This window comes from Pauljensenia sp. 20925_1_25, assembly GCF_041433955.1.
GTDB lineage: Bacteria > Actinomycetota > Actinomycetes > Actinomycetales > Actinomycetaceae > Pauljensenia.
Map to the genome: position 1 here is coordinate 1 of NZ_JAPWCL010000012.1, position 57,671 is coordinate 57,671.

Sequence of the window (57,671 nt, forward strand, 5' to 3'; positions counted from 1 at the left end):
TGAGGTTCCACTGGTGCCCTCCAGGCAGCAGGGGACCGGCGCGTCATCTCGAAGCCCGGCCAGGCCCTGCCGCCGCCCACGGGCACCGCGGCCAGGCCCAGTAGTCCATGAGGTTCCACCGGCGCCCTCCAGGCAGCAGGGGCTTCGTGTCCTGCTGGAGTGTTCGGCCAGGCTTTGCTGCCGCCCACGGGCACCGCAGTCTGGGCGAGCAGTATGTACGGCCAGGCATGTTCCGCGTTTTAGCTTGTTCCTAAGTGGTGTTACACCACTTAGCGGGGCATTACACCAGCTCGGAGGTGGTGTAATGCCCCCTAACTGGTGTAATCCTCCTTAACTGGTGTAACGCTCCCTATCTGGTGCAGTGTCGTGCAGGTGCCGTTGGGGCTCGCGGATAGGAAACGGTTATGTGGATAGGTTATGAAGATACGGATAGGTTACGACGATGCGGATACCTTAATTACCTATCCGCGTGCGCATAACCTATCCGCATGCGAGCAACCTATCCGCGTGAGGCGCGCTCGACCCGCTGGAGCTCTGGGTTGGGCCGGGACGCATGCGGCTGGTTGCCGAGACGTAATCTCCACGTCGTGGCCAGGTGCCCCGCGGGATTATCTAACGTGCCCTGTTCCTGCAAGCTGTGCACGCCCGCGAACACCTGCCTGCGATGGCCCGCTCTCAGCCGATCAGCGTCGACTGGTGGTGCACCATGACCAGACGAGCCTCGCCAGAGGTTGCCGGTGCCCACACGCTGGATTCCAGCGACGCGCCGCCCTCCCAACGCACCCGGTAGCGGGTCAGGAACGATCCGCCCAGGTCGTGAGCGTCAATGCGGCCGATGGACGGCGAGGCAGGAGAGGGCCCCGCCAGCGTCGTCGTCGCGCCGCCGCCCGGCCAGATGCGCGTTGTGCGCCCATCCGTCATGGACGCCAGCGCCTCCTCGTCGCCGCCGGTCCACGCCAGGATGAACTCGCGCTCGCGGGCAACCGCATTCTCCGTGGTTATCGCGAGCTCACTCACCGACGAGGCCGGGGCCGCCTCCGCAGGTTCACTCGGCTCAGCAGAAGCAGAGAAAACGCTGGGATGAGAACGGAACGTCGACGTAGTGGCTTCGTCGGTGGCGCCGTGTGAAGCGGACGTTGGCGTCGATGCGGTCGTGGTTTCCCCATGTTTGCTCGGGCGTGCGGGCGCTGCGGCAGCCTTGTCGGCCTCGGCGTGACGCTTTCCGGCAGGTGTGCTCGCGCCGGACTCCACAGCATCGTGCGGCTCGGCGGCCACGGACGCAGCGGCAGCACCCCCGTGCGCCCGATCCGCAGACCCGCGCGACCCGCGCGACCTGCGGACACCGCCCCCAAACCCTGGCCCCGGCTCGGGCGTGCGCCCGGCCTGGTAGGCCTCGGCGCACCTTCGCGCGAGGTCGTCGGCGCGCTCGTTCATGTGGTGCCCGGCGTGGCCTTTGACCCATTCGAAGGTGACGCGGCGTCCTTCCATGGCGCGGTCGATCTCTTGGATCAGCTCCAGGTTCTTGATGGGTTTCTTGTCGGCCTTCGTCCAGCCGCGCTTTTTCCAGCCGAGTCGCCACTTGGACACGACGTTGATCGCGTACTGCGAGTCGGCGAGGATGTGCAGTTCTTCGCCGGTCTGGGCCGTGGCCTGAAGCAGGCGCAGGATGGCGGTCAGCTCACCCAGGTTGTTGGTGCCTTTCGGCCAGCCGCCCGCGTCCCACGTGTCCTCGTCCACGTACCAGGCCCACCCCGCGGGCCCGGGATTGCCGAGGGAAGAACCGTCTGCCGCCGCCGTAATCGTCATGCCCTCATCCTATCGGCATCGCACGTGCCTGATCGGAAGAGGGACGAGGCCGGGGCCGAGCAGGGTCGGTGCCCTACACTCTGGGGTGGGCGTGGCCGCGCCCGCTGCCGCGACGAGAGGGACAACGGGCATGGGGGATCGCCTGGGCGAGCAGCGCCAGACGGGCGCCGATGGGAAAGCACACGGTGGTCCGACGAGGCCGAGGCGCGCCCGCCGATGGGCGCTCCTCGTCGTCGTGCTCTCGGTTGCTGTGCTCGCGTGGAGCTGCGTATTTCATGGGGGTGTGACCCGAAGGCCCGTCAGTTTTCTGACGACGAGCGATGCTGTGATCGCGCTGCGGATCGGGCGCGGATGGACGACGGTGGCCCAGGATGAACCGTACTATGACGGCTGGATCGTGCTCCTCGACGCCCAGGGGCGAGGCCAGGTGGCGTCCGTTGACGAGGTGGTCGACGGGGACGTGCTCTGGAGTGATCGTGGTGTCTTTTTTGGTTCGTCGAGCCATGACTACGTGACGACGGACAACGGAACACAGCAGGTTGCGCGCAGATATGTGCGTGATGAGGATGTTCAGCGCTACGAGCTTTCCGGCGGAACACTCGCCGTCGTGAAAGAGGAAGGTGCGGGGTATCGGGTTGACTCCGTGCGCTCCGATGGAACCACGTCGAGTGTCGACAATGCAGGCGTGCGCGGGGACGTCGGCCAGTGTGGGTCGCGGATCTTGGCGATCACGGACACCGTGCGTTCCGAGAGTATTAGGTCAGCAGCTTTCGAGGCTTACGCTGCCCAGTCGGATGGCAGCGTTCCGGAGGCTCTGATGGTGGTCGTTCAGCTCACTGACCATGATGGCGACACTCCTCCAGTTCTCGCGGTCGCGCCGATGATCGACGGCTTGTCGTCGCGACAGCGCATGTTCGACTGCGAGGGGGACGTGATCACGATGCCGAGCGTGCGGGAGGACGAGGCCAGTGCCTCGTTTAGCGGTACGGAGAGCGAGCGGAGAGGCCTGGTTCTTCAGCGGTGGGACCTGTCTGCGGGGCAGCGCACGATTGCTCCCGTGGTTGACGAGGCTGGAAACCCTATCGATCTGGATGAAGGTCAGGGTGTCTCTGACTACGTGGCGATCCGCGTGGGCAACGAGTACAGGTTCGTGTCGTGGGGTGGAGATGCTTTCGCCGTCGACCCGGCGAGCGGCCAGGGGCGTTACTTGTTCTCGTTGGATGCGCCGACGTATGGGCCGGATGGCTACCTGGCGACGTTCCAGGTGAGTGAGAGCGGTGTCTACGCGCTCAAGGACCGCCGCGCTGACCGCGTCGTGACGCTCTCGTACAGGCCGTGGGAAGGCGGGCAGTGGCGCGACATCTTCACGACACAGGATCTAGCGTGGTACCTCAGGGAGGGTGTTGTGACGGGTGCACTGGACATTCAGTCCTTTGCGCTGCGCCCGGGCTGGGACGGCGGCGCGCAGTAACGCTGTCTGTCTGTCCGGGGTTCGCGCCCGGTTGGGACGTAACTCGATGGGACGAGGCCGGGGTTACGCCTCGTGGTCGGTGTGGCGGATGTGGTTGGATGGGGTGTCATAGTTGCGCATGTAGCGTGCGCCGGGCTGCTTGTCAGATATGGCAAATCGTTGAAATGTAGCCATAGAATTCTGTACACTTATTTCGTGGTGCTGATTGCATCGTTCGTTTCAATGATGAGATTGGATGAGAATCATGAGCTACAAATCGAGATTTTTTGCGATGGTGGCCGCTGCTTTGCTGGTTGTGTCCCTCCCGTCTGCTGGGTATGCCGCTGGGCAGACTGAGGAGGAGCTTGCACGTCAGATCCAGGCATATGTACCGGGTGTGGGCGTCGATGACATCCTCGCAGGTGCGCGCGAGTGGTCGGCTGAGTCGGGACAGGATGTGCGTACTGTGCTTGAAGATGCTCTGGAACAGGCTCGTGACAATCAGGCCGTTCAACGCCGGTCGGGGATTTCAGAGCGCGGGTCAGGTGTTCGGGATACTGAGCTGCGTAAGTCGGACTACAAAGGTGACGTATTCTATGAGCCTGTGTGGCCAGCTGGGCACGTAGGTATTTTTGGTGGGAATGACTGGATTGTCGAAGCGCCCGGTGTTGGCCAGGTGTCGCATTGGAAATGGGTGTGGGATAAAAGGGTCCTCTCGGGGACGCGGTATTTTTATTACCACGTGTCGCAGGCGACTCAGGATGCGGCTGCTGACTACGCCTATAATAACCTTCTTGAGCGTCCCTATAACATTAATTTTGCTGTGAATAAAGGAATGAATCCTCATCGATTGAATTGTTCGCAGCTGGTCTGGTTTGCTTATGTGAGGACGACGGGGACTGATATTGATGGTAATGGCGGTATGGGAGTTTATCCCAGGGATCTTACTGTCGGGTCATTACCCTATAATTACAAGACTATTTGGTAAATTGCTAATGGTGAGAAATGCGGTGACATGCATGGTGATCGCTCTTGCTGCGTTACTTTGTGTGTCGTGTTCGGCAGGTGGGGATATTCGTGTTGTCTCGATTGAGCAGGTCAGTCCGGGCGAAGCGAACATCGTCGTGCGCATCAGCAATGGAGACTCGGCAGATAAGACGGGTTATCGCATGCGTGAAGGTTATATCGCCTTCTTGCATGATGATGGGACGGGAATTGTCGGCACCGCAGGTGCCATGGAGGGGGCATCTGTTCTCTGGTCGCTCCGCGGCGTCACATACGGGACCGAGACCTATGAGTACCTCACGACAGATGAGGGGACAACGCGTTTCACGCGTGAAACATCGAAACCATACGAGCTGCAGCGCTACGAGTTTCCGAACGAAGATGTGGGGGCGCTCTTTGTCCTTCAAGGACAACAAACCGTCGACGTATTAGGCGCCGGGGGGACGCTGACATCGGTAGCTAACGCCGGTATTTTTCAGAATAACGGGCAGTGTGGGTCTCGTATCGTGTCGATCACCGATACGAAGCTGGCTCCGCCTGTTGCATCAGCGGCTTTTGAGGCGTATTCGGCGCAGTCGAATGACGGTGAAGTACCGGAAAATATGGCGGTCGTTGTTCAGCTTACGGATCATGACGGTGATGTACCGCCGGTTCTTGCGGTCGCACCGATGATCGATGGGCTGACGTCGGGACAGAACATGTTCTCATGTGAGGGCGATGTGGTGACGATGCCGAGTTTCCAGGCGACCTACCCCAACGCTTCGCGTGATAACGGACTCGATGCGAATGTGGGAACGATGGTTCTTCAGCGGTGGGACCTATCCACGGGCCAGCGCACGATCATTCCCGTAGTCGATGCGGAGGGAGGTGCCATAGAGCTGAATGAAGAGCGCACGATCCATCTGTATGAGGGGATCCAGGTGGGTAATGAGTACAGGTTCATCAGTGCAAACGGTGACGCTTTCGCGGTCGACGTGACCAGTGGGCAGGGACGTTACCTGTTTTCTATTCCCTCGCGGAGCCGTGACCATTCGACGGTGTTCCAGGTGACTGAGACCGGTGTGTATGCACTTGAGGATCGCGGCGATGATCGTGTCGTCACCCTGTTCTACAGGCCATGGGACGGAGGAGAGCAGAGGGAGCTGTTCGCGACATCAGACCTCGGCCGCTACCTCAAGGGGACGGCTCTCACGGGGCAGATGGACATTCAGTCCTTTGCGCTGCGCCCCGGCTGGGACGGCGGCGCGCAGCAGTAACGCGGCGCAGCGCTGTAACGCAGCGAGGTAACACAGCGCACGCTTGCGCCGTATCGTGCGTGGCGGCACCGTGCGTAGCGCGACAGTGGGGGCGGTCTTCCAACGAAGACCGCCCCCACCTGCGTGTGCCGTTAACAGGCGCCGACCACTCGCGAGCTGCATCAACCGCTCGTCAGCGGCCCATGCCGTTACACCGTGACGCCCACCTGGCCCAGCGCGAAGGCGAACTCCTCGCAGCGCGCCGCCCACCGGCCCTCGCGCCCGGAGGGGCCGGCGTGCCCGGCGACCATCTCGGTGCGCAGGATGATCGGACGCTCGCGCGGGTTGCGCGCGGGAACGGACCCGGCCCCGGCCTCGTCCGTGGAGGGCACCTGGCCGGTGGCCTCGCGCAGGCGCTGCACCCACTTGGTGGGCTCGACGAACTCGACGCGCGTGTCGTTGACCGAGGTCGTCGCCATGATCGCGGGCAGGAGCACGCCATCGGGCACGTTCTCGTACGGCGTGTAGCGGCTCATCGCGTCGAACACGGCGCGCGAGGTGAGCGGATTGCCCCACTCCTCCCACTCGCCGACGGTGAGCGGCAGGGTCGGGTCCAGGATCGTGGTGAGCGCGTCCACGAAGGGCACGCCCGCCAGGATCGCGCGGAAGCGGTCGGGGGCGGCGTTGGTGACCGCGCCCATGAGCAGGCCTCCGGCGCTGCGGCCCTCCGCGACCAGGCGGCCGGGTGCCACCCACCCGGAGTCGACCAGCCAGTCGGCCACGTCGATGAAGTCCGTGAACGTGTGTTCCTTGACCAGCTCCTTGCCGTCCTCGTACCAGGCGCGGCCCATCTCGCCGCCGCCGCGCACGTGCGCGATCACGTAGACGGTGCGGCGCAGGATCGGCAGGCGCAGGGTCTCGAACTCGGGGTCGTAGCTGACCTCGTACGAGCCGTACCCGATCTGCCAGCCCGCGTGCGTGCCGTCCGGGCGCGCGTCGCGGTGGTGGATGAGGGTGACGGGGATGCGGGTCGCGCCATCGCGCGCGAGCACCCACACGCGCTCCTCGACGAACTCGGCGGGGTCCCAACCGGGCGCCTCGCGGGTGCGCAGGGTGCGCACGCCAAGGGCCGCGATCTCGCTTGTGTCTTCGGGGGACGAGGCCTGGGCCGGGTTCGGCAGAGAAACCTCGGCGACCGTGGGCGGCACGGTCTGCGATTGGAACTCTACGCGCAGCGGATCGGTCCAGGGGGTCGGCACGGTCGTGATCGTGCGTACCGGGGCGTCCACCTCGACGCGCCGCCACGTGGGCTTTTCCTCGCGGCGGTCCCACACGTCGATCTGCGTGAGCGAACCCGAACGCAGGGAGAGGGCCACGTAGTCCGCGTGGGCCTCGACGTCGGTGATGCGCTCGCCGGGTCCGGGGCTGCGCAGCGGCTCCCACGACTCGAAGGGGGTGAGGGGCGTGGGCTCATCCTCCGGCAGGGGAGTGCCGGGCGTGCGATCCGCCAGCGCCTGGCGGCTGTACGCGGGGGAGGACGTCATGCCCAACTGTGCCAATGCCTCGGGCGAACCCCCTGAGGGCAGCATCGCCTGCGCGAGCGAGCCCTCCTGCGTCAGCCCCGTATGCACGATGAACAGGCGCTCCCCCGCCGAATCCGCCGTCACCAGCGTGCGGGGGCGCACCGACATGAGTGGCAGCGGGCGCACGGAGGGGTGGGCGGGCAGCCACAGCCACGCGCGGCCCGCCGTCGACGACGAGGAATGGATGACGACGTGCCCCGGGAAACCCGAGGGCGCGAACCCCATCTCGAAGCCCTCGTCCGGCTCGACCAGCAGCAGCTCGTCGGCCTCGCGAGGCGTGCCCACGCGGTGCAGCCACACGTCGCACGCGCGCCACGCGTCGTCCACGCCCATGTAGATAAAGGAAGCGGAATCATCCGCCCACGCGAAGCCGTACCCGGCGTCCACCACGGCCTCGTCGATGACGCGCCCCGACGCCTCCTGCACGACCCACGTGTAGCGCTCATCCCCGCTCGTGTCCCGCGCCCACGCGATCAGGCGCCCATCCGGGGACGGGTACAGGTCCGCCAGGCGGAAAAACTCATGCCCGCGCGCCCACTCGTTCTCATCGACGAGGAGCTCCTCGCCCCGCGCGGGCACGCCCGGAGAGGGGACGAGCGGGACCAGCACCCCGGCCTCGTCGCGCTCGATCGGCGCACGGTGATGCGTCGCGTAGGACTGGCCCTCCGCGAAACGCCGGAAATACCAGAACTCGCCCTCGCGGATCGGAACCGTCACGTCGGTGAGCGCCGTGGAGGCCTTGACCTCCTCCACGAGGCGCGCGGCCGCCTCGCGCGTCGGCTCGGTCACCGCGTCCGCCCACGCGTTCTCCGCCTCCAGGTGCACGCGGACCTCGGGGTTATCGCCGTCGCGCAACCAATCCCACGGGTCATCAAAATGCTGTCCGAACTGGTCACGCACCCGATACCCATAACGTTTCGGGGCAACCGGGGGAGTGTTTGGCGAGGCCTGGGGTGCCTCTCGCGGGATCGTCTCAGTCATGGGGACCATCTTAGAGGCGACGACCTTCGGGGCGGTGGCGTGGCGATGCCGACATACTGAACCGACGGTAGAAGCGCATGCGCGGGCATGCGACACTAGGGGAGTGAACGACGAACAACGCCCGCGCGGATCCGCTGCCGCGCTCGAACCCGCGGCCCCTGCGCTCGAATCCGTGGCGCTCTCGGACCCGCCCGCGTCTCGTCCCCAGCCCGGCACTCCAGGACACGTGAACGAGGGGGCCGCCCCGGCCTCGTCCCTCACCCAGCGCGCCCTGGCCTGGACGCGCGAATTCATCCAATTCGGACTCGTCGGAGCGACCGCGTTCATCGTCGACATGGGGCTGTTCAACCTCCTCCAACACGGGCCGCTCGGCGTCCTCGCCGGCCACCCCAACGCCGCGCAATTCATCGCAGCCGCGACCGCCACGCTCTACTCGTGGATCGCCAACCGCCTGTGGACCTACCGCGGTCGCACCCAAGACAACGCCACCCGCGAAGCCATCCTCTTCTTCGTCGCCAACATCTGCGGCATCGCCATCTCACAGTTCTGCCTGCTGTTCACGCACGACATCCTGGGACTCACCTCGGCGCTGGCCGACAACATCGCCGTCTACGTCGTCGGATTTGTGCTCGGCACCGCATTCCGATTCTTCTTTTATCACTACGTGGTCTTCACCGGACGTACGCGCGCGTAGGTTTGACGCCCGGCGGTAGGGTCGAAACGTGAAGGAAACGGCAGAACACTATCCGACCCCCGAAGAATCCATCGCCACGATGGTGACTATCGATGACACCGCCCTCGTGTTCGAAGGCGGCGGCATGCGCAACGCCTACACGGCCGCGCTCGTGAGCCGACTCATCGCCGAAGGTATCAACTTCCCCCATATTTCCGGTGTATCCGCTGGATCCAGTCACCTGTGCAACTTCACCTCCCGCGACGCGATCCGCTCCCACGCGACCTTCGTCGACCTCGTCGAAGATCCCGAATTCGGTGGCCTCAAGCACTTCCGTAAAGGACACGGCTACTTTAACGCCGAGTACATCTACCAGCAGATCTGCTACCCCGACGGTGTCCTGCCCTTCAACATGGACACCTTCCTGGCAAACCCGGCGACCACGCGCGTCGCCACCTTCAATGCCTCGCGCGGTGAAGAACGCTGGTTTTCCAAGGAGGAAATGAGCACGCTGGACGCGCTCGGCCCCATCGTCCGGGCCTCCTCCACGCTGCCGATCCTCATGCCACCCGTCGAAATCGACGGCGACACCTACGTCGATGGCGCGCTCGGCCCCAACGGTGGGCTCCCCTTCGATCAGCCGCTGCGCGAAGGCTACCGCAAGCTCCTCGTCGTCCTCACGCGCCCCCGCGACTACGTCAAGGCCCCCATGCCAGCCAGCGTCGGCGCGCTCCTGCGCACCGCATACCGCCAGTTCCCGTCCGTTTTTGAAGGCGTGGCGCAACGCCCCGACCGCTACAACGCTGGGCGTAAGTTCCTCTTCGAACTTGAGGAACGAGGCCAGGCCTACGTGTTCGCGCCCGACAACCTGTGGATCAATAACACCGAGTCTCGGCGCGAACGCCTGGAAGCCACCTACCGTGCTGGCCTGGTCCAGGCCGTGCGCGAAATGCCCACGATCAAGGCGTTCCTGGGGCTGTAGGGGTTTCGGGATTCCCCGTGGCGCGTGCCCCGCGCAGCTTTCCGCGGTATTTCAAGCATTCGATCGAGATAGTGCCCAACCCCTACATCTAGGGGCGCTTATTTGCCAACGACCCCTAGATGTGGGGGCGCGACACGCCCAAGACCCCTCTCGTTGATGGTGATGCGTAACACGATTCATGTGGTCGGAGGCGGGTTATGCACAGCATGGTGACGACCCTGTCCACAGTGCGCACAGGGTGCAGGGGCCTCTGGAGGACTCTCGTTTTACCTGCTTGGTGAGGCGAAAACCCACGTGTTTGCGCGCATCTGCGAGGGCCTTCATCAGGGGCGCGTCAAGCGTGTGATCAAGGGGTGTGATCCTGAGTGCCCGCTCTGTCCACAGGTGTGCGCCCCTCATCCACAGTCGAGGCGGTGCACACAACATCTAGGGGTCGGTTGCGAGGATGGCCCCAAGGTGTAGTGTTGTGGTGTTCGCGGCGAACGAGCCGCCAGAGAGTCAATTAGGTAAGCAACGTCCGGCCCCAAGCCGCAAGGAGACACGAACATGTCGATCACCGTCTACTCCAAGCCCCGCTGCCCGCAGTGCGACGCGACCTACCGCGCCCTCGACAAGCAGGGCATCTCCTACGAGAAGATCGACGTCACCCAGGACGCAGAATCCCTCGCCTTCATCAAGGGTCTCGGCTACCAGCAGGCCCCCGTCGTCGTAGCCGGCGAGGATCACTGGTCCGGCTTCCGCCCCGACCGCATCAAGGCCATCGCCGCCGCAGCCCTGGCGATGTCGGCCTGAGGCGCGTCGACAAGCCCCGGCCACTCGGCCGGGGCTTTCGCATGTCCGGGTAGGGACGAGGCCGGGGGCAACCCCGCGCAAACGCGCAGATACGGGTCGCGCGGTGAGGAATGCGACAAGCCATGTGACCAGGGGAAATGCCTGACCAGTGCGGCTAGCACACCTGCCCCATCCGGGCGCGCTCACGAGGCCCGCTACTGCGTCAATGATCCCACAAGGGGACACGCCCCCACGTCACCGCGCCCAGGCCTCGTCAGTGAGACACTAGAAGCTCACCGTCCCGACAAGTCGGAAGGAACACCATGGGCATCGTCGTCTACTTCTCGTCGGCGACGGGCAACACCCGCCGTTTTGTTGAAAAGCTTGGCCTCCCGGCCGCGCGGATCCCGTTGCGCCCCAAGGATGAGCCGCTTCGCGTGCGCGAGGAGTACGTGCTGATCGTGCCGACCTACGGGGGCGGCAATATTAAGGGTGCGGTTCCTAAGCAGGTCATCAAGTTCCTCAACAATCCCGAGAATCGTGCCCTGTGTAGGGGCGTTATCTCGTCGGGTAATACCAACTTCGGCAAGGCCTACTGCATCGCGGGCGATATCATCGCGGCCAAGCTGGGGGTTCCCCACATGTATAAGTTCGAGCTCCTTGGCACGCCTGAGGATGTCTCCAGAGTTCGCGAAGGACTGGAACAGTTTTGGCAGAAAACTACACCGACACAGGCGTAGAGGAAGCTCTCTCCCCGGAGCTGGACTACCACGCGCTGAACGCGCAGCTTAACCTGTACGACGCGGACGGACGCATCCAGTTTGACGCGGATCGTAAGGCCGCTCGCCAGTACTTCCTCCAGCATGTCAACCAGAACACGGTGTTCTTCCATGACCTGGAGGAGAAACTGAAGTACCTGGTGGATGAGGGCTACTACGAGCAGCACGTCCTGGATCAGTACGACTTCGCGGATATTAAGGCGCTGTATAAGCAGGCCTACGCCCACAAGTTCCGCTTCCCGACGTTCCTGGGCGCGTTCAAGTACTACACGTCGTACACGCTCAAGACCTTCGACGGGAAGCGCTACCTGGAGCGCTTTGAGGATCGCGTCGCCATGGTGTCTCTGTACCTGGCGCGCGGCGACATTGAGCTGGCTCGCAGCTTCGTTGACGAGATCATGACGGGCCGCTTCCAGCCGGCCACCCCGACCTTCCTCAACGCCGGTAAGGCGGCGCGCGGCGAGCTGGTGTCCTGCTTCCTCCTGCGCATCGAGGACAATATGGAGTCGATCGCGCGCGGCATCAACTCTGCGTTGCAGCTGTCCAAGCGCGGCGGCGGTGTCGCCCTGCAGCTGACGAACCTGCGTGAGTCGGGCGCCCCGATTAAGAAGATTCAGAACCAGTCCAGCGGCGTCGTGCCCGTCATGAAGCTGCTCGAGGACTCCTTCTCCTACGCGAACCAGCTGGGCGCGCGTCAGGGCGCGGGTGCCGTGTACCTGCACGCGCACCACCCGGACATCATGCAGTTCCTGGACACCAAGCGTGAGAACGCGGACGAGAAGGTCCGTATCAAGACGCTGTCCCTGGGCGTCGTCATCCCGGACATCACGTTCGAGCTGGCACGCAAGAACGAGGACATGTACCTGTTCAGCCCCTACGACGTGGAGCGCGTGTACGGCGTGCCCTTCTCCGAGATCTCGGTGACGGAGAAGTACCACGAGATGGTGGACGACGGCCGCATCCACAAGCGCAAGATCAACGCGCGTCGTTTCTTCCAGACGATCGCGGAGATCCAGTTCGAGTCCGGTTATCCCTACATTGTCTTCGAGGACACGGTGAACAAGGCGAACCCGATCAAGGGCCGCATCACCATGTCGAACCTGTGCTCGGAGATCCTGCAGGTGTCCGAGGCCTCGACCTACAACGATGACCTGTCGTACTCGCACGTCGGCAAGGACATCTCCTGCAACCTGGGTTCGCTCAACATCGCGAAGACCATGGATTCCCCGGACTTTTCCAAGACGATTGAGATGGCGATCCGCGGCCTGACGGCCGTGTCGGACCTGTCGGACATCGGCTCGGTGCCGTCGATTGCGCGCGGCAACGCGATGAGTCACGCGATCGGCCTGGGCCAGATGAACCTGCACGGGTACCTGGCGCGCGAGCACGTGCACTACGGGTCCGAGGAGGCGCTGGACTTCACGAACATGTACTTCATGACGGTCCTGTTCGAGGCCATCAAGGCCTCGTGCACAATCGCGCGCGAGCGCGGTGAGCGCTTCGAGGGCTTCGAGGACTCCGCGTACGCGTCGGGCGAGTTCTTCCGCAAGTACATTGACGAGGAGTGGGCACCCGCCACGGACAAGTGCCGCGAGCTGCTCGCCGCCTCGTCCATCAAGGTCCCGACCCAGGCGGACTGGGAGGCCCTGGCTGCCGACGTCGCCACGTACGGCATGTACAACCAGAACCTACAGGCGGTTCCGCCGACGGGTTCTATCTCGTACATCAACAACTCGACGTCGTCGATCCACCCGATCGTGTCCCGCGTGGAGATCCGCAAGGAAGGCAAGATCGGCCGCGTCTACTACCCGGCACCGTACATGACGAACGAGAACCTGGAGTACTACCGGGACGCGTACGAGATCGGCCCGGAGAAGATCATCGACACCTACGCGGTGGCCACCCAGCACGTGGATCAGGGCCTGTCGCTCACGTTGTTCTACCCGGACACGGTGACGACGCGTGACCTGAACAAGTCCTACATTTACGCGTGGAGGAAGGGCATCAAGACCCTGTACTACATGCGCCTGCGCCAGATGGCCCTGGAGGGCACGGCGGTTGAGGGCTGCGTGTCCTGCATGCTGTGATGCTTCGTTGAGTGGCGCGGGGGTCGGGAAACCGGTCCCCGCGCCGTTTTCTGCGCGCGGACGAGGCCGTGGCGGGGCTTCGTGGTCGCGGCAAACTGGGTGCGCTGTGGGTGTGGGACGAGGCCAAGTAGCGTGCGTGGGACGAGGCCGTGGCGGGGCCGAGCATGAGGGCTGAGCCAGCCCAGGCCTCGCCGCTGTGCATTTGGCGCGTTAGGATCAGTCGAGCATCTGCCGGACAACGATTGTGGAGTGACGCATGAGTGATCCCATCAACCCCTACCCGCAGCAGGCACCTTACGGCCAGGGGGATGCGGGCTACGGGCCCGGCTACGGGCCGCAGGGTTTCCCCGGCTACCAGGCTTCGCCTTTCGCGGTGCAGCGCGCCCAGTCGAACGCGTCGACGGTCCGCACCTTGTCCTTCCTGAGTTTTCTGTTCGGCGGCCTCATGCTGTCGGGCGCGATGTGGATCTGGTCCGACAAGCTGATCGAGGAAGCCCGACTCGCGGGCGTGCCGATGCCCCTGATGAACGAACTCGCGAGCGCCCGATCAGCCGCCAAGATGTGCTCGATCATTCATCTTGTGGTCCTCGGCGTTGCCCTGGTGGTCCTCATTGCCATCGTGGCGGTGTGGGGATTCTTGTTGGTGTCGATCTCGCGCTGATGAGCGTTACGCCACGCGGCTCCCGAGGTCTGTCCCCGGAACAAGAGTAGCAGCGGGGGCGGAGCGATCAGTGATTCCCAGTGGGTATCTGGGTCCGCCTACAGTGCCGACAGCGGTCTGCGATACCATGAGCCGTAGATTCATGAGAGACAGTCACTGGGAGTAATGGATGAGCGATCCCGAGAATATCTTTGCGCAGCAGGTGTCCGACGACTACATGGCCCTCGAACGGCAAGGGAAGAGCGACCAGCAGGGTCCCTATAGCCAGCAGGAAGCGTATGGTCAGGCGGGATACGGTCAGCAGGTCGCGTATGGTCAGCAGGGTCCTTACGGTCAGGCAGGATACGGCCAGCAGGGTCCTTACGGTCAGGCAGGATACGGCCAGCAGGGCCCCTACGGCCAGGCAGGATACGGCCAGCAGGTCGCGTATGCTCAGGCGGGATACGGTGAGCAGGGTCCCTACGGCCAGGCGGGATACGGCCAGCCCGTGTATGGTCAGCCCCTGTATGCGTCGCCAGCCAACTACGAGTACGAATCGATTCGCTCCAGCGCAATGATCGTCATGTGCATGGCCGGCATGAGCTTCTTCCTTGCCCCGATTATTCTGTCTGTTCCCGCCTGGGTGTGGGGGCACTCGCTTGTCTCAAAGGCACGGTCGATTGGGGCCCCACAGGACGTTGTGGACCGTGCGCGCGCGGGCTGGCTCGTCGCGATGATCATTTCGATCCTGCAAATTAGCGGCTTCGTCTTGTTCATTGTGATCTTTTGGATGGCCCTTGCGTCGCAATCATGACCTCGTGCGGGCGGGTCCAGGAATGTTCCTGGACCCGCCCGTTTTGTTCCTCAGGTGTCTGCGATAGGATGCAGCAGCGATCTGAAGGCAACCACATCTGGAGCAGCGCATGAGTAACATCAACAACGTCTTCGCGCGCCAGCCCGGAGCCGTACAAGTGCCCGCTTCGGCGCACGCCTGGGATCACACGGCTGTTCCAGTACAGACCCCGGGGAAACACCCGTTCTCGCGGCCCCCACACCTCCCGGCGCATGCCTCACGCCACGGATGCCTGGTCACCTACGGCCAGATACTGGTGGAACAAGTCAGGGCTTCCTACAATGCCCGGGTCCGAACCTCCTCCGTCATCCTGATCACCATCTCGCTGCTGAGCATCTTTTTCTGCTTCATCATCCTGTCCGGCGCATGCCTGCCAGCCGCGCGAGCGCAGGTACGCGCCGCAGTCGACTACCGCGTCCCCGAGCCCGCCATCAAGCTCGCCCGGACCACCTTCTATGTTGTGCTCGCGTGCTTCGTCGTCGACCTGGCTGCCCTCATCGCCTTCATTATCTGGTTGTTCGGCTGACCGCGCACCCCAACCCTGGCCTCCTCCCCGAGGAACCCGCGCCCCGGCCTCGTCCCCGAACCTCACGACCCGGCCACCGCGCGAACCCCGACGCGCGTGGATGCGCCTGTAAACTTGACGTATGACTCCCCGATACGAAGCCCCCGCGCGCTCGATTTCCGGAACCGACGCTGACCTGCTCGATCAGCTCCGATACGCGGACGGGAGACCCTACGGGTTCTACAAGAACGCCCTCGGTGCCTGGGATTACGGCGACTTCACCCTCGCCATAGACCACGTGCAGGCCGACCCCTACGCCCCGCCCTCATCCCTGCGCGCCTGGACCCGACCCGAGGCCATGGGCCTGCCCGAGGCCGCCCTGGCCTCGCCCGACGCACGCCTCGCAGCCGGGGACTTCATCGCCCGTGCCTTCGACGAGGCTATCCGCGCCCGCGGCGCGCGCGACGTGTCCATCGCCCGTGCCGGTGCCCTCATCCTCCAACGCTCCTACGCGACCGTCCTGCCCGACCGAGTCGAAGTACGATTCCAGGTCAAACTCCCCGCGCGCGGACGCACCATCCTCGGTAAGAGCGCCGCACGCCTCTTCGACGTGGACGTGCCCAACATCATCATGGACTGCTTCGACTTCGTCTCCGAAGACCCGGCCACCACCCGCAAGCGCTCCCGCCTCCTCGGCCACGTCGCCGCCTACGAAGACTACCGCGCCCTCCAGGGCATCCTCGAAGACCGCGGCTGGGTATCCTTCGTCGCCGACGAGGCCATGCTCGCGCGACGCTCCGGCGTGTCCGAAGCACCCCTGGCCGGGGACGGCGTCGTCGCCTTTACCGCCCCCGAATCCCTGCGCGCCACCGTCACCCTGCCGCACGCCGGCGAGGTGTCCGGCATGGCGATCCCCCCGGGCCTCACCCTCATCGTGGGCGGCGGCTACCACGGCAAATCCACGCTCCTCGAAGCCATCGCCCAAGGCGTGTACGCGCACGTGCCCGGCGACGGCCGCGAACTCGTCGCCACCGACCCCACCGCCACGAAGGTGCGCGCCGCCGACGGCCGAGCCGTCACCGGCGTCGACATCTCACCCTTTATCACCCACCTGCCCGGCGGTGCCGACACCACGTCCTTCTCCACCGAAAACGCATCCGGATCCACCTCACAGGCCGCCTCCATCATCGAATCCCTCGAGCTGGGCGCACGCACACTCCTCATCGACGAAGACACCTCCGCCACCAACCTCCTCATCCGCGACACCCGCATGCGCGACCTCGTCGCCGCCGACAAAGAACCCATCACGCCCCTCGTCGACCGCGTCACCTCCCTCACCGAGGCCGGGATCTCCCTCATCATGGTCGTCGGCGGCTCCGGAGCGTTCCTCGACGCCGCCGACCGGGTCCTCATGATGGACAACTACCACTGCCTCGACGTCACCTCCCGCGCGCGCACAGTCGTAGCCAACCTGCCGCGCCCCCGCACCGACGCCCCCACCAGCTGGGAGGCAGCACCCCGCGTACCCGCCGCGAAAGCCCGCGTGGACCGCCCACGCACCAAAGCCTCGGGCACGTCCGTGCTGACCATCGACCGATCAACCATCGACATCTCCGACGTCGCCGCCGTCGTCGACCCCGGGCAGGCCGAGGCCATCGCCTGGTGCGTGCGCGGCGTCCTCGAGGAGATGACCGGCAAACAGTCGATGCCCGACCTCATGGCCAAGCTCGGCCGACGCCTCGCCTCCGAAGGCCTGGACGCCGTCTGCAAGTTCGGTGCCCGCTCCTACCCGGCGTTCCTGGCGCGCCCGCGCCTCATCGACGTGGGTGCGGCCATCAACCGCTACCGCGGCCTGGCCCTGCGCGAGCCGCGCGGCGAGGTTGTTGCGGGCGAGGTTTCCGAGTCGTAGGCGCTGCCGGGCGCCCGCTGGGTCGGGCTGCTTGGTGTGCCTGTGCCCGTGGGCGGCGGCCCGCCCGCTTGCTGGGTCGGGTTGCTTGTGGCCCCACGGGTGTTCCGGGCGCCGGAGGGCCCGGCCGCCCGCGAGGCTGGGCGACCTCACTTCGTTCGGCGCCGCGCCTCGAAGCCCGCCCTGGCCCTCCGGTCCCTCCGGCGCCCTCCACACCGGCGGCGCTGTATCGCTGTGCGTGGCCGGGCGCGTCGGCTCGTTGTCCGGCCAGGCCCTGCCGCCGCCCACGGGCACCGCAGCCTGGCCCTCCGTGCCCTCCGGTGCCCTCCACACCGGCGGCGCCTGGTGTGCGGTGTTACTGGTGGTGCCGCTAATGTTCCGGGCGCCTTCGGGTCCGGCTGCCCGTGCCCTCCGGTCCCTCCGGTGCCCTCCATGCCGGTGGGGCAGGTTGTTGACGTGTGGTTCGGTGCGTCGTCTCGTTGTCTGGCCAGGCCCTGCCGCCGCCCACAGGAAGCGCAGCTAGGCCCCGCTGGTGTTCCGGGCGCCGGAGGGTCCGGCCGCCCGCGAGGCTGGGCGACCTCACTTCGTTCGGCGCCGCGCCTCGAAGCCCGGCCAGGCCCTCCGGTCCCTCCGGCGCCCTCCACACCTGTGGGGTTGTGGTGAATGATGCGGATCGGTGCGTCGTTTCCGATGTCCGGCCGGGCTCCGTCGCCCACGGACGCTGTGGCAATCCCGTAGGCCTTGCTGCTGTCTCCATATTGGCGGTGTTGGGGATGGATGCGCCCAAAGTGCAGACCACTTCGGTGAAATTGAGTGAATTTGGGGTGTTTTGGGCGAGGTGGTCTGCGATTTGGGCGCACTGTGGTCGAGACTGCGACGAACGGGGCAACGGTGGACACCTGCGGGGATCTCTTCAAGTCGGGGAGAACGGACGATGTGCAGATGTGGGTCGGATCCCGTCCCCGGTTACGTCCGGTAACCTCGCCCGAAGCCCCGAAGCCCCGAAGCCCCGAAGCCCCGAAGCCCCGAAGCCCCGAAGCCCCGAAGCCCCGAAGCCCCGAAGTCCCAAAGCCAGTATGAGACGTAGCCTTGCGCGACTCGAACTAGCTGTGTTCGAGCAGCGCCCGGATCTGCGCGAGGACTTCCTCGGGGTGGGCCAGTGCCTCCCATCGGAAACGGCGGATACGCCAGCCCTGCGCTTCGAGCAGTCGCTGACGGCGCTCCTCGGCCTCGATGGAGCGGTGGACGGAGTCAATGTCGGAGCCGTACTTGCCTCGACCGTCGAATTCGATGCCGATCCGGTGCTCCGGAATGGCTACGTCGATGAAGTACCACTTGTTCGAGGCTAACACTGGGTATTGAGTTTCCAAACCCTGCAGGCCGCTTTGCACCAGCAGGTAGAGCAGGCGCGATTCCCCAGCACTGTCGCACCCCGCGTCCGCGTGAGCGAGCACCCAGCGCGCGGAAGTCACATGCTTCGTCCCCTGACCCGAGGAGGTGATCATGTGCAGCAGGCGCATACGGTTGTGCTCCTCGCGTTGCCGAGAATCGTCCCGGTAGAAGCGCCTGTATCGCGCCAGTTCGTGCAAACCCGCGCATGCGACGACAAATGCCTCCTCCCGGTCGAGTGCTAGCGCGCAGTCAATGATCGTATCCTCGAGCGTCGCGCCCATGATGTCCCCGTCGTAGCGATTCATCGCCGGTGATCGTCCTCCTCGCGGCCGGTGTGGGCGCACCGTGACCGCCGGGATATGGAGTGGACCCGAGTGAATCTCCGGGAGTGGGATCGGGCGCGGGTGCTGGTCGGAAACCGTGGTGACGTGGAGTGGGTGCTGGTGCAGAAGTGGCAGGCCCCGGAGCCATGCGGCGGTTGGTCCGGACACGATGAGGTGGGGATGCTTGTGCTGCAGGGCGAGCAGCCGTGCAAGTGCGACGATGACGGGTGGCTCGGAATGCGCGGTGATAGTCGCGGCGTCGAGGTAGTAGCCGGGAGCGATCCTCACCAGCTCGCCCAGCTGAGCACGCCGAGCGAGTCGACGGCGCTCAGCGTTGTTCGCACCTGTGGTGGAGTATGCGTGCGCCGCAATGGTGTAGATCGTATGCGCATCCATTGTGTCTCCTTCGACGTGCTTCCAATTGTACGGTGTGCGCCCAAAGCGCAGACCACTTCGGTGGAATTGGGTGAATGTGGGGTGTTTTGGGCGAGGTGGTCTGCGTTTTGAGCGCATGAGTGGTGCGGATGCGAGGCCGGGGTGCCTGGTGGGGGCCGGGCAGCGTGGTGTACCCGTGGGTTGCGTGCAGTTTGGCGAATGTGGGCAGATCGGATGGGGGACGAGGCCGGGGTGCCTGTTGGGTATGAAGGGTGTGGTTGGGCGTGGGGCGGATGTGGCTGGGCGTTGGTTTCGCCCCCGTCCCTGAGTCCCCTGACCCCGGCATGGTTTCCCGCACATGTCGCATGTGATTTCCATATAAACCTTGCAAACGCTGAGGTGGGATCGTTGGAATCGCAACGTTTGTGGAGGTTAATGAAAACTGGCCAAGGGAAGCTACGTGCGACTTTTCTGGGGGAGTGCCGTATGTGTAGACCGATCCTGAGCCTGAATCTCGTTCCTTCACGCTGAATGGCACTCGAATAACGCGGGACTCATACCGTGCCCGGAGGACACGTCGGCTCCGGAACCCGGAATGCCCCGAAGACACCCCGGGTGGTCTCGGGGATCAATCAGGGGAAACCTCCGTAGCGAAGACACAAGCTGACCATGCAGTATGTATACATGAACACGAACACGACAATCGCACAGGCCACCGCGGCCACCCAAGAGGCCCCGGCCTCGTCCATCGTCCGACTCCAGGGCGTCTCCAAGATCTACGGAAACGGCGACGCGCAGGTGCGCGCCCTCGACGACGTGAGCGTCGGCTTCGGTGCCGGCGAATTCACCGCCATCATGGGTCCCTCCGGCTCCGGCAAGTCCACGATGATGCACATCCTCGCCGGCCTCGACGCCCCCACCTCCGGGCACGTCTTCGTCGAAGACACCGACATCACCGCCCTGAAAGACACCGCGCTGACCAAGCTGCGCCGCGACCGCATCGGCTTCGTGTTCCAGTCCTTCAACCTGGTGCCCACACTGGACGCACGATCCAACATCCTCCTGCCCATGCGCCTCGCAGGAAAGACCCCCGACAAGGACTGGTTCGACCTGATCGTCAACTCCCTGGGCATCGCAGACCGCCTGAATCACCGCCCCTCTGAAATGTCCGGCGGCCAGCAGCAGCGCGTCGCTGTCGCCCGAGCGCTCATGAGTCGTCCCGCCGTCATCGTCGCGGACGAACCCACCGGCAACCTCGACTCGCACTCCACCACAGAGGTCATGGACCTGCTGCGCTGCGCCGTCGACGAACTCGGTCAGAGCGTCATCATGGTCACCCACGACACCGGCACCGCCGCCTACGCGGATCGCGTCCTCGTGTGCCGCGACGGTCGCATCGTCTCCGACCTGCGCGACGTCACCGCCGATACTCTGACCGCGGCGCTGCGCTGAACGCGTCCCCACACTGTTCCCAAGGCTCACCTCATGTCTGCAACAAACTCACTCCTGAGCGCCAACCTGCGCTCCCACGGCCGCCGTTACATCTCGACGGGCCTGGCCGTCGCTATTTCCACAGCCTTCATCGTCATCACTCTTATCGTCATGGCGGCGATGACGTCGAGCTTGACCTCCGGCGTCTACAGCCAGTATCAAGGCGGCACGATCGTCGTCTCCCAAGACAACGACGCGCCTGAGGGTACCATCGAGAGCGCTGAAAAAGCCCTGAAGGACACTAACGGCGTTACTGCCATCAAGCACATGGCCCAGTTGCCCGTCGTCGCCCAGACCGACACGACGCGCGGGGGCCTCTACGTCTCGCCGCTGGCCCCCAAACCCTTCGCCGAGCCGGTTCTGAGCGCCGGAACGGCCCCGACCGCCGACGACCAGATCATCATCCCGGAGTCCACGGCCTCGTCCCTCTCGCTGAAGGTCGGCGACACTCTGAAAGTGCGCTCTGGATTCACCGAGGGCGACTACCGCACCCTCACCATTGTCGGCACCACGCGCTCGAACACGATCAGCATGGGCATTCCCGCCAGCTACGTGACCGACGGCGGCTTCTCCGCGATCTTTGGGAGCACCGCGTCTGGGAAGTTCATTGTCGCGACCAGTGGAACGGACGCAGACAGCAACGAAAACCCTCCGGAGGCCACCCAAGACGAGTGGGTGGCGAAGGCGAACTCCGCGCTCAGCGACATTTCGGGCGTGAGTGTGACCAGCGTGCGCGAGGCGATCACGAAGGACCTGGATCAGGCGCGCCTGGGGGCATCGGTGACGACGGGGATCATGCTGATCTTCCCGGCGATCGCGGCACTCGTGGCCTCTATCGTCGTCTCCTCGACCTTCCGCGTCGTGCTCACGCAGCGCACCCGCGAGCTGGCGTTGCTGCGCACGCTCGGGGCGACCAGGCGTCAGGTCCGCTCGCTCGTGACCCGCGAGGCCTTCGCGATCGGAGCGATCTCGTCGGCGATTGGCGTCGTGGTCGGCTGGATGATTGGCGCGCTCGCGGTGGTGGAAAGCGGCCTGGGCACTAGCATCGCCGAGGTCTTGGTCGGAGTCTCCGTCTGGCAGCTTGCCCTCACGTGGCTGGGTGCGACCCTGTTCACGACTCTGGTCGGTGTCTTCCCGGCGCGCGCGGCCTCCCGCGTCGCCCCTATCGCGGCCCTCGCGCCCGTGAACGAGGCCGGGGCTGGGTCCCGGAAGAAGCACACCCTGCGCTTCATCCTCGGAGTCCTCGTCGCTGCGTCGGGTAGCGCGCTCGTTGCGTACGCGTGGCGCTTGGATAGTGCCAGCCAGAAGTTCATGCTGTCCTTCGGCGGAGCGCTCGTGGCCCTCCTCGGTGCGGTGGTCGCGGTCTCCGTCCTGCTGCCCGCTCTTACTCGGGCGTTTGGCGTGGTCTTCCCTGGCATGCTGTCCGCCATGGCCCGTGAGAACACGATGCGCAACCCCGGTCGCACCTCCGCGACTGGCTCGGCGATCCTCATCGGTGTGACCCTCGTCGTCACCATCATGGTGGGTGCGGCCTCCGTGCGCACTACCCTGACGAATGCCGTGAATGACGCCCGTCCCTTCGATCTCATTGCTGTGTCTACGACCGGGGAACTCACTGACGACCAGCAGGCGGCCATCGCGGCCACCGACGGTGTTGCCGCCACCGTCGCCCAGTACGCCGCCCCCGGCGTCCTGACCCTGGCGCCAAGTGCCTCCGCCTTCGAACCGGCAGAGGGTAGTGGTGCGGTGGAGCCTGGCATGACGTTGCCCGTCATGATCACCGGTGAACCCAACTACACGGGCGTCACTCACTCGACCGTCACTCAGATGGGCGACGACGAGGTGCGCGTCGGCGACAAGGCCCTGGCAGGGCAGATGCTGCGCCTGTGCGCCGACACGTGCACGGACCTGAGCGCCGCGTACGACAAGGACCTCAGCGACGGGGACACCCGGGTCTCCGAGAAGACCTTGCGTTCCATCGTGACCTCACCCGAGCGTCAGGCGATCATTATTAAGCTGGCCGATGGGGCCGACGTCGAGGCTGTCCAGAGCACGCTGCTCAAGGACTCGCAGCTCAGCGTCAACGGCTCCGCCCTGGAGCGCCAGATGTACACGAAGGTCATTGACCAGATGATGATGGTCCTCGTCGGGCTGCTCGGCGTGTCCGTCGTCGTGTCCCTGGTCGGCGTCGCCAACACCCTGTCCCTGTCGGTGGCCGAACGTACCCGCGAGAACGGTCTGCTGCGCGCGCTGGGTCTGACGCGACGCCAGATGAAGAGCCTCCTCGCCCTCGAGGCGCTGTTCCTGTCCCTGACCGGCGCGTTGATCGGTGTTGGCCTGGGCATCGCCTTCGGGTGGGTCGGTGTCATGAGCCTGCCCATCGAGGGAGCAACGGCTGTGATGAGCGTGCCGTGGCTGCAGCTGGTCGGCGTGTGTGCCGTCGCGATTGTCTCCGCTCTGGTCGCCTCGTGGCTGCCGGGACGTCGGGCAGCGAAGGTCAGCCCCTCGGAGGCGCTGGCGACCGAGTGAGTGCCGGTTGAATGGCGGGCGGGGCGCTGTGGGTATGATCCACAGCGCCCCGCCCGCGTCAGCGTGCGCTTCGCGTCAGCGTGCGATCCTCCTGCGGGCCGCGCGGGTCGCCAGCGATGAGGCGATTAGGGCTGCCGAGGCCGCTAGGTACGGGTACAGTCCCGGCCCACCCGAAAGAGGCAGGGTCGGGGCCTCCCTGTCGGCGACCATGATCGTGGCCGTGAACTTGCCGTCGATGATCATGCCCTGCACGTCCAACGTCAGGTCGTTGTAGCCGGAGTTGTAGACCTGGACGGAGGCCTTCGTCCACTTGTTCTGGTCGAAGATCTCCGTGTCGGGCATGACGTTCGTGCCCGTGCCGTCGGCCAGCTGCGCGCTCAGGGTGAAGCCGATTGGCTGGGGTAGGAGCAGGTGGCCGTCGGGGGCCTTGGTTTCGACCAGCCAGTACTTCTTATCCGTCGCCAGCGTCGTCACCTTCCAGTAGTACGGGAAGTCGCCGGTGTTCGACGCATCCAGCGTCAGGACCGGGGTGGCCGACCCGTTGACGCGCGGGTCCACGTCGTAGATCGCGAACTCGGAGCCAGCCAGTGGATAGTAGGAGTAGCCCTGCGCGTCTATGTACTCGTTGGCGATTTCGGGCCACTGGAGGTTCGTGAACTGGCGGCCGGCCTTCGCGATGATGACCGTGCGCACGCGGACCGGGCCGCACACCTTGTTGTTATCTGAGCCGTCCGAATCTCGATCCGACGCGGCGATCACCTCGCTGTAGAGGCCGTACCCCGAGCGCGGAGCCCCCAGGTAGCGGCACGAGAAGCGTGACTCGTCGACGGTCGGTGCCTCCGAGCGCGTCACGTTTATGCGCACCCAGTACTCGCGCGACGAGTTCGCGGGCAGCGGGTCGCCGCCCGTGATCTGGTAGCGCCCGCCCGCGCCGCTCAGCTCGGTCGCGGCGTCCAGGCCGTCCTGTGTGGCGGCCACGCGCACCGAGTTGATCGTCAGACCGGAGGGGAAGCCGGGCGCGACCTGCAAGGCCCCCGTGTCCGAGTCCAGCGATCCGCTGTTCGTGGCCGTCACCTTGTAATCCACGTCGAAGGTCACGGACCCGTTCTCGCCGCCGTTTGCCACGAGTTCCTGCTTGACGCTCACGTCCGCGCTCTTCGCGTGGTTCGTGAACGTGCAGTCAATCGTCTGCGCGGCCGCGCTCGCCACCGCTCCGACACCCGCGAAATTCACGCTCTTCGTGTCGGTGTCCACGGTCGCTGCCACGGCCTCGCCCGCGCCATTCACGCACGAGATCGACTCAAGCGTCCACTCGTCGTCCGGCGCGTCCGGGCTGGTCACGCCGCTTTCCGTGATCGTGAAGTCCGAGTGCCCCACCAGGAACGCCTGGTACGAGGCCATGGACCCCTTCTTGTCTGCGCCGACCCCGGTGGGGGTGATGGTCTGGTTGAAGGAGCCGTCCTGGACCCAGCCGGACACCGCCGTGCCGTCCGGCGTCGTCGACGAGGCCGTGGCACCGGCCGGCGCGTCAACCGCGTCGCGGGTCGCCGTGGAGGTGAAGGTTGCCGACGGCTGGGTCGCGTACGTGCGGCCGCCGTCCGTGGTGATGACCTTGTGGATGCGCACGTAGCGCTCTTGCGTGATCGAGGCATACAGGCACGCGAAGCTCATGTTGAGTTCCGGCGTGCTCATGGACGTGACGGGCTGCGCGCCCTCCGGGGGAGCCGCCGGGCACGAGGCGCTGCGGCCGTTGTCTGTGAAGCCCCAGATCGTCATGCGGTAGCGGATCCCGTCCTTCTCCCACACCGTGTCGGGCAGTGTGGAGGTGGAGATGGAGACCGTGTCGTTCGAGGCCGGGGTGCGCAGGGAGATATCGACGGCGTCCGGCCAGTCGTTCTCCGCACGCTGCGCTTTCGCCCAGCCCGCGGTCTGGTCGATGTGGCCCTTCTGTCCCTTGTTGTACAGGTCGTGCGTGCCGTTTCCAGCGCCGACGTGCTGGGCGCACACGGTCTTACCTGTCAGCCACTGGTCGGTATTGCGGCCCTCTGGGTTGTAGAGGCGTGCCGGTCCCGTGAACTTCCCGCCGATCTTGCGGCGGCGTCCGTTCGCGGCCACCGATCCGTCAGGGTTCGTGTCGCACACGCTGTTGGCGACGATGGTGTAGGCACCGCCCGCGCGCGGCACGACCGTCGTCTCCGTGTCGTCCTGGGACTCCTCAACGTCCCACGGGATCGCCCCCTGCATGGCGAAACCGTCACCCTGGATGCGCAGGTTCAGGTCTCCGTGGAAATACCGCTGCGGACCCACATCGGTCAGTGTCTTCTCGTTCCTGCCCGTGCCTCGCTCCAAGTTGTTGAAAATCGGCAGGTTGTTGTTGCGCAGCGTGCCCAGCAGGAAGGGTTTGCCGGCTGCGACCGTGCCCGGCGAGGCCGGCTGGAAGCCCACCGCCGTCTGCTTCCACGGCGCGATCTTGCCCTGGTTCGTCGTCTGGTTGTTGTAGAAGATGACGCCGTTCTCCGCCGGGTTTTCGCCCCACGGCAGCGAGCGCGTCGTGTAGCTCCAGTAGCCCTGCGACGCCAGGGAGGATTCCAGCCACTGGGCGCGCTTCCAGCCCGTCCCCTCCTGCAGCGAGCCGCCTGGCCACGGCCCCCACTGGTCCAGGGGCTTGACCCAGCCGTCGCGCGACCACATGTTCGGCTTGTAGGTCTCCATGTAGGCGTATCGGTCCACCTGGTTGCGCGTGTCTTCGACCGTGCCGTAGTAGACCAGGCGGCGGAAGTTGTAGTCCCACACGCCCGGCTCGTCGCTGGGGTCGATGAACGGGTACGTGCGCTCCGTCGGCGAATTATTGACGACCGAATCCGTGAAAATCGAGGCCACGTTCGTGATCGTGAAGGTCGCTGCACCCTCGGGTTCCTGGGCAGCCTGCGCGGGCTGCGCGGTGGGGGTCGCGACCGCGAGGCCTCCCACCGCCATCACCGCCGCGCACGTTCCGGCCAGGGCGCGCAGGAATTGCGGTGCGTGGTGGTCTACGTGGGTGCCGGCGTCGTTCCCTGCCGGGGTGCCCGCCGTGGGGGCGGTGCCCCGCGAGGCGTTTCGGTCGTGTGTGTCTGTCAGTCCCATGCCTACTCCGTCGCGGCGGGTCATTGTGCCCGCTGGTTATCGCCAAACTAACTGATGACAATGCTATCTGTGTCGGCGGGCGCCTGCAAACATTTGTCACAGCAGGGCGGTTTTCGGAGTAATCGGATAGTCAGGAGTCGTAGTAAAACGAGTATTATCAGGATATTTCTATGCGTTTGTGGGATGCGTTGCATATTTGACATGTGGAGCACATGGTGCCCCGGCGGGGGAGTGTTAGCGACTTGTCAGTGGTGCTTGTTCCCCGATCCCGACCGAGCCTGGCTAGCACTCGACGACGTTGACGGCCAGGCCTCCCTCCGAGGTCTCCTTGTACTTCGAGAGCATGTCGTTGCCGGTCTGGCGCATCGTCTCGATGACGACGTCCAGGCTCACCATGTGCCGCCCGTCGCCCCACAGCGCCATGCGCGCAGCGTTAATAGCCTTCACGGCGGCAATCGCGTTGCGCTCGATGCACGGCACCTGCACGAGGCCCGCCACCGGGTCACAGGTCAGCCCCAGCGAGTGCTCCATCGCGATCTCGGCCGCGTTCTCCACCTGCTGCGGGGTGCCGCCCAGCGCCTGGGCCAGGCCGGCCGCCGCCATCGCCGAGGCCGACCCGACCTCGCCCTGGCAGCCGACCTCGGCACCTGCGATGGACGCGTTCGTCTTGATCAGCGCGCCGATGGCCGTGGCGGCCAGCAGGAACTCGTGCACGAGGGCTCGGCGGCGCGCCGCGCACTCCTCCACGGACGAGGCCGTGGCCTCGTCGCCGGAATCCGTGCACTCCGCCAGCGAGTCGGCAGAAGTAGCAGGTGTCATGCGGATGTGGCGCAGCGGCTGGACTGCCCCGTCCTCCGTGGCAGGACCCGCTGCCACACCCGGCACCGAACCCGTCTCCGGGCAGTGCGTCACCAGGTAGCCCAAGACCGCCGGGATGACGCCCGCCGCCCCGTTCGTTGGTGCCGTCACCACGCGGTGGCCGGCCGCGTTCTCCTCGTTCACAGCCAAGGCGAACAGGTTGACCCAATCCATCGCTCGCATGGGATCCGCCGTCGTCGACGCCCACGCAGCGCCCGCCGCGCGACGACCGCTCGAGCCAGCCCCGGCCTCGTCCATCGACTCCACAGGCGATGCGGGGATGCCCGTCAAGCGCTGGGCGAGTTTTCCGGCGAGCGCTCGGGCGCGGCGCGGCACATCCAAGCCGCCTGGGAGAATGCCTGCCGCCGACGTGCCCGCGTCCACGCAGTCGAACATTGTGTCCGCGATGCGATCCAGGTAGGCGTTGAGCGTGTCGCGTGGGCGCACCGCCTCCTCATTCGTACGCACGAGGTCCGCGATGCTCAGGCCGGCCTCGTCGCACTGGGCGAGCAGCTTTGCCGCCGACGCGAAGGGGTGCGGTGCCGGAATGTCGATGCCGACGCCCGCCTGGCTGGAGGCGAGAGAGGAGACCTCGGGATCCTGCGGGTCGTCGTTCGTCTGCAGCATGACGAAGCCACCGCCCACCGAGTAATAGGTGCGCTGGAGGATGACGTCGCCGTCCTGGCTGGTGGCCGTGATCGTCAGCGCGTTCACGTGATAGGGCAAGACCGTGCGTGGGACGAAGCGGATGTCCTCGGCGATATTCAGGGGAATGCGCGTGCCGCTCGGCAGCGTGAGCGTGCCCGTGCGCGCCAGCGTCGGCAGAATCGCCTCCACCGTGTCGATATCCACCGTCTCTGGGTCGTAACCCGCCAAACCTAGGAGGACCGCGCGGTCCGTTGAGTGGCCTCGGCCCGTCGCGCCCAGTGAGCCGAACAGGTCAATCGTGATGTGTGACGGCGGCGTCAGCGCCGTCAGCTCCGTCGTGAACGCGAGTCCCGCGCGCATCGGCCCCACCGTGTGCGACGACGACGGCCCGATCCCAATGCGGAACATGTCGAACACCGACAGTGGGTGCGGCGCGTCGTGCGCGGCGACCTCACCCGAGACGATAGCGGCGGGCGTGGGACGCGACGGGTCGTAAGCGGTAACGGGCGCGCCAAGCGCGACGGGGCGAAGATCCATGCGCCCTATTGTGCAGGTGCTCGGCTCCTCGCGCGTGACGAGGCCGGGGTAGGGAGGGTGAGAAGGTAGTGAGTGGGAGGTTGGGGGCGGTGTGTGTTCGATGCAGTGTGGGCGTCCAGGGCCTTCGGGAGTGGGGTGACGGGGCGTGCGGTATTGTTTGTGCGAGGGTGTCAAGTTGCGTCTAGTTCCGCATTTTGATTTGTTGCCAGCCGTTAAAAATGGCAAAGCAACGATGTATGTTGCGCCGATTTAAATTGATACCATCTGGTAAAACAGCGAATTCTTGCGGAAATAGACCTTGACTGTTATTCTGTAACGTAAGATACGAGGAAGGTAGTGAAAATCGGGTTGCGTTTTTCAGTAACTGCATCGTAGGCTGGGCGTCATCAAGGTTGTGGAAAAACTGAACCGGACATCCCACCGGCACCACAGCGAAGCAAGGGACCTGAGGAGAATGATCAATGGGAACGAGTCGAGCGCGCGCAGGACACGCGCGGCACACGCGAACAGGGTTCCTGACCCGCGCACTGGCCGCCCTGGCCGTCGCCGCTACCGCCGCCGGAACGATTGTCGCAACCCAGGTCACCACCCCCGAGGCAGCCCAGGCCGCCCAGGAGCCCGCCGCCGCCAAGATTGATGTCGGTGAGGTCTCTGCATGGATGGGTAAAGGCGTTACCAACAACTCCGAGACCGACACGACCACCGACTACAACAACTTCATTCGCTACGGCATCGTCAAGGGCATGACAGAGAATCGTGTGCGCACGGGCGATACTCCGACCACGACGACGCTCGGCGGTCCCTACGCGAAGGCGAACGACGCGTGGACCTACATTGCACGTGGTGCCCCGTGGAAATGGGATGAGCAGACCGCCGACTGGGGTGACTCCGCCGCCAGTAAGGCATGGATGCAGGCCCACTTCGAAAAGTGGAGGGACGCAGGCAGTAAGGCCATCTGGGTGAACGGCCAGTCGGCCATCGGCTTCAAGCCAAACGATCCCGGTCAGGTTGCCCCTGGACAGACCTTCCTGCTCGGCGCGATCCGTCACAACAACCTGCCGATTGGTGGTACCCAGCAAATTCAGCAGTACCTGCACTCGTCCCTCAATCTGCAGCTGACCGGGCTGATTCCCGGTGACACCGGTGAGTCGTACCCATTCGTCAATTACGAGTCTTTCAACACCTTGGCCTCGACGATCATCTACCGTAAAGGCGGTGCCTACGTCAAGACGGATGGCGTATCCGACTTCTGCTCTCCCCAGTTTGGTCGAAACGGCTGGGATGCCACCCAAAAAATCAACAACAAGTTCCCTCGTGACCTTGTTCTTTCTGGTGAAGCGGGTCGTCCCGGCTACACGGCCGCTGGTGACTTCATTGGTCCCGCCTACGAGCCGGATCTGGCCAACGCAGCCAATCCCTCACAGGGCTACGTTAATAAGCCCGAGTCTCGTTCCGGACGCATGTACTGCGTCAAGTACGTGGGTGAGGGCAACGGCGACTACGACCTGTACAGCCAGTACTACAACGGCGGTGCGGAGCAGCCTCACGACCAGCTGACGAAGGAACAGACCTTGCCTCGTACCTGGCCCGGTGCGAAGGGTAACGTCAACGAAAACCCGTACGTCTCCGATACCGTCAAGCTCACGAAGACTGCTTCGGACCGTACTTTCACGAAGAACGGTCGTACCTACCGTCTGCACCTGTGGGGTTTTGTCCCCGCGAACAATGCGACCAACTTTCTGACCCCGGAGAACTTCAACTCCATCCCGACGGCTGACTGCCCGGCGTCCCCCTCGGTAGACGCCAAGCGCACCGACACCTTCGTGACGCAGGAACTCTCGGTCAACTACGGCTGCCTCTACGGCGTCATCACCGAGGAACGAAGCGTGCGCATCGTGAAGTACGTCGAGGATCCCTCGAGCATGTACCCAACGATCCCCGCCGCCAACTTCACGGTGACCACCGGCGATACCTGGGCGGACAACACTGACCGCACCCCGGCGACGACCGGCACCGTGACCGTCACGAAGCCCACGGCCTCGTCCGCCCCAGCCAAGACCTCGTACATCTCCGCAGCCGACCCGGTCGCGACGCTGACCCCCACCGGCTTCGGTGCGGCGAACGCGAAGTACGACTCGACCTTCATCCCCTTCGAGGTCGGTAACTCCGACTTCACCATCACGGAGAAGGACATCAGCACCGGCGGCGACGACAAGTGGAACCTCAAGGACATCCAGTGCGTCAACGGCATCGGTGAAGACGTCGCCGTGACCAAGACCGAGCGCGGCGTCAACTTCAAGAACGTCGGCGGCGCAGCGTCCAACGAGGCAGCCCCCATCACCTGTACGTTCGTCAACGAGTATCAGTCCCCCGACCTGCACGTCGCGAAGACCATCGAGGTGAACGGCGGTGCCAACGGTGCCACCAGCTTCACCGTGGACTACAAGATCGTCGCCACCAACGACGGCACGCTCGCCGCCAACACCGGCAAGCTCACTGACAAGCCCGACTTCGCGAAGGGCCTGGAGATCCAGTCCGCGAAGATCGCCGAGACCCAGGCGGGCCTGGACACCGCGTCCGACGCCACCGCCACGGACGGCGTCTACACGCTGACCGACGGTGTCGATCTGGCTGCCGGAGCCTCCAAGGAATACTGGATCCGCTTCGCGGTCACCCGTAACCCCGCGGCAACCGGCTACAACGAGGCCGACCTGGCCTGCTCCGTCGATGGAAATGGTGTACGCGTCCCCGGCAAGGGCCTCTTCAACGAGGTTTTGGTCGACGACCGTAAGGACAGCGACGGCGACTACAACAACAAGGATTGTGGCCCGACCGTCCCCCACGACTTCGTCGTGCTCAAGGCCGGCACCCAGAACATGGGCGCCACGTTCACCGACCCGACGAACCAGTACACCTACGGCGACAACAACGACGCGATGTACCCCCTCAAGGGCGCAGAGTTCGCGATCTACAACGCCAACCCCAACACGGACGCCAACGCCACCGTGGTCAAGACCCTGACCCAGGCCACCGCGACCGACGGATACTACTGGAGCGTGGGCGACCTCAATATCGACACCCCCTACTGGCTGGTCGAAACCAAGGCCCCCGCAGGACACTCCCTCCTGCCCCAGCCCCTCGAGTTCAAGCTGACGACCGCCCGAGCCGACGGCTCCGGAACGACGGTTGAACTCGCGGCCGACGCAACCGACGCGGCCAAGTGGGCAAAGGGTGCCGCCCAGGCCTTCTCCTCCGAACTGAACACTAACTCCGTGGAGCAGGGCTTCGTCATCGACGGCACCAACAAGGCCACCCTGGTCGTCAAGGACACCGAGGTTGGCGAGCTGCCCAAGGCCGGCAGCACCGGAATCTTCCCCTACATCGGCGTCGCAACGGCGCTCATGTGCGGGGCGATGGTGATGACCGTGGTCACCACCAAGAGGCGCAAGGCATACGCCTGAGCCACCCATGAGGTCCCGTGACCACGGCGACCCACCATCAGAAAAAACTCCCGAAATCACACACACAGGAGAAAGAAAACCTATGAGCACCACGAAGACCCGCCGCAGCCTGAGCCTGCTCGCAGCCTTCGCCGTCGCCGCTGGCGCGCTGGCCCTGCCCGCCGCCACCTCCGCGACGCAGGCCGCCCCCGCCTTCGGCCTCGCTGCCACGACCGAGCGCGCCCCCTCGCTGGTCGACCTCGACGCCACCAGGACCGGTTCTATCACCATCCACAAGCTGGTGAAGGACGACACCAACGGCATGACCGCTGGCAACGGCCTCGAGGACGCCACCGCCACCGGCACGCCCCTGGACGGCGCGACCTTCACCGTCGAGAAGCTGACCAACGTCGACCTCACCACGCAGGCCGGCTGGGAGAAGCTCGCTGGCTACAACGGCAACGTTGACACCGCGAAGGCTGACGGTACCGACGCGGCCATCACGAAGACCACCGCCGGTGGCGGCCTGGCTGTCTTCGACGGCCTCACCGTCGGTGCCTACCTCGTGACCGAGACCGCGACGCCTCCCGGCTACGTCGGCTCCAAGCCCTTCATCATCACGGTGCCCATGACGCACCCGACCGACCTCAACAAGTGGGTCTACGACGTCCACGCCTACCCGAAGAACTCGAAGGCTAACATCGACAAGACCGTCAAGGACGATACCACCCCGGCCATCGGCTCCGAGATCTCCTACACCCTGAAGTCCGACGTGCCCGCCGCTGAGGCCCTCGACTACTACGATGTCGTCGACCAGTACGACAAGCGCGTCGAGCTGCCCGAGGCCGGCGTCACCCTGAAGATCGTCGACGGCAAGACCGGCGAGGTCGCCCTGGTCAAGGACACCGACTACAAGCTGATCTCCGCCGACGGCACCGACGGTAAGACCAAGTTCTGGACCGCCGAGTTCACCGCGGCCGGCCGCCAGAAGCTGCTCGACAACCGTAAGGACGACACCACCAAGGTCCAGATGGACCTGGTCGGCACCGTCAAGGACAAGGTGGAGAACGATGGCCTGTTCAAGAACAAGGCCATCCTGCTCCCCAACGCCCCCTCCAACGGCTGGACCCCCGGCTCCGGTGAGGTTCCCCCGCCGGACTACCCGAACTCCGAGGTCGTCTCCAAGTTCGGCAAGGTGAAGATCACCAAGGTCTCCGCCAAGGACACCGCCGCCAAGCTTCAGGGCGCCGAGTTCGAGGTCTACCAGTGCACGCCTCAGTCCACCCCGACCGAGAACTTCGAGTCCGTCGACGCCACCCTCGACAAGAAGCTGAGCCCCGCCGGCACGTCCACCTACACCACCGACGCCAACGGTGAGGTCACCATCGACGGCCTGCGTAACAACGACTGGGAGAACAACGAAGCCGTCACCAACCCCGGCTGGTACTGCCTCGTCGAGACCAAGGCCCCCGAGGGCTTCGAGCTCCAGACCCGCCCGATCGCCTTCCAGGTCCTGCAGACCAACTCCACCGCTGACAACGAGTACACCCTCGCGACGACCGTCAAGGACGTCCCCACGAACGGTGGCTTCAACCTGCCGCTGACCGGTGCTGCCGGCGTCGGCGTCCTGATCGGTGCTGGTGCCCTCCTCGTGGGCGGCTCCGCTGCGATCGCGCTGGCCAACAAGCGCCGCAAGGAGCAGGCCGACGCCTGATCCTCGCTAGCTAGCGACACACAGGGGGGTGTGGACCCGCAGGTCCGCACCCCCCTCGCGTTGCCCGCAACCCGCCCACAGCGGTACTACCCTGTAACCAGACAAACTGCACCGGCCTCGGCAATGAACGGAGAAAGCGTGAGCACCCAAGCGCCCGACAAGAAGAAGATACCCCTCAAGCGGCGTCTCCTGGCCATCGCGCCCCCCATCCTGCTGCTCGCCGGCATCCTGGTCCTCCTGTACCCCGTCTTTGCGACCCAGTACAACAACTACCGCCAGGAATCCATTGCCTCCCAATTCAGCGCCGTCGCCGAAGACGCCGGCCCCGACGCCGTCGCCGAAAATCTGCGCCGCGCCGACGAATACAACGCCAACGCCGCCGAGTCGCCGATCCTCGACCCCTGGCTGGACGCGCAGCGCCCCGGCACCGAGGCCTACCAGGAATACCTGAGCCAACTCAACATCAACGACGTCATGGCCACCGTCAAGATCCCCGCCATCAACGTCAACCTGCCCATCTATCACGGCACCGAAAGCGCGACCCTCGACAAGGGCATCGGCCACCTCTTCGGCACCGCCCTGCCCGTTGGCGGCGAGTCCACGCACACCGTCCTCACCGGACACACCGGCCTGGGCACCGCTACCATGTTCGACCAGCTCACCAGCCTCAAAGAAGGCGACGTCTTCTACATCGAAGTCCCCGGCCGTCACCTCAAATACCAAATCAACGACATCCGCGTCGTCCTGCCCAACGAGACTGAAACCCTCAACAAGGTCGCAGGCAAGGACCTGGCCACCCTCATTACCTGCACGCCCTACGGCGTCAACACCCACCGTCTCCTGGTCACCGGCGAGCGCGTCCCCATGGACGAAGAAACCGTCGCCGCCGAATCCGCTCAGGTCAAGGGAACCGTCCTGCGCCCGTGGATGATCGCCATCCTCATCGCCGTCGCCATCATCCTCCTGGTCTCCGCCATCGTCTGGGCGCGCTCGCGCAAGCGCCGCGCTGAAGAACCCGCGGAGATCGACGAGGCCGTGGCTGGCACGGGTGCAGCGGTAGCGGGTGCTGCTTCGGTTGGTGGGGCTGCCTCTACGGTCGCCGCGCCCGCCGCCGCGCCCGACTTGCTGACCTCCGCCGACCAGATCACCGACGATGAGATCAACGCGGGGCGCACCGCGGCCCTGCGCAAGATACTGGAGGAACGCGGCCGAGAATAAGGGACTGCCTTCTCTCTCAGGGCCGGTCAGGTGGCCCTGAGGGGCACATGACCCACTCCTCCACGAGCGAGGAACCCTCCTTTCGCGGCGTCCCACGGGCCGTGCAAGATGCGTAAGCGCGCGAGTGTGAGCGACCACGCTCACCCGCGCGCTTGCGCGTATCGACATTCAAGCCATTCAGTAACTGTGAAATGACCTGGAGCCAACGCGCAGAACCCGCCCCGCGCCAGCACCGCGCCGACTGTGAGGAGCGGCCCCCGGCCTCGTCCCACCCACACCCCAAGGAACACCCCGCGGGCGAGGCGGGCGAGACCCGAGGAGGCCTCGTCGCCTACCATGGACGCATGAACCTCAGCTTCCCCCAGCGCATCCGCGTCGACGCCATCATCCAAGCCGCCATGGACATGGAGGCCGCGCCCCTCCTGCACGCACTCACGCCCATCGGCGACGACGAAACCCCGCAGGCCCTGCTGGCTGGTACCCATAAGACGCAGCGCTACGCGCTCGGCGAGCTCGACGGGAAAACCGTCCTCGTCGTCACCTCCGGCATCGGCCTGGCCAACGCTGCCTCCGCCACCGCGCGCGCCCTCACCCTCGTCGACGCACCCATCGTCATCGCCGCCGGCACCACCGGCGGACTCGCCCGCGACATCAACGTCGGCGACATCGCCGCCGGTACCACCGCCATCTACGGTCAAGCCGATGCCACCGCCTTCGGCTACGCCATGGGCCAAGTCCCCCAAATGCCCGTCGACTACACCTCCTCCGACGCCGCCGTCGCGCGCCTGGCCGAACTGCCCGCGCTGATCACCCACACCGTGCGCGAAGGCCGCATCGTCTCCTCCGACTCCTTCTGCACCGAGCAAGTCGCCGACCCCATGCGCGAACGCTTCCCCGACGCCATCGGCGCCGACATGGAAACCTGCGCCATGGCCCAAGTCTGCTGGTCCTCCAGCGTCGACTGGATCAGCCTGCGCGCCGTCTCCGACCTGTGCGGACCCGGCGCCAACCAGGCCTTCCACATGGACGGGCAGCGCGCCGCCGGCCACAGCGCCGAAGCCGTGCGCGCCTACCTGACGCTGCTGTAAAGAGGGCTTGCGGGCTTCCCACCGCTGCAAGGAAACGGGGACAGGCGGCCACGCCCAGGCCTCGTCCCACCACCCGACCCAGAAGGAAACCAACCATGACCCAGCCCCGACCCGCCCGCGTCCTCATGGTGTGCACCGGCAACATCTGCCGCTCGACGATGGCGCACGCGATCCTCCAGCAGGAAGCCGCGCGCGCCGGCGTGGACGTCGTCGTCGACAGCGCCGGCGTCTCCGACGAAGAGCAGGGCAACCCCATCGACCGTCGCGCCGCCCGCGTCCTGCGCGACGCCGGGTACGCCGTGCCCGACCACCGCGCGCGCCAGATCCGCGCCGCCGAGCTGGAGGAGTGGGACCTGATCCTCGCCATGACCTCGCGGCACCTGGGCATCCTGCAGCGCCTCGCTGACCGCGCGGGGGTCGAACACGAGGGCGCACCTGCGTCTGCGGAGGACCTGGGCGCGGGGCCGCGCATCTGCCTGTACCGCGACCTGGACCCCGCGGGCAGCGGCGACGTGCCCGACCCGTGGTACGGCGGGCACCAGGACTTCCTGGACACCCTCGAGGTCATCGAGCGAGTCACGCCGACGATCATCACCCTGGCACGCTGAGCGGCGGCGGGCGCGGGGTGTGGGAGTCCTGCGTCATGAGCTGCAAGCACGAGGCCGTGGTCGCGCTTGTCGGCATGCGTTCGTGGATAGGTTGTGGGCACGCGTGTCAGCGTGCGTTCGCGGATAGGTTGTGGGCACGCGGATAGGTTATGAACACGCGGATAGGCTAATAACCTATCCGCAAGCGCCTAACCTATCCGCAAGCGCGTAACCTATCCGCGTCGCATCGCATCGCATCGCGTCGGTAGGGCGCAGCACGCGGGCGGCCACCCCTTGGTAGCCGCCCGCGTGGATGCTGGTGAGCTGTTCGCTGCGCCGCTTACTGCAACGCCCCGACAGGCTGATCAGTCCGGAAGAGTTGCCCCAGCCTCGGCGAGGAGGGCGCGAATCTGGTCTTCGACGCCTTTGGTGCCGCGGCCGACCTGGCGCAGCTGGCCGTCGGCACCCGCAATGTAGTGCGTGGGCCAGGCGGTCGCGCCGTAGGTCTGGAACGCCGCCAACTCCGGGTCCAGCGCGACCGGGTACGTGATGCCCAGCTTCTCGATCGCGCCGCTCACGACGGCGGGGTCACGGTCGTGGGGCTGCTGCGGCGAGTGGACGCCGACCACGACCAGGCCGTAGTTCTTGTACTTCTCATAGATACGCTCAAGCTCGGGGATTTCACGCTGGCAGTTCGTGCACGAACTCGACCAGAAGTCCACCAGAGTCACCGTGCCGGTGGGCTGGCCGAGGGAGTTCATCCACTCGGAGGCGTTGATCTCGGGCAGAGCACCGCAGTCCTTGCCGGTGCCGCGGGCGCACTGGGCGAAGTCGCCGCGGGCCTCGACCTCGGTCTCGGGGTCGCAGGCACCGGTCTCGCACGCTTCGCCAGCATCCGCCTGGAGGGACGCCGTGTAGTCCGGGATCATGCGCTGCAGGGCGGCCGGCGCGTCGGTCGCGATGCCGACCGCTAGGGCGATCATGGCGACGCCGGCGGTGATACGCAGGGGGCGCTGGCGGGCCTTCAGGCTCGCGGCCACACCCGACCCCGCCAGGGCCACGGCGAGCAGCGGGATCGACAGGCCGACCGCGAAGGAGACCGCCAGACCGACGATGCGCCACGTTACTTGGCCCGTGTTCGAGGCGACGATGACCGAGGCCAGCACCGGCCCCGCGCAGGGGACGAACGCCGCGCCGAGCACCAGGCCCAGGCCAAAGCCCGCACTGTCGCCCGTCGTACGGGGTGCCAGGCGCGCGAAGGGCCGCTCGAGGACCTCCATAACTTTCGGGATGATCATGCCGATGCCCACGGCCACGAGCAGCACGATACCCGCCCAGCGGATCGCCGTCTGCGGCAGGTGCAGCAGGCTCAGCAGTGCCGAACCCGCGACCGTGATCAGCATGAACGACGTGACGAGGCCGGCGACGATCAGGAGGGGACGGCGAGCGATGCTCGGGGAGTCATCGACCTTCTTCGCGGTGACGGCGGGGGAGGAGCCGCCCTTGCCCAGGCTCACGCCGGGCGCGACGCGGAAGAGGTCGGGATCGACGGCGTTGGTCGTGTTCTCAGAGGACGAGGCCGTGGAAGCCTTCGCGGAATCTTTGCCGCCCGCGGCACCGAGGAACAAAACGGGTAGGACAGGCAGGATACACGGGGAAATACCCGTGACGAGACCGCCAAGAAGACCAAGCAAGAGGAACATAGGTTCACCTTACTTGGTATAGGTGAGAAAAGCGCGCGACGTGACGGCTACATGCATGGACACGTCAGATGTGATGACTCAAAACCACACGTCGCACGCAATTCCCCCGCGCGTCTGTCGAACGCTCAAACAAGATCGTTGACATCATGCGGGTTGTGAGGGGTTATCGCACGACCCCCAGGGGAATTGCGCGTTACATTACAGGGACAGCACCAGGTCCGCGCGGGCCTTCGTGCGCTCCACGAGCGCCATGTTTGCCGCGTCCACCGTGCGCACCCAGTGCGCAGCATCCGCGCGATCACGGCCAAAACTCACGTGCCGATCAATGAGACGAGAGGCCAACTCCTCAAACGGCGTATCAATGTAGACGAGCATATCAACAAGCCCACGTACGTCCGCCCACCCGGGTAACTCCAACCCCAGGTAGTTCCCTTCGGTGATCACAATGCCGTCGACTTCGATGGCCGCGGATGCGGCGACGGGCTCGTGCAGGTCGCGCCGGTAATCGGGGGCCAGAACGATGCCGTCCGCGCGGCGCACCCGCCCGAGCATTGCCACGTATCCGCCCACGTCAAAGGTGTCGGGTGCGCCCTTGTGGTCGGCCAGTCCGCGCTCAGCCAGCAGCGCGTTCGACATGTGGAAGCCATCCATCGGCACCAGGCCTGCGACCGCAATGCCCGCCTCGGGAAGGGCGACCGCCAGCTGCGCCGCAATCGTGCTCTTCCCAGTCCCAGGCGGGCCAGTCAACCCCAGCACGCGCACGGGGTCGCCGCTGCGAGCGCGCTCAGCCACGGCCTCGACGATGCGCGTCGTGATCGACGAGGCCTGCGTGCCCACCTGCGCCTCGCTCACGGCTTAATGACGGGCAGAGTCGACCAGGGGAAGTTAATCCACTTGTCGGTGTGCGCCCACACGTAGTCCGGCTCGATGATGGAGACCGGCTTCTTGTAGATGACGGCGCTGCGGGCCTCCACGCGGATCGAGGCGGAGCCGTCCAGAGACAGGCCGTGCTCGTCGATGAGGTCCATGACCATCTTCAGGGTCTTGCCGGAGTCGGCGACGTCGTCGACAACGAGGACGCGCTTGCCGTCCATCGCGGAGACGTCCATGAGTGGGGGGAGAAGGACGGGTTCGGTGAGGGTTTCGCCGATGCCGGAGTAGAACTCGACGTTCATGGTGCCGATGGCCTTGACGTCCATCGCGTAGGCAATCGCGCCCGCAGGGATCAGGCCGCCGCGGGCGATGGCGACGATCAGGTCCGGGATCCAGCCGGATTCGACGATCTGCTGGGTGAGCTCACGGGAAGCGCCACCGAAGCCTTCCCAGGTGAGGACCTCGCGGTCGGGAGCGGTCGTGGCGTCGGGGCTGGCGATTGTACCCATGGCTTCCTTCTCTCGGGAGTTGTTGGGAACAAGGGTATCGCCGTCGGGCGTGTGTGTGCGCGCTTGCGCGCGCGTGTGGGCCTATGACGTGGGCAGATGCACGCCGCTGATCGAGGCGAGTTCTCGCTCGTAGGCGCGCCCGGGCGAGGTCGGGGTCCCGTGATGCTCCCACGCGAGGATCAGCGCGGGGTCGAAAAAGCGCGAACACAACCCGCACGAGGAGACGCGGCGAGGTGCCCGGTAGAGGCGGCGCTTGGCCCCGCAGCGCGGGCACGTGCCCACCCAGGGCGCGTCCGGGGCGGGTAGGGATGAAGGCAGTCGAGCGGAATCCGGCGCGCCGAGGGCTCGGGCTGCCCGCTTCCACGCGGCGTCATGCCCGTGGGCGGGACCGACCAGGGCGTGGGCGATCTCGTGCAGGATCACCCCCCGGATCGTGTCCTCGTCATACAGGTCGGTGAGTGGCCCGGACAGGCTGATCGTGCGTGCGCCGTGCGTGCAGGCTCCGGCCCGCCGCCTCGCGTTGTCAAAACGGAAACGCCAGCCGGTCAGCTCCGCGGCGTCCATCAGGGTGCGCGCGAGGGCGCGTGCGTCTTCCCGTTTCATCGTGCCCCCGCGAGTACGCCGAGGAGGCGCTTCATGGAGACCTTGTTGGGTGTTCCCAGGGTCTGGGCGAACATGGAGACGCGCAGCTCCTCGGCCATCCACCGCGCCTGCGTGAGCGCGGCGGCGGCGCGGGCCTCGTAGGGGCGACGCTCCAGGGCCTGCCGCGCGGCGGCGATGTCGGCCTCGGCCTGGTGAATGCGGTCCATGTCCTCCAGGTCGCGACCCAGCGCTCCCGGCGAAGAAGCGGCGCGCTCGATGCGCACGGCCCCGGCGCGCAGGTAGCGGGCCAGGTGCGGCAGTGCGAAGGCGGGCGTGGCCGATACGAAGCCCTCGTAGAGCAGCGTCTTTCCGTGGCGGGCGACGTCTCGCGTCGTCTCTTCCAGCGAGGCCTGGGGGTGGGAGCGTACGGCGGCGTCGGCCTCGGCGCTGGCCTCCAGGGCCCGCACGACGTGGGAGAGGATCTGGTAGACGCGATCCTCGTGCGCGTCGCGCGCGGCCGCCACGAGGGTCTCGAAGGCCTCGGGGTCGCGAACGTTCGCGGGGGTGCTCAGTTCGTCGACCAGGGCGAGCGCCGAGGCCAGCTGCGCGTCCGCGACCAGGGCCGCCGTGTCCGCGTAGGGGGAGGCCGCCAGCATGAGGGCCTCGCGGCCCGTCCAGCGCGTGGTCACGCGGTTCGTCGCCAAGGCGACGCGGGTAAGCAGCAGGCGGGCGAGGCCGGCGCGGTGCTCACGGTCGGCCTCGGCGGCGCTGGCCATGACGCGCACGCCCGCCGCCGGGGCCGAGGCGCTGCCCTGGGGGACCAGCGCGGGGAATGCCCGCAGCGTCATCGTGCCCGAGGTCTGGGTGATCGAGCGCGGCAGTGTTGGCATCTGCGTGATGCCGTCCGCGTGGAAGGTGGGGTCCGGGGCCGAGGCCTGGGCCGCGTCACGGGGTCCGTTGCCTGTCGCGGTCGCGCCGTTAGCCGAGGTGGAGGGACTCTTCTCACCGGGCGATCCCGTGGAACTGTCGGTGGGGGAGGATGCTCCACTCGTGGTGCCGTTCGCGCCAGTAGTGGCGGAGTACTTGCCTCCGCGTCCACGCTTGTTCCTGCGCGCCTGTTTCTCGCTGGCCTCCTCGAGGGCCGCGCGCACGGCCGTGCGCACCGCCTTGTTCGCATCGTGTGCGAGGGAACGCTGCAGGTAGGCCAGGTCCTTGCCCGCGCCCAGCTCCTTGCCCGACGCGTCGGTGACGACGAAGGTCATGCGCAGGTGGTCGGGCAGGTGGGCGCGCGCGTGCGCGAGGTCCGCTTCGCTCAGGTCCACGCCGCGCAGGACGCGCACCGCGTGGGCGAGGGCGTCCAGGACGGGGCCGTCGGTGAGCGCGCGGCGCGTGGGGGCAGCTGCGGTAGCGGTGCTGGGGGCATTGGTAGATGTGGCATCCGCACCGGTCGCGCCGGAAGCTGCGGCTCCCGCGTGACTCGCAGGGCTGGTGGCCGGGTTGAGCGCGGTCGCCGGGCTCGTGCCTGGCTGCGCAGCCGCGCCCCTCGAGCCTGCGCTGGTCGCGTCTCCCGCGCTCGCGAATGCCGAGGTCTGTTTCTTGGAACCCTTCGTGGCGTTTTTCTTCGGCGAGTTGCGCGTCGACAGCTTGCCCGACGTCGCGCCCCACGCAGCCAGGCGGCCCATTGCGGCATCCAGGCTCAGCGGGTCCGGCTCGTCGGACTGGGCGGTCTTCTTCCCGCCGCCCGCCCCGGTACCCGTTCGGGCTGGACCTGCGGAGTTATCCGCTGATGCTGCCACGGCCAGGGCCGGCTTGTCGCCCGCCTGCTCGATCCACCGCGCGACCGACGCGGCCACGTCCGGCGCGGGGGCCAGCAGGCGGCGCACGCCCTTGGGCAGGGCGCGGATCGCCTCGGTCAGCAGGTCCTCGCGCATGCCCGGCACCAGCCAGTCCGTGCCCTTATCGCTGACGCGTTCGAGCACCTCGATTGGGATGTGCATCGACACGCCGTCACGCGGGCTGCCCGGTGCGAACTCGTAGCTCAGCGCCAGCGATAGATCGCCGCACTGCCACCGATCCGGGAAGCCCTCGCCGGAGGTCGCCTCGCGCGGCATCAGCAGGGACGCCGGGTATATCAGCAGGTCGGGATGCTCCCGGCGCTCGTCCTTCCACCAGCGGTTGAACGCCGCCGCGCTGGTGACGTGCTCGGGGATCAGGTCGTCGAAGAAACGGAAGCGCGCCTGCTCGTCCGCGACGAGGCCGTGGGTGCGGCTCCGGCGCTCAACCTCGCGAGCCTGCTCCACCAGGGCCTCGTTTCGGCGCTGGAAACCGTGCCTCTCCCTCCACTGGCCATCCACGAGGGCGTTGCGAATGAACAACTCGCGGGCCAGCTCGCGGGCCGTCGTGCCCTCGCGCGCGGCCGCCAGCTCCTCGAAATGACGCGGCTCAAACGACCCCGATGACAGCGGATCCTTCGACGCCGACACCAAGCCGGCCGCCAGCGCCTCCAGCGACCCCGCGCGCGGAGCATGAGAGCGCGAGGCGGCCACGGCCTCGTCGATAACGAGGTCACCCAAGCGACCCAGCAGCACCTCGCGGTCCGCCGCCAGCGTCAGCCCGTAGAGGGTCACGCGCTCGCGGACCATCGCCGCGCCCTTCGCCACCGACCAGAACGGCTCCGAATACGAGCGCTTGAGCAGGCCGCGTGCCGCCGGCTCCACCCACTCCGGGCGGATGCGGGCCACCGTGCGCGCGAACAGGCGCGAGGTCTCCACGAGTTCCGCGGTCATCACCCACGCGGGGTGACCGCTCACGCCCGAGCCCGGCCAGATCGTGAAGTGCGTGCCGCGCGCGCCCTCGTAGTCGCGCTTTGTCTCGTCCCACGAGCCCAGGTAGGACAGCAGGCCGACCAGCAGTGAGCGATGCACCTGGTCCGCGTCCACGCTCGCCGGACCCTGCCCGTAAGCCAGGACTGCGCGTACAGCCGCGTCCTGCGCGCCGCCGAAGCGGGCGGCCTCCACGACGTCGCCCGTCGACGGCTCGCCCACAGGCCCCACGCCGATCCCCAGCGCGCGGGCCATCTGGCGCAGCTGGCCGACGACGTCGCGCCACTCGCGCCACCGCAGGTAGTGGAAGAACTCCGCGCGGCACAGGCGCCGGAACGCCGAGCCTGACAGGTCGCGTGCCTGCACCGCCAGGTAGCGCCACAGGTTCAGGTAGGTGATGAAGTCCGAATGGGGGTCCGCCAGGCGCGCGTGCGAGGCGTCGGCCGCGCCCTGGTGCTCGGCCGGGCGCTCGCGCACGTCCTGGATCGACAGGGCCGCCACGATGACAAGCACCTCCGAGGCGCAGCCCAGGCGCTCGGCCTCCAGCAGCATGCGACCCAGGCGCGGGTCGATCGGCAGGCGCGCCAGGTCCCGGCCGATGCCGGTGAGCCTGTACTGGGACGAGGCCGGGGTTGCGTCCTCGGCCCCACTGTCCTGCGCGAGCGCGCCGATCTCCACGAGGAGGGCCACGCCGTCGCGCACCGCGCGCCGATCCGGGGCGTCCAGGAAGGGGAAGTCCTCGACGGCGCCCAGGCCCAGGGACGCCATCTGCAAGATGACGCTGGCGAGCGATGTGCGCAGGATCTCGGGTTCCGTGAAACGGGGGCGTGAAACATAGTCAGCCTGGGAGAACAGGCGGATCGCCACGCCCTCCGCGACGCGGCCGCATCGGCCCGCGCGCTGGTTCGCACTGGCCTGGCTGACCGGCTCGATCGGCAGGCGTTGCACCTTCGTCTTATTGGAATAGCGGGAAATGCGCGCCAAACCCGGGTCGATGACGTAGCGGATGCCCGGCACCGTCAGCGACGTCTCCGCGACGTTCGTCGCCAGGACCACACGGCGCAGGCGGTGCGGCTCGAACACGCGATGCTGCTCGGCCGCCGTCAGCCGCGCGTACAGCGGCAGGATCTCGATGTCCCCGGGGTGTGCGCCCTTGTCGTCTCCCGCGCGCCGGCCTCGTCCCTTCAAGTGGTCGAGGAGGGCCGCCTCCGTGTCGCGGATGTCGCGCTCACCCGGCAGGAAAACCAGGATGTCGCCGTCGCCCTCCGCGCTCAGCTCGTCCACCGCGTGGCAGATCGCGGTCTCCACGTCGATGTCCTCGCCCATGCCGTAGCCGAGCGTCGCCAGCTCGTCGTCCGGGTCCTCCAGGACCAGCTGCATGGGGCCGGACTCGGTGACGTCAGTGGTCTCGATGACTTCGGTGGTCTCGTCCGTCTGCTGTGACGAGGCCTCGGACGTGTACGACGAAGGCGTCGTCGGGCCGAGCGGACGATAGCGGATCTCCACCGGGTACGTGCGGCCCGACACCTCGATGACCGGCGCGGGCTCGATCAGGCGGCCCGAGCCGGGCGTCCCCTCCCACGTGCCGAAATGACGCGCGAAACGATCCGAATCGATCGTCGCCGACGTGATGATGACCTTCAGGTCCGGGCGCGCGGGCAGCAGACGCGCCACGTAGCCCAAGATGAAATCGATGTTCAGGCTGCGTTCGTGAGCCTCGTCGATGATGAGCGTGTCGTAGCGGTGCAGCATCGGATCCGACTGGATCTCCGCCAGCAAGATACCGTCCGTCATCAGCTTGACCAGGGTCGTGGGGCCGACCTCGTCCGTGAAACGCACCTGGTAGCCGACCACCTGGCCGCTCTCGCGGCCCACGGTCTGTCCCAGCTCGTGGGCGATGCGGTCCGCGACCGAGCGCGCCGCGAGCCTGCGCGGCTGAGTGTGCCCGATCATGCCGGCCACGCCGCGGCCCAGCTGCATGCAGATCTTCGGCAGCTGCGTCGTCTTACCCGAGCCGGTCTCACCCGACACGATGACCACCTGATGGTCGCGGATAGCGCGCGCGATCTCGTCGCGCCGGGCGCTCACCGGCAGGTCCGGGAATTCGATAACCGGGATCGCCGCGGCGCGCTCGGCTAGCTGCTCCGGCGTGAACGGCTTGAAGGGGCGCGCGTGCTCGCGCTGCGGGCGACGACGACCCTCGCGGCTGCGGGTTTCGCGGCTGTTGCCCCGGCTCTCACGGTCCGCGCGGTTCTTGCCGGTGGTCCTGCCGAGGCCTCGGCCCGCTTGACGCGAGCCCTGCGCGTGCTCGTCGGATGCCCGCTTCTCGGAACCGCGCGCGCCGCCCTGGCGTCGACGCGTGCTGTCGCGCCCGTCGGAGGGGCGACCCGCGTTGTGCGCGTGAGGGCCGCGCGCGTTGGACTCGGACGGAGGCATGGGGCGAGAGTCAGGCATGATAGTGCCAGTCTAGTCGCTGGCCAGAGGCGGATGCCGAGCGGCACCCCGCGCCCGCCCGCCGCGCCGTGGAAGATGCCGGTCAGGCGGAGGGGGCCTCGCCCTGCAGGTCCTCGTCGAAGCGCGTGAGCGGTGCCTCCAGACGCAATTCCACCAGCGCGCGAGCCAGCGCGTCGATCTGCTCACCCTCATACAGGGCGTTTCTCCACGAGGCCGGGATGGCCTCGACCCCACAGTACGCGCCGCCCAGCTGCCCGTAGATCGCGGCGTTCGTGTCCGCGTCCCCGCCCATGTTCGCGATGGCCAGGACGGCCTCGTCGAAAGAATCGACATCGAGCAGGCCGTGCACCGCGAGGCGCAAGCCGTGAATGATATAACCGCTGGTGTGTGCCTCCCACGAGGCGCGCTCGGCCGGGTCCGCGCTGATCACACGCGCGGCCACGTCGTCGAACGCCGCTCCCGTTGAAGCCCACGCGACGTCCACGATCCGCTCAGGTGGCCAGCCCAGTAGCGCGCCCACGAGGAGGGCGGTGAAAACCTCGGTGGCGGCCTCGGCCTCGGCAGAAAAATGCGTCTCGCGGGCGCTCAAGCCAGCGGTCGCAACGATCTCGCGGGGGTCGCGCGCCTCGAATCCGGCGATGACGACGGGCGCCAGGCGCATGATCGCGCCGTTGCCCGCGCTGGTCGTGCGCACCGCATCCACGGGCACGCGCGGGTGTGCGCGGAAGTCCCACAGGGCGCGCGACACCTGGTTGCCGATATCGAAACACACGCCCGTCGACGAGCGGTAGCCCTCCGAGTACCAGCGCTCGTAGCGTTCCATCACGTCAAACGAATCGTAACGGCCCTGCGCCAGCAGCGAATCCGCCAGGCACAGCGCCATCGACGTGTCGTCTGTCCACTGGCCTGGTTCGAGGCCGAAGACGCCTCCGCCGACCATGTCCGTGATCGGTTCGAAAGAACCCGCAGGTTGAAACTCGTTCGTCGTGCCCAGTGCGTCGCCAACCGCCAGGCCCACCAGGGCACCGCGCGCGCGAGAAAGAAAATCCACCATGCCCACAGTGTGCCACAGGCCGCACGCGCCTGGGTCCACGCCTGCGCCGCTGGCCTCGCAAACGACACCGATGAACACAGCGAAGGTCGTAGCCTACCTGTAAAATTGTAGGTGCTCCTATTCCTCTAGAGAAAGAGGCGAACAATGGTGTCCGTGACAAAAGATGAGATATCCCCCGACGTTCTTCGGCAGGTTGCCGACGAACTCGGGCACTATGTCTACGCGCTCGTCGATCCTAATGATGGAATTCCTTTCTACATTGGAAAAGGAACAGGGGACCGCTTTGCGGCTCACGGCCGAGAAGCCCTGTGGACCTATGATGGCGGAGACCTTGAGACTGAGGTGGACGAGCAGGCACTTTCAGACAAAGTGCGTAAAATCCGCGAACATGACGGCGATATTGACATCTGGATTATTCGTCATGGGCTGAACAAGGCTGAATATACGCAGGTGGAAGCCGCGTGTATCGACCTCCTGACGTCTTTCCCGGTCGTGCCGCTAGACAAGGGGGAGTCGCGTCATCCCGATGGGGCTCGAAAGCAACTGACAAATCTCCGCAAGGAAGCTTCTCGTGGACATGGGATCGTGCGTCTTGAGAGGTTGATCGAGGAGAAGGCTGCTCCCGTACTCGAGTATGACGAGCCGCTCCTCATTTTTCCGCTGGGGGACTGGGTGGACGATGAGTCTGACATTCCAGGAGGAACCCGTCAGGGGTACGGCTACAAACGGGAGTGGCTCGAGTCCTCCGTGCGCAAACAGCACTACCAAGAAATTGGTGAGTCTACTTGCTCGTGGTGGCCTTTAAGTAAGGATTCGATTCAGCAAAAGGGCATTGAGTACGTTGTTGCTGCCTATCGTGGCGTCACGCGTGCCCTCTTCCGTATCAAGCCGGACACGTGGGAAGACGTGTTCGAGTCAGATGCCGCTGACGGTCATGGGCGTCGTATCGGATGGCAATTTGACATCGTCGACTCCGGCGACATCTTCGATCAAGTCGTCGGCGAACACGGGCACAGGATAGAGCCCAGGCCGACACAAAACCAGCGTTACTGGCCGTGGTGACACGGCACCCTGCGGGCGCTCTCGCGCGACAACCAGTCGCGCCAATGTGACCGCGTGACGATACAGGAAAGCTGGGCCGCCTCACCACGCCCCTGAGGTCAGGGGAAGCGCGAGGCGGCCCCGGCCTCGTCCCGTTCCGTCCCGGCGGGAGCGTCAGGACACCGACGTGCCGAATAGCAAGCCCAGCAGGTAGGTGACGCCCGCCGCGCCAAAGCCAACCAGGAGCTGGCGCAGCGCGCGAGGCATCGGAGGCTGGCCCGACAGGATACCGACCACGCCGCCCGTAAACAGCAGGGCGACTCCGACAATCGCGGCCGCGACAATGATTGCGGTCAGGCCAGTCAATCCCAGAATGTAGGGAATCAGCGGGAAGAACGCACCCGTAGCGAAGAAACAGAACGACGACAGGGCCGCGTTCATGGGCGTGCCCACCTGCTCGCCCGCGCCGTCCGACTCTTGGCCGTCCAGCGCGGCGCGCACGGCAATCGCGCCGGACTCGCCGGTCGCGGGCTTGGCGAGCTTCGCGAAAACCTGCGCGGCGTGCGCCTCGGCCTCCTCCTCGCTCTCGCCACGCGCACGGAACACCAGGGCCAGCTCGTTCGCGTTCACATCCAGGTCCGTGACCGCCTGATGTGCGTCCGGGTCCGGAATCGAGGCGTCCAGCAGCTCACGCTGACTGTGTACACTCACCCACTCGCCGGCCGCCATCGACAGGGCGCCTGCGAGCAGGCCCGACACGCCCGTCAGGAGAACGACGTGCGGCTCCATACCCGACGCTGCGACGCCCAGCACGAGAGCCAAGTTCGACACGAGGCCGTCGTTCGCCCCGAAAACCGCCGCGCGGAACGTGCCCGCCAGGGTCTCGCGGGACTTCGCCGCCAGGGACCGGATGACCTCGGCGTGAATATGCTCATCCGCCTGCATGTGCGCCGGCACATCATCATCCACGTCGCGCGAAGACCGCTGTTCCGCGCGCTGAGCCATCGCCAGAATGAAAATCGTGCCAAAGAGGTGTGCCAATAGCGACGCCGCGCGCGTACGTAACGGCGGCTTCGGCGCAGGCAAAGCGTTCTCGCCCAGGCGCGCCAGCCAATACTCCTCGTGGCGGCGCTCCGCCTCCTCCAACTGGAGTAGAACCGCGCGCTCTTCACCCGTGCGGCGCTCCGACAGGTCGCGGTAGGTGCGCGCCTCCATGCGCTCCTCCGCCAAGTGCTTCCGCCAGCGCTTAATCTGCGCGCGCGTCGGCTCCCGGTTGGAGGCCGCCTGGTCCGCGTTCATTGTCGAGGCCTCGTTCCCCTGAGCGCTCAATGCCGGGTCGGTGCCGTGGCTAGCTCCCCGTCAACGGTGGCGGGCTTCGAGGCGGGGGCACCGAACAGGCGCTCCTTGACGGCGTCGGCAACCTTATCGGTCACCTGCTCGCCGCCCGCGCGCACGATGTCGGACACCTTCTGGCCGGCTGCATCCAGCGGACGAGCAACAATCGGGAAGCGACGAACCTTCGCCGCGCCGGCGCGGATCTGGTCGTAACGCTCGCGCCCGGCGCGCGCGCCCAGCACGTATCCGATGCAAACTCCAATGAGGAGGCCGGTCTTGGTACCCATAACTGTCCTTTTCTCGCTGCGTGGGGTGCCCGCGTGGGCCGGACGCCGCCCGCACAGGCAGAACGGGCGCCCTCGCGCAGGCATTCTCACCGGCGCATATTCACCCTTATCTTAGTGGTCGCCCGGCCTGGCTCGCACGCCCCTGTCACACATGCGCACACTGTGGGCACCCCCTTTCCTTCGAAGCGTCAAACGCGCTATGTTTAACACGTGAGCCAGATAACGATTCAGACCCCCCGGGGAGTGTCCATCTCCGGGACATTCACGCGCCCGGTGGATTCCCACGATGCTGCGGTGATCTTTTCTCACACCTTTTTGTCGGATCGTCACGCATCGGGCATGTTCGACTCACTCGGGCGCGTGCTGCGCAGCGCCGGGTATGCGACCCTTGCTTTCGACTACTCCGGCCACGGCAGCTCGGGCGACGAAATCATCACCTTCGACCCGCTCATCGAAGACTTCCGGGCAGCCTCCGGCTGGCTGGCCGACCAGGGATTCACGCGCCAAATCTGCGTGGGTCACGAATTCGGCGCTACCGTCGCCCTGCGCGCCCACTCGCCCGCCGTGCAGACCTACGTGCTGGTCTCCCCGGTGCTCGGCCCCCTCTCCTACGACTGGGACATGGTGTTCTCCGACGTGCAGCTCTCCGACCTCGAGCGCCACGGCACCACCACCGTGCCCGACGACTCCGAGTCCGTGCGGCGCCACTTCACCATCAACAAGGGGACCCTCGCCGACATGTCCATGGTCTCCAGCGAGAAGGTGATACGCGGCGTGAGCGTGCCCGTTCTCATCACGCACGACGCCTTCGACGAGGAAACCGGGCTGCTCGACCGCACCCGTGACGCCTTCCCCCTCCTGCCCGACGGGTCCGTCCTCGACATGACCGCGCCGCCCGTCGGCATCGCCGTCGAATACACGCCCATCGAGGGCGTGCCCGTCAGCGACGAGGCCGTGGAACGCATCGCGCACGCGTCCTCCTCCGCGTCGGCCGCCAACCTTCCTACCCTGCCTGACGTGGCCACCCAGTGGGCTACCCGCTGGGTGCCCGTCGGGAGGTAGCGGGTACCGTTTCCGGGTTGTGGATGGTGCCGGGTGCTGCTGGTGGCCCGGCTAGGTCCGCTCGGAGGCTCGTGGCGGTGGCTGGCTTCTGCAGGCTCCTACCAGGCTCGCACCAGCTCAGCCAGGACCGGGGACGTCAGCCACTGCCTCGTGCCGAAGGAGGACACCGACACCCCAGCCACCGCCGACGCGAAACGGATGAGGCGCTCCGGATCAGTGGCCCCCGCGCGCTCGAGCGCCCACACGAACGCCCCATGAAACGCGTCGCCCGCGCCCATCGTCGAGGCGTCGGGAACCTCGTGCACGGGAACCTCGCCGTGTACGCCGTCCCACCAGTACTGCACGGGCCGCTCGCCGCGCGTGCGCACCACCCGCGTGATGCCGAAGCCGCGCAGGAAGCCCGCGACCTGCTCGCCGTCGGCGCGCACGAGGAGCGGAGGCGCAAAATCCTCCGACACGACGGCGACGTCGACGAAGCCCAGCAGGGGCGTCAGCCAGTTCTTCCACGAACCCCCGTCGAGCACGCGCAGGTGCGGCGGGCGAGCCTCGAGCCGGGCGAAAGGATCCTCCCCGCCCACTTCTGGCACGCCCAGCGTCAACGCCGCCTGCGCCAGCGCCGGGTTATGCCCGTCGATGAGGACGACGCCGACGCGCTCGGGCAGGTCCGCCGCGACACACGCGGGGTCGGCGTTCAGCCGCGCGTTCGTCGAGGCGACCATGCGCCCGCTCGGGTGCTCGATGATCGAGGACACGGCCGGCTCACGCGGGGCCGAGGCCTGGGCTGCGTCGCGCTCGTCGGGTGGGGTTGAGCGGTAGGTGGGGGCGGCGGCTTCAGCGGGCGAGGATACAGCCGAAGCGGGAAGGCCAGGAGTGCCGGTCGGGGTCGGGGCGGCGACCGTCGCATCGAGGACCCTCACGCCAGCGGTCGCCAGGTCGGCCGCCAGGAAGGCCGACACCGGTCCCTCACCAAGCGCCGTCATCAGCAACGGAGCGTCCGCCCGGGTTGCGGGATCCGGGGAGCCGGCCACGGCCTCGTCAGTGGAGAGCGAGCGGGCGGCCGCCTCAAGCGCCGCGTAGGTGACCGCCGCGTTCGTCGCGGGGCCTCCCGCCGCCATCGTAAAGTCCGTGGACGTCACCTTTAGCCCCGGGTCCGGCACATGGTCGAGTCGGTGCAGCACATCCAGGGTCGTCAGCCCGGCGAAGAGAGCGGTCATGGGGACATTGTCGCACCCCGGGCGGGTGAGCGAGGCGCGCGGGGACGCGGCGGGGCTGGCGTAGGCGCTCCGGGACGAGGCCGGGGCCAGGCTGACGCGAGCGCGCCGGGATAGGGCGCGCCGGGACTAGGCGGACCCCGTCCACCTGCGCGCACCCGAGCGAGGCGACGCGGTACCATGAGGGCGACCCGCACTCACCGACGTTTCGGACTGCCATGCACTTGCTCGACGCGCTGAACGAATCACTGCCCGAGGTCTTCCGAGCCATCGACCTCATGGGCGTGCTCCTCAATGGCATTCTCGGCGGAAAGGTTGCGCGAGAACGCAACTTCGACGCCGTGGGCTTCTGTATTCTCGCGATCATGACGGCGCTCGCGGGCGGCATGGTCCGCGACATGCTCCTGGCCACGCGCACGGGCGCTCCCGTGGCGATCACCGACCCCTATTATTTGTGGTTCGCGATCATTGGCGCGGTCGTCGCGATGGCCTTCCGCATGGACTCGCACGCGTGGTCGGTGCTCCTGGTGATAGCGGACGGCATGGTGCTGGGCTGCTGGAGCGCGACCGGCGCAATCAAGACCCTTGACGCGGGATTCGCGATCATGCCCGCGATCCTGCTGGGCATCATGACGGCCGTCGGAGGTGGCATGATCCGCGATATTTCGGCCGGCCTCGTGCCGCGAGTCTTCGGCGGCAACAACCTATACGCGACCCCGGCGTTCGCCTGCTCGGTTGTGACGGTCATCTTTTGGTACATGGGCCAGCCGGTTCTTGGTATGGGCGCGTCCATCGTCGTGGGTTTGGTCTTTACAGGCATGGCGCACTGGCGTCGGTGGAGGCTCCCGCAGACCCGTGAGTGGACCATCACTCTCACATATTCGCAGTTGAAAGCTCTTCGCAGAACGAGGCGTTAGTATGGCCGTGTGAATCCCAAACCAACACCTCCTTCTACCTCCTCCGCTGCGTCGACGCCCGGTGCTCCCGAGCGCAAGCGCTTCAAGACGTGGCACCTGTCCATGATGGCCCTGGGCCTTGCGATTGGTGCTGGTTTCTTCCTGGGAACCGGCTCCGCGATTGCTCAGGCGGGTCCCGCGGTCCTCGTGTCCTACGCGGTCGCCGCCGTCATCGTCGTGTCGGTCATGCTGGCGCTGGCGGAACTGGCGTCGTCGCTGCCGACGACGGGTTCCTTCTCCGCTTACGCCGAGGCCGGGATCGGTCGGTGGGCCGGTTTTACGATCGGGTGGCTCTATTGGGTCATGCTCATCATGGTCTCGGGCTTGGAGGTCACGGGCGCGGCGAAGTTTTTCGTCGGCTGGTTCCCGGAGGTGCCCCAGTGGGTTGTTGCCCTCGTTATTGTCGTTGTAATTGGTGGAATTAACCTGTTGGCTGCTGGGCAGTACGGTGAGATCGAGGCCTGGCTGTCGATGGTGAAAATCGTTGCCATCGTTGCGTTCCTGTGCGTGGGCGTCTTCCTGGTGGCGCGCACTGTGATCGTGGGTCCTCTGCCCGGCCATGAGGGTGTCCTACAGAACGTTGTGGGACACAACGGCCTTGCACCCAACGGCCTGTCAGGCATCGCCGTGGCGCTCCTGGCCGTCATCACGTCCTTCGGCGGCCTGGAGATCGTGACGATTGCCGCGGCCGAGGCCGAGGATCCTCGCGCGGCCATGGTGAGCGCGATCCGCTCGGTTGTCACCCGCATTCTCGTGTTCTACGTCGGCTCCGTCGTCCTCCTGACCGCTCTGCTGCCGTGGGACAGTGAGGCAATGAGCAGCAACGCCTTTGCCGCCATCCTTGAGATGGCGGGCGTTCCGGCCGTCGGCACGCTCATGAACGTCATCATCTTCATGGCGCTGGTCTCCGCGTTCTCCGCGAACATCTACGCCTCCTCGCGCATGGCCTACTCGTTGGCCGCCCGCGACATGGGTCCGCGTTGGCTCCTGGGCGCGCCGTCCGCTGAGAAGGCGCACGCGCGTGCCGTCGTCGAGGCCGCCCTCGAGGATGATGAAGCCGTCCTGGCCGCCGAGTTGGAGGGCGACATCGCGGCTGGTCGCACCCCGAAGTTCGCGGTCGGCTTGGTTGTTGCACTGGCGCTCCTGGCGGTCCTGGGCAACTGGTACCTGCCCGGTTCGATTCTGACGATGCTCATCAACGCGATCGGCATGGTTCTGCTGATCGTGTGGACCTTCATCATCGTCTCGCTCATACGTCTGCACCCGACCCTGGAGCGTTCAGGCAGCCTGGCGATTCGTATGCCTGGCTGGCCGTGGCTGCCGTGGGTCGTCCTGGTGGGTTTGGCCGGTATTGCCGTCCTCATGCTCATGAGCGCCGAGGGCCGGGCTCAGCTGGTATCGATGGGCGCGCTGACGCTCATCATCGTGTGCATCTACTTCGTGCGACAGCTTGTGAGCCCGAGGAAGTAACAGTTCCGCATGGATTTGCCGCCGAGTACGCAGATGTAGGTGGCTTGGTCCATGATGGGGGCACCCCGACGACGCGTCGGGGTGCCCCCATCCGTATGGGACGGATGGGCTCGCGCGTGGCAGAAGGAGGCCTCATGGCACGCAGACGGCGTCGCCGTAAAAATACTGGAGATCAGATCGTTGTCTCGCTGATTCTCGTGGCCCTCGTGTGGGCGTTCGCGCCCGGCGTCGGCTGGGATCTGCTGGACCTGCGCTCGCGCCTGGGGTGGCCGCCGACGCGCAGCGGACAGGCCCTGTCCACCCTGCCGGACAGCGAGGCGGCCCGCCAGCTGCGAGAGCTTACCGTTCGTTCCTCAGACGATTCCTCCGGTATACCGGATTACAACCGTGAGGCCTTCGGAGAGGCATGGGCGGACGTCGACCACAATGGCTGCGACACACGCAATGACATCCTGGCCCGCGACCTGGCGCGGCCCACCTTCAAGCCGGGCACGCACGACTGCATCGTCCTCACGGGCACGCTCGCCGAACCCTACACGGGAAAGACAATCCAGTTTGAGAGGGGGGACAAGACATCGTCGCTGGTCCAGATCGACCACGTCGTCGCCCTGGCGGACGCCTGGCGCTCGGGTGCCTGGCAGTGGGACGAGCAGAGCCGTCAGGAGTTTGCTAACGATCCCGAGAACCTGCTGGCGGTCGATGGAGCGGCCAATCGGGACAAGTCCGCCTCGTCAGCCGACCAGTGGCTGCCGCCCAACGCCGGCTTCCGCTGCGACTACGTGAAACGGCAGATCGCGGTGAAATACTCTTACGGTCTGAGCGTCACCGAGTCCGAGCAGGATGCGATGGCGACCCAGCTGGCGACCTGTTCGGGGTGATTGATAGTCAGAAACTGTCAGCCTGTTCGAAGTGTTGCATGTGCGTGATAGACACATGCATGCAAATGCCAGGTGCGCGCGTCTGACTAAGTGATTTCAAGGAGAATCCCAGACAATTTCTCAGAATGTGTCCATCCGATGTGGAACACCCCGCAACGTGCTGCACGTTCCCGAACAATGCCGGTAATGTTCGCCTCAGGGAATGAGGTGACATGTACACGGCAATCAACTGGGCGATGGACCTGGGGTTCTACGCGGGCTTCAGCGCGCTCACGTGCACTCTGTGGTGGATCCTGGGGCGCCGCGCCGACCGCAAGTGGCTGCACGCACGCACACACGTCATGCGTGCCGCCACGGACGCGGCATCGGCGTCTGGCCAGGACCACTCGCACCTGATTGTGTCTAAAGCGCTGCCCCTCATCTACCGCCGCTCACGGGACACCGGTGCTCTCCTGGAGCGTGAGGAGAATCCCGACACCCCCAGGACGGCGGAGATCCCCATTGTCTCAGCCACGGCCTCGTCCATGTGGAAGCTGCCGCGTGCCCTTCCGCTCGCGTGGATCCTCTACCTGACGGGCCTGCTCATTTTTGTCCTGCTGCCGATTCCCTCGGACCCGCAGGCCGCATGCGCTGCGATCCTGCACTGGGACAACTACATGCCCTTCGGGTCGCTGAACGCCGTCGCCGACCAATTCCGCGATGGCGAGACCCTGCGCGGTACCCTGTATGCACTCTCAATCGTGCTCAATATCGCTCTGTTCATGCCGCTCGGCGCTCTTGCCGAGATGACCTGGCGGATTCGCCGCTCTCGCAAGACCTCCGAGAGCCTGCCCGACGACGGCGGGCGCTTGACGCGTGCGATTCCCACGCAACGAGTGCTCGTGTGGCTTTTGATCGGCACGCTGCTCTCGTGCCTCATCGAGTTCACGCAGTACACGGGCCTGTTCGGCCTCGTGCCCTGCACGTACCGCGTCGTCGATGTCGACGACGTCATCACGAACGCGCTGGGCACCTACCTGGGCGTGCGGCTCCTGCCCCTGTTCGCGCGCAACTCGCGCTTCATGGGCGCGTAGCTGTCTATTCCGATATAACGTCGTGCGGACACGATGTCCAGCAAGTCCTCGAGTGAGAGGAACTCGCACGGCGTTACTGCCCGAGTTGCTCCAGTGCGTCCCCCAGCGCTCAACGGTGTGGTTGAGCGCGTCGGTCACACGATGACGGTGGGGCATGCGGTTGAACTCCTCGTCGATGGCGCGCAGCACTGCGTCGTGTTTGGAAGTGCCGACGCGCTGGGCGAGCTCGTTGAGCTTGCGGGCATGATCCTCGTCGAGTCGGAGTGTTATTGCCATATCGGCACGGTATCACTCTGATACCACTCGCATGGCCTGCCTACAGCCTGCCTACAGCCAGCCGGCGGCGCGGGCCAGGGACGCCGCCTCGGCGCGGGTGCGCGCGTTCATCTTCAGCATCGACGAGGACACGTGGTTGCGCACCGTGCCCTGGCTCAGGTGCAGGGAGCGGGCGATGTCGGCGATGGTGCCGCCGCCCTCGACCTCGCGCAAAACGTCGGCCTCACGCTCCGTTAGGGGTGAGGATCCCGTCGAGAGGGCCTCGAGCGCCAGGCTCTGATCAATCGCGCGTCCGCCCGCGGCCACCGTGCGCACGCCGTCGGCCAGGGTCTCAACCGGTGCGTCCTTCACCATAAAGCCCGTGGCACCCGCGTCGAGGGCGCGCTGCAGGTACCCCGGGCGTCCAAACGTCGTCACGATCAGCACCCGCACGCCCGGGAAACGAGCGCGGATCGCCTGAGTCGCCGTGATGCCGTCCATGCGCGGCATTTCGATGTCAATGATCGCGACGTCGGCGGGGGCATTCGCGCGGGTCGGGCTGGACGAGTCCGCCAGGCGTCCCAGCTCTTCCAGAGCCTGCACGCCGTCTGCGGCCTGCGCGACGACCTCAATGTCGCGCTCCAGGTCCAGCAGCCCCGCCAGCGCCCCGCGAATCATCGCCTGGTCGTCGGCCACGAGCACCCGAATCGTCACGTCACCCTCCTGTTTCTCTGTGCCTGGGGTACAAGGCTAACGCAGGTAAGAGGCTCGTTTCTCTGATCGGCTCACCCCTCAGGACGAGGCCGACTCGCCTTCCCGGGACCGCGCGGTGCTCAGGGAGGGGGCCACGGCCTCGTCGATGAGGGACGCCTGCCCCGCAACGTCAGGACGAGTGGGCGGCGGATGTGGAATCGAAGGACAGAGCAAGCGTCCACGTGGAATCCGACGCGCCCCACGTGAGTGTGCCCTCGTCGCCGACCAGCTCGGACATGCCCGCGAGGCCCGCCCCCGACCCCGCGCTCGACGCGGCGTAAGCGGCCGTGTATCCGTCGTTCGTGACGGTGACGCCGTCCGGAGAGAGACGGACGCGAACCCACGAGGGGCGCGCGTGCAGGATTGCGTTTGTGACACCCTCGCGGATCACGTGGGCGGCGGCGGTCGAACGAGGACCCGACGGCGGCTCGCCCTCATTCGTGATCTCGGCGTCGATGCGCGCAACCTCCAGAAGCGAGCGTGCCTCCTCGAGTTCCTCTCCCGGGGACAGCGCCCGCGTTGCCGCAACGATGCGGCGAACATCAGCCAAGGCCTCGTTCGACTGCGCGGTGACCGCGCGAATCTGCTCACGCGCCTCCTCCACGCGCCCCGCCTCCAGGAGGCGACCCGCCAGCTCGGACACCATCGTGATCCCCGTCAACGAATGCCCGAGGATGTCGTGCAGATCTGTGCTCAGGCGCGCCCGCTCCGCCGCCTTCGCCCGCTGGATCGCGTCCTGGCGGCGCAGGTGCTCGCGGGCCGAACGTTCCATGC

Annotated in this window: 41 protein-coding genes and 1 pseudogene (1 of these 42 running past the window's edge); 25 read left to right on the top strand and 17 right to left on the bottom strand. The window is 66.2% G+C overall.

Annotated features, from left to right (window positions below; translation table 11 throughout):
- Positions 1 to 675: 675 nt before the first annotated feature.
- Complete coding sequence (locus O3932_RS06470) at positions 676 to 1,806, bottom strand: ribonuclease H (RefSeq protein ID WP_371537087.1); 1,131 nt, start codon at positions 1,804 to 1,806, stop codon at positions 676 to 678.
- 130 nt (positions 1,807 to 1,936) lie between these two features.
- Here O3932_RS06470 and O3932_RS06475 point away from each other — a divergent pair, with 130 nt between their 5' ends.
- The 3 genes from O3932_RS06475 (at position 1,937) to O3932_RS06485 (ending at position 5,517) form a co-directional block, all read left to right on the top strand.
- A complete protein-coding gene (locus O3932_RS06475; protein WP_371537090.1) occupies positions 1,937 to 3,277 on the top strand; it encodes a hypothetical protein in 1,341 nt (446 codons plus the stop codon).
- A 244-nt stretch (positions 3,278 to 3,521) separates the two neighbouring features.
- Positions 3,522 to 4,244: a hypothetical protein gene (locus O3932_RS06480; RefSeq protein ID WP_156791842.1), complete on the top strand. Its 723-nt coding sequence runs from the start codon at positions 3,522 to 3,524 to the stop codon at positions 4,242 to 4,244.
- 31 nt (positions 4,245 to 4,275) lie between these two features.
- Positions 4,276 to 5,517, top strand: coding sequence for a hypothetical protein (locus tag O3932_RS06485; RefSeq protein ID WP_371537093.1), 1,242 nt, complete (start codon positions 4,276 to 4,278; stop codon positions 5,515 to 5,517).
- 188 nt (positions 5,518 to 5,705) lie between these two features.
- Here O3932_RS06485 and O3932_RS06490 read toward each other — a convergent pair whose 3' ends face one another.
- A complete protein-coding gene (locus O3932_RS06490; RefSeq protein WP_371537096.1) occupies positions 5,706 to 8,069 on the bottom strand; it encodes a S9 family peptidase in 2,364 nt (787 codons plus the stop codon).
- A gap of 94 nt (positions 8,070 to 8,163) precedes the next feature.
- On the opposite strand from O3932_RS06490, the gene O3932_RS06495 reads away from it, so the two are divergent.
- From O3932_RS06495 to O3932_RS06535, 9 genes are all read left to right on the top strand, one after another.
- Positions 8,164 to 8,754 (top strand): GtrA family protein, encoded by a 591-nt coding sequence (locus O3932_RS06495; protein WP_371537099.1) that lies wholly within the window; start codon positions 8,164 to 8,166, stop codon positions 8,752 to 8,754.
- Positions 8,755 to 8,782: 28 nt separating this feature from the next.
- Positions 8,783 to 9,715, top strand: a complete 933-nt coding sequence (locus O3932_RS06500; RefSeq protein WP_371537102.1) for a patatin family protein — start codon at positions 8,783 to 8,785, stop codon at positions 9,713 to 9,715.
- Between the two features lie 546 nt (positions 9,716 to 10,261).
- Positions 10,262 to 10,507 (top strand): glutaredoxin-like protein NrdH, encoded by a 246-nt coding sequence (nrdH, locus tag O3932_RS06505; protein ID WP_009648163.1) that lies wholly within the window; start codon positions 10,262 to 10,264, stop codon positions 10,505 to 10,507.
- A 302-nt stretch (positions 10,508 to 10,809) separates the two neighbouring features.
- Entirely contained in the window at positions 10,810 to 11,226 is a 417-nt protein-coding gene (gene nrdI, locus O3932_RS06510; protein WP_009648158.1) for a class Ib ribonucleoside-diphosphate reductase assembly flavoprotein NrdI, read from the top strand.
- Complete coding sequence (nrdE, locus tag O3932_RS06515) at positions 11,196 to 13,352, top strand: class 1b ribonucleoside-diphosphate reductase subunit alpha (protein WP_009648156.1); 2,157 nt, start codon at positions 11,196 to 11,198, stop codon at positions 13,350 to 13,352. Before nrdI ends, nrdE begins: the two co-directional genes overlap by 31 nt.
- Positions 13,353 to 13,608: 256 nt before the next feature.
- A complete protein-coding gene (locus tag O3932_RS06520; protein ID WP_371537105.1) occupies positions 13,609 to 14,013 on the top strand; it encodes a hypothetical protein in 405 nt (134 codons plus the stop codon).
- Positions 14,014 to 14,182: 169 nt separating this feature from the next.
- The gene (locus O3932_RS06525; protein WP_371537107.1) at positions 14,183 to 14,806 is read left to right on the top strand and encodes a hypothetical protein; all 624 of its coding nucleotides are present in this window, start codon (positions 14,183 to 14,185) and stop codon (positions 14,804 to 14,806) included.
- A gap of 109 nt (positions 14,807 to 14,915) precedes the next feature.
- Positions 14,916 to 15,371: a hypothetical protein gene (locus O3932_RS06530; RefSeq protein WP_371537110.1), complete on the top strand. Its 456-nt coding sequence runs from the start codon at positions 14,916 to 14,918 to the stop codon at positions 15,369 to 15,371.
- A gap of 121 nt (positions 15,372 to 15,492) precedes the next feature.
- Positions 15,493 to 17,259, top strand: a complete 1,767-nt coding sequence (locus O3932_RS06535) for a P-loop domain-containing protein (RefSeq protein ID WP_371537113.1) — start codon at positions 15,493 to 15,495, stop codon at positions 17,257 to 17,259.
- A gap of 1,100 nt (positions 17,260 to 18,359) precedes the next feature.
- Here the strand turns inward: O3932_RS06535 and O3932_RS06540 are convergent.
- A complete protein-coding gene (locus O3932_RS06540; protein WP_371537116.1) occupies positions 18,360 to 19,367 on the bottom strand; it encodes a DUF559 domain-containing protein in 1,008 nt (335 codons plus the stop codon).
- Positions 19,368 to 20,030: 663 nt separating this feature from the next.
- On the opposite strand from O3932_RS06540, the gene O3932_RS06545 reads away from it, so the two are divergent.
- Positions 20,031 to 20,798 carry an ABC transporter ATP-binding protein gene (locus O3932_RS06545; RefSeq protein ID WP_371537118.1) on the top strand — a complete coding sequence of 256 codons (768 nt, stop codon included), beginning with the start codon at positions 20,031 to 20,033 and terminating at the stop codon, positions 20,796 to 20,798.
- Positions 20,799 to 20,831: 33 nt separating this feature from the next.
- Positions 20,832 to 23,366: an ABC transporter permease gene (locus O3932_RS06550; RefSeq protein ID WP_371537120.1), complete on the top strand. Its 2,535-nt coding sequence runs from the start codon at positions 20,832 to 20,834 to the stop codon at positions 23,364 to 23,366.
- Positions 23,367 to 23,441: 75 nt separating this feature from the next.
- Here the strand turns inward: O3932_RS06550 and O3932_RS06555 are convergent, their stop codons facing one another.
- Positions 23,442 to 26,489, bottom strand: a complete 3,048-nt coding sequence (locus tag O3932_RS06555; RefSeq protein WP_371537122.1) for a prealbumin-like fold domain-containing protein — start codon at positions 26,487 to 26,489, stop codon at positions 23,442 to 23,444.
- Between the two features lie 282 nt (positions 26,490 to 26,771).
- Positions 26,772 to 28,532, bottom strand: coding sequence for an L-serine ammonia-lyase, iron-sulfur-dependent, subunit alpha (locus O3932_RS06560; protein WP_371537124.1), 1,761 nt, complete (start codon positions 28,530 to 28,532; stop codon positions 26,772 to 26,774).
- 461 nt (positions 28,533 to 28,993) lie between these two features.
- On the opposite strand from O3932_RS06560, the gene O3932_RS06565 reads away from it, so the two are divergent.
- From O3932_RS06565 to O3932_RS06585, 5 genes are all read left to right on the top strand, one after another.
- Positions 28,994 to 31,993, top strand: a complete 3,000-nt coding sequence (locus O3932_RS06565; protein ID WP_371537126.1) for a prealbumin-like fold domain-containing protein — start codon at positions 28,994 to 28,996, stop codon at positions 31,991 to 31,993.
- Positions 31,994 to 32,075: 82 nt separating this feature from the next.
- Positions 32,076 to 33,686 (top strand): SpaH/EbpB family LPXTG-anchored major pilin, encoded by a 1,611-nt coding sequence (locus O3932_RS06570; RefSeq protein WP_371537129.1) that lies wholly within the window; start codon positions 32,076 to 32,078, stop codon positions 33,684 to 33,686.
- Positions 33,687 to 33,824: 138 nt separating this feature from the next.
- Positions 33,825 to 34,904 carry a class C sortase gene (locus O3932_RS06575; protein WP_371537131.1) on the top strand — a complete coding sequence of 360 codons (1,080 nt, stop codon included), beginning with the start codon at positions 33,825 to 33,827 and terminating at the stop codon, positions 34,902 to 34,904.
- A 344-nt stretch (positions 34,905 to 35,248) separates the two neighbouring features.
- Positions 35,249 to 35,992 (top strand): 5'-methylthioadenosine/S-adenosylhomocysteine nucleosidase, encoded by a 744-nt coding sequence (mtnN, locus tag O3932_RS06580; protein ID WP_371537184.1) that lies wholly within the window; start codon positions 35,249 to 35,251, stop codon positions 35,990 to 35,992.
- A 95-nt stretch (positions 35,993 to 36,087) separates the two neighbouring features.
- Complete coding sequence (locus tag O3932_RS06585) at positions 36,088 to 36,600, top strand: low molecular weight protein-tyrosine-phosphatase (RefSeq protein WP_371537134.1); 513 nt, start codon at positions 36,088 to 36,090, stop codon at positions 36,598 to 36,600.
- 344 nt (positions 36,601 to 36,944) lie between these two features.
- Here the strand turns inward: O3932_RS06585 and O3932_RS06590 are convergent, their stop codons facing one another.
- The 6 genes from O3932_RS06590 to O3932_RS06615 all read right to left on the bottom strand — a co-directional run bounded on the left by O3932_RS06590 (position 36,945) and on the right by O3932_RS06615 (position 46,576).
- Entirely contained in the window at positions 36,945 to 38,282 is a 1,338-nt protein-coding gene (locus O3932_RS06590; RefSeq protein WP_371537137.1) for a cytochrome c biogenesis protein/redoxin, read from the bottom strand.
- A gap of 198 nt (positions 38,283 to 38,480) precedes the next feature.
- Positions 38,481 to 39,134 carry a phosphoribulokinase gene (locus tag O3932_RS06595; protein WP_314735979.1) on the bottom strand — a complete coding sequence of 218 codons (654 nt, stop codon included), beginning with the start codon at positions 39,132 to 39,134 and terminating at the stop codon, positions 38,481 to 38,483.
- Positions 39,131 to 39,664: a phosphoribosyltransferase gene (locus tag O3932_RS06600; RefSeq protein WP_009648447.1), complete on the bottom strand. Its 534-nt coding sequence runs from the start codon at positions 39,662 to 39,664 to the stop codon at positions 39,131 to 39,133. The genes O3932_RS06595 and O3932_RS06600 overlap by 4 nt, the downstream gene beginning before the upstream one ends.
- Before the next feature lie 81 nt (positions 39,665 to 39,745).
- Complete coding sequence (locus O3932_RS06605; RefSeq protein ID WP_009648454.1) at positions 39,746 to 40,267, bottom strand: SprT-like domain-containing protein; 522 nt, start codon at positions 40,265 to 40,267, stop codon at positions 39,746 to 39,748.
- Complete coding sequence (locus O3932_RS06610; RefSeq protein WP_371537140.1) at positions 40,264 to 45,522, bottom strand: DUF3418 domain-containing protein; 5,259 nt, start codon at positions 45,520 to 45,522, stop codon at positions 40,264 to 40,266. The genes O3932_RS06605 and O3932_RS06610 overlap by 4 nt, the downstream gene beginning before the upstream one ends.
- 82 nt (positions 45,523 to 45,604) lie before the next feature.
- The gene (locus O3932_RS06615) at positions 45,605 to 46,576 is read right to left on the bottom strand and encodes an ADP-ribosylglycohydrolase family protein (RefSeq protein ID WP_371537143.1); all 972 of its coding nucleotides are present in this window, start codon (positions 46,574 to 46,576) and stop codon (positions 45,605 to 45,607) included.
- A gap of 153 nt (positions 46,577 to 46,729) precedes the next feature.
- Between O3932_RS06615 and O3932_RS06620 the strand changes: the two genes are divergently transcribed.
- Entirely contained in the window at positions 46,730 to 47,638 is a 909-nt protein-coding gene (locus O3932_RS06620; RefSeq protein WP_371537146.1) for a hypothetical protein, read from the top strand.
- 153 nt (positions 47,639 to 47,791) lie between these two features.
- Here the strand turns inward: O3932_RS06620 and O3932_RS06625 are convergent, their stop codons facing one another.
- Positions 47,792 to 48,916: a VIT1/CCC1 transporter family protein gene (locus O3932_RS06625; protein WP_371537148.1), complete on the bottom strand. Its 1,125-nt coding sequence runs from the start codon at positions 48,914 to 48,916 to the stop codon at positions 47,792 to 47,794.
- A gap of 26 nt (positions 48,917 to 48,942) precedes the next feature.
- On the bottom strand, positions 48,943 to 49,239 hold the full coding sequence (locus O3932_RS06630) for a YtxH domain-containing protein (protein WP_371537150.1): 297 nt from the start codon (positions 49,237 to 49,239) through the stop codon (positions 48,943 to 48,945).
- Between the two features lie 339 nt (positions 49,240 to 49,578).
- Between O3932_RS06630 and O3932_RS06635 the strand changes: the two genes are divergently transcribed.
- The gene (locus O3932_RS06635; RefSeq protein WP_232204178.1) at positions 49,579 to 50,301 is read left to right on the top strand and encodes an alpha/beta fold hydrolase; all 723 of its coding nucleotides are present in this window, start codon (positions 49,579 to 49,581) and stop codon (positions 50,299 to 50,301) included.
- A 98-nt stretch (positions 50,302 to 50,399) separates the two neighbouring features.
- Here the strand turns inward: O3932_RS06635 and O3932_RS06640 are convergent, their stop codons facing one another.
- Positions 50,400 to 51,515, bottom strand: coding sequence for a PfkB family carbohydrate kinase (locus tag O3932_RS06640; protein WP_371537153.1), 1,116 nt, complete (start codon positions 51,513 to 51,515; stop codon positions 50,400 to 50,402).
- Between the two features lie 215 nt (positions 51,516 to 51,730).
- Here O3932_RS06640 and O3932_RS06645 point away from each other — a divergent pair, with 215 nt between their 5' ends.
- The 4 genes from O3932_RS06645 to O3932_RS06660 all read left to right on the top strand — a co-directional run bounded on the left by O3932_RS06645 (position 51,731) and on the right by O3932_RS06660 (position 55,889).
- Positions 51,731 to 52,429 carry a TRIC cation channel family protein gene (locus tag O3932_RS06645; protein WP_314735973.1) on the top strand — a complete coding sequence of 233 codons (699 nt, stop codon included), beginning with the start codon at positions 51,731 to 51,733 and terminating at the stop codon, positions 52,427 to 52,429.
- 9 nt (positions 52,430 to 52,438) lie between these two features.
- On the top strand, positions 52,439 to 53,938 hold the full coding sequence (locus O3932_RS06650) for an amino acid permease (RefSeq protein WP_314569079.1): 1,500 nt from the start codon (positions 52,439 to 52,441) through the stop codon (positions 53,936 to 53,938).
- A gap of 134 nt (positions 53,939 to 54,072) precedes the next feature.
- Positions 54,073 to 54,816 carry an HNH endonuclease family protein gene (locus tag O3932_RS06655; RefSeq protein ID WP_314569077.1) on the top strand — a complete coding sequence of 248 codons (744 nt, stop codon included), beginning with the start codon at positions 54,073 to 54,075 and terminating at the stop codon, positions 54,814 to 54,816.
- A gap of 212 nt (positions 54,817 to 55,028) precedes the next feature.
- On the top strand, positions 55,029 to 55,889 hold the full coding sequence (locus O3932_RS06660) for a VanZ family protein (protein ID WP_299240877.1): 861 nt from the start codon (positions 55,029 to 55,031) through the stop codon (positions 55,887 to 55,889).
- Positions 55,890 to 56,105: 216 nt separating this feature from the next.
- Here O3932_RS06660 and O3932_RS06665 read toward each other — a convergent pair.
- The 3 genes and pseudogenes from O3932_RS06665 to O3932_RS06675 form a co-directional block, all read right to left on the bottom strand.
- Positions 56,106 to 56,165: pseudogene (locus O3932_RS06665) on the bottom strand (toxin-antitoxin system protein); the annotation flags it as partial.
- Positions 56,166 to 56,216: 51 nt separating this feature from the next.
- Positions 56,217 to 56,858 (bottom strand): DNA-binding response regulator, encoded by a 642-nt coding sequence (locus tag O3932_RS06670; protein ID WP_371537158.1) that lies wholly within the window; start codon positions 56,856 to 56,858, stop codon positions 56,217 to 56,219.
- A gap of 169 nt (positions 56,859 to 57,027) precedes the next feature.
- Positions 57,028 to 57,671, bottom strand: partial view of a sensor histidine kinase gene (locus O3932_RS06675; RefSeq protein WP_371537160.1) — the 3' portion only. Its footprint extends 460 nt past the window's final position; only the last 644 of its 1,104 coding nucleotides appear in the window; its start codon lies off the right edge, out of view; it ends in the stop codon at positions 57,028 to 57,030.

Bases quoted from the DNA above. Each gene is read 5' to 3' on its own strand.
- O3932_RS06470 (WP_371537087.1), bottom strand. From the start codon at position 1,806: ATGACGATTACGGCGGCGGCAGACGGTTCTTCCCTCGGCAATCCCGGG.
- O3932_RS06475 (WP_371537090.1), top strand. From the start codon at position 1,937: ATGGGGGATCGCCTGGGCGAGCAGCGCCAGACGGGCGCCGATGGGAAA.
- O3932_RS06480 (WP_156791842.1), top strand. From the start codon at position 3,522: ATGAGCTACAAATCGAGATTTTTTGCGATGGTGGCCGCTGCTTTGCTG.
- O3932_RS06485 (WP_371537093.1), top strand. From the start codon at position 4,276: ATGGTGATCGCTCTTGCTGCGTTACTTTGTGTGTCGTGTTCGGCAGGT.
- O3932_RS06490 (WP_371537096.1), bottom strand. From the start codon at position 8,069: ATGGTCCCCATGACTGAGACGATCCCGCGAGAGGCACCCCAGGCCTCG.
- nrdH (WP_009648163.1), top strand. From the start codon at position 10,262: ATGTCGATCACCGTCTACTCCAAGCCCCGCTGCCCGCAGTGCGACGCG.
- nrdI (WP_009648158.1), top strand. From the start codon at position 10,810: ATGGGCATCGTCGTCTACTTCTCGTCGGCGACGGGCAACACCCGCCGT.
- O3932_RS06520 (WP_371537105.1), top strand. From the start codon at position 13,609: ATGAGTGATCCCATCAACCCCTACCCGCAGCAGGCACCTTACGGCCAG.
- O3932_RS06525 (WP_371537107.1), top strand. From the start codon at position 14,183: ATGAGCGATCCCGAGAATATCTTTGCGCAGCAGGTGTCCGACGACTAC.
- O3932_RS06530 (WP_371537110.1), top strand. From the start codon at position 14,916: ATGAGTAACATCAACAACGTCTTCGCGCGCCAGCCCGGAGCCGTACAA.
- O3932_RS06535 (WP_371537113.1), top strand. From the start codon at position 15,493: ATGACTCCCCGATACGAAGCCCCCGCGCGCTCGATTTCCGGAACCGAC.
- O3932_RS06540 (WP_371537116.1), bottom strand. From the start codon at position 19,367: ATGGATGCGCATACGATCTACACCATTGCGGCGCACGCATACTCCACC.
- O3932_RS06545 (WP_371537118.1), top strand. From the start codon at position 20,031: ATGAACACGAACACGACAATCGCACAGGCCACCGCGGCCACCCAAGAG.
- O3932_RS06550 (WP_371537120.1), top strand. From the start codon at position 20,832: ATGTCTGCAACAAACTCACTCCTGAGCGCCAACCTGCGCTCCCACGGC.
- O3932_RS06555 (WP_371537122.1), bottom strand. From the start codon at position 26,489: ATGGGACTGACAGACACACACGACCGAAACGCCTCGCGGGGCACCGCC.
- O3932_RS06560 (WP_371537124.1), bottom strand. From the start codon at position 28,532: ATGGATCTTCGCCCCGTCGCGCTTGGCGCGCCCGTTACCGCTTACGAC.
- O3932_RS06565 (WP_371537126.1), top strand. From the start codon at position 28,994: ATGGGAACGAGTCGAGCGCGCGCAGGACACGCGCGGCACACGCGAACA.
- O3932_RS06570 (WP_371537129.1), top strand. From the start codon at position 32,076: ATGAGCACCACGAAGACCCGCCGCAGCCTGAGCCTGCTCGCAGCCTTC.
- mtnN (WP_371537184.1), top strand. From the start codon at position 35,249: ATGAACCTCAGCTTCCCCCAGCGCATCCGCGTCGACGCCATCATCCAA.
- O3932_RS06585 (WP_371537134.1), top strand. From the start codon at position 36,088: ATGACCCAGCCCCGACCCGCCCGCGTCCTCATGGTGTGCACCGGCAAC.
- O3932_RS06590 (WP_371537137.1), bottom strand. From the start codon at position 38,282: ATGTTCCTCTTGCTTGGTCTTCTTGGCGGTCTCGTCACGGGTATTTCC.
- O3932_RS06600 (WP_009648447.1), bottom strand. From the start codon at position 39,664: ATGGGTACAATCGCCAGCCCCGACGCCACGACCGCTCCCGACCGCGAG.
- O3932_RS06605 (WP_009648454.1), bottom strand. From the start codon at position 40,267: ATGAAACGGGAAGACGCACGCGCCCTCGCGCGCACCCTGATGGACGCC.
- O3932_RS06610 (WP_371537140.1), bottom strand. From the start codon at position 45,522: ATGCCTGACTCTCGCCCCATGCCTCCGTCCGAGTCCAACGCGCGCGGC.
- O3932_RS06615 (WP_371537143.1), bottom strand. From the start codon at position 46,576: ATGGTGGATTTTCTTTCTCGCGCGCGCGGTGCCCTGGTGGGCCTGGCG.
- O3932_RS06625 (WP_371537148.1), bottom strand. From the start codon at position 48,916: ATGAACGCGGACCAGGCGGCCTCCAACCGGGAGCCGACGCGCGCGCAG.
- O3932_RS06630 (WP_371537150.1), bottom strand. From the start codon at position 49,239: ATGGGTACCAAGACCGGCCTCCTCATTGGAGTTTGCATCGGATACGTG.
- O3932_RS06635 (WP_232204178.1), top strand. From the start codon at position 49,579: ATGTTCGACTCACTCGGGCGCGTGCTGCGCAGCGCCGGGTATGCGACC.
- O3932_RS06640 (WP_371537153.1), bottom strand. From the start codon at position 51,515: ATGACCGCTCTCTTCGCCGGGCTGACGACCCTGGATGTGCTGCACCGA.
- O3932_RS06645 (WP_314735973.1), top strand. From the start codon at position 51,731: ATGCACTTGCTCGACGCGCTGAACGAATCACTGCCCGAGGTCTTCCGA.
- O3932_RS06655 (WP_314569077.1), top strand. From the start codon at position 54,073: ATGGCACGCAGACGGCGTCGCCGTAAAAATACTGGAGATCAGATCGTT.
- O3932_RS06660 (WP_299240877.1), top strand. From the start codon at position 55,029: ATGTACACGGCAATCAACTGGGCGATGGACCTGGGGTTCTACGCGGGC.